This window comes from Halogranum gelatinilyticum, assembly GCF_900103715.1.
Taxonomy (GTDB): Archaea; Halobacteriota; Halobacteria; order Halobacteriales; family Haloferacaceae; genus Halogranum; species Halogranum gelatinilyticum.
On sequence record NZ_FNHL01000002.1, the window covers coordinates 609,061 to 662,732 of the forward strand.

A 53,672-nucleotide genomic window follows, 5' to 3' on the forward strand; every position below is an offset into this window, starting at 1 on the left:
GCAGCCCGCGGTTGACCCGTCCTACGGCCTGTCGCCACTCCTCGATGAGCACGACGTCGCCGTCGGGCGTGAACGGGAGAATCACGACCGCCGGTGGCTCGTCGACGTAGTGGTAGTCCGTCTCGGTGCCGTCGGGCAGCCGGACGTCGTCTCTCCGAATGTCGAAGCCGGGGCAGCTGTAGTCGATATCCGTCGCCGTCGTCTCCCACGCGAGCGGGTCGTCCATGCGACAGCCTGCGGCTGGAGAGACCAAAACCGCCACGGTCGGAACGTCGGCGTCGACCAAATCGCCGTCGACCACACTGCCGTCGACCACGTCGCTGGCGAGGAGACTCTCGTGAAAATTCGAAGACGAAAACGGGTTACCGCAGCCGACGGCTGAGCCGGCTGCCGGCGACGGTGCCGGTTCCGGTCAGGACCAGCCCGAACGAGACGAGCGTCAGGAGGACGTGAATCTCCGAGAGCCACACCGGAAGCGGATAGCTGCTCTTTGCCGCCCGGAGCAGCAGCGAGAGCACGGGAACCTCCGCCGACTCGACGTCGACGTCTCCAGTCTCGTACCGCTGGGCCCCGACCGTCTCACCCTCGGGGAGCCGTTCGGCCTCGTAGGGGACGAGCGGTGTCTGGGCGCGCCAGATCGTCGCGCCGGACTCGTTGACCTCGACGACGCGCTTCCCCAGCGAGTCGGTGATGAGCGTGTTGCCGTTTTCCAGCCGGTCGGCGTCGCGCGGCCACGCGAAGCCCTGGTCGTCGGCCTCGGTGAGCACCCACGCGATCTCCCACTCGTCGGTCTCGTCGTTCCGGTGGAGTTCGACGACGCGGTCGTTCTCGCTGTCGGCGACGAGGACCGCGCCGTCACCGAGCCACTGCGGGTTGTGCTGCTTCTCGAGGACGTCGGTGTCGCCGCGACGCGGACCCTCGTTCGGCGTCGGATCCTTGTTGATGACCTCGACGACCTCGGCGTCGTACTTCTCCTCGCCGCGCTCGACGACGAGGAGCTGGTGGGCGTTACGGACGGAGACGAGATACCGGCCGTCGCCGATGCGGTCGACGTCGTTGATGTGGAGCCAGTCGGTCCGCGTCGGATCCGGCGGTGCCTCGTAGAAGCTGCTGGCGTTCCACTGCCAGGTCACCTCGCCGTTCCGGACCGTGAAGACACGCTCGGCGTCCATATCCGTCATGAGAAACTCGCCGGACGGCAGTTTCTCGACGTCGTGGACCTCGCTGTTCGACCGCGTGCGCACCGGGAAGCTAAACTCGCTGACGATGCGCGGTTCGGGCTCGGGTTCGATGATACGGTATCCGGTGTGGACGCACGGCGACTCGTATGGACCACACTGCTCGTAGCCGCTCTGCATGAACCCGGCCATGACGCTGCCGTTGTCGAGTCGGGTCACGTCGAAGTAGCTCTCCGCGCTGCCCTCCTTCCACACCGTCTCCGTCCCGTTGAGCAGGTAGACGCTGCCGTCTTCGTGGAGTCCCGCACCGCCACCCTGCGAGCCGACGAGCGTCTTGACCCCGCTGTCGCCGACGGCGGTTCCGAGACTCGGTGCCAACGCTGCACTGACCAGTAACATCACGACGAAGAGCGCGACACCGCCCCCGGCGAGTGCCGCTCCGGTTCTCTCTCTTTCGACCATTAGCTGATGGCTGAGTGGTACCGCGTACCGTGAATAAGCCTTCGGAAAGCGAACCTCTCGCCCCCGTCCCCCCGCCGAACAGTGATGTGGCTGAAGAACGTTACCACACCACACATGAGGATCGCACGACACGACGCCGGGCTCGCTGGCTCGCTTCGGGCACTGGCCTCGCAGGTCCATCCGGTGTTCATGCTGCCGCCGCTGGCCGCCTCGGGCTTCGGCGCGGCACTCGCGGGACTCGACGCGCCGGGGCTGGCACTGCTCCACGTCGCGACGGCGTTCACCGCGCTCTACACGGCCCACGTCAAGGACGGCTACGTCGACTTCTACCACCGCGGCGAGGACGACGACCATCCGTTGACGGCGGCGGGCTGTCGGCTCGCGCTCGCGGCGTCGACGCTGCTGTTCGCCGTCGGCACGGTCGCCATCGGTCTCCTCGTCGGTCCCGTCGCCGCGCTCCTCACGCTTCCCGGCTGGCTCGTCGGCTATCTCCACGCGCCACATCTCGACACCAACCCCGTGACGACGACGCTCGGCTACCCGACCGGCATCGGCTTCGCGCTCGTCGGCGGCTACTACGTCCAGGCGGGGTCGCTTTCGACGACCGCCGTCGGCTTCGCCGCCGTCTTCGTCACGGTGCTTGCGGGCATCAAGATCATCGACGACGCCAAGGACTACGACTACGACCGCTCTATCGACAAACGGACCGTCGCCGTCGCCCTCGGCCACAGCCGTGCGCGGACGGTCGCCTTCGGGGTGATGACGCTCGGCCTGCTCGCCGTCGTCGGTCTCGCAGCCGTCGGAACGTTCCCGCCGAGTACGGTCGCCGCACCCGCCGTCTTCGGTCTCGTCGCCGCCGTCTCTTTCCGCGCCGACGACGAACTGGCGACGATGCTGCTCGTCCGCGGCTCGTATCTCTTCCTCGCGACGCTCGTCGTCGCGGTGTGGTTCCGGCCGCTATCGTGACGGTCGCGACTACGATTTCTCCGCCGCTGTCGCCCGTCGCCGGACGACCGAGTCCTCGTCGAGGAGATACGTGTACACCTGCGTGAAGTAGTCCGCGTGGACCATCGTCGCCGTCGTGTTGCCGTCCGACTCGCCACCGCCGCCGGTGTTCGAGTAGCCGGTACAACTGACGACGACCTTGTAGCCGACGTCGACCTCGCGAGCGTCGACGACCTCACAGCTGAGGGTGACCTCCGTCGACTCGCTGTACCAGAGGCTGTTGTAGACGTACCCGTACTCGAACTTCCGGGCGTACGTCCGCGCCGTCTCCAGCGTCAGCGAGTCGGGGTGGTCGGGCCGTGTTTTCGGGCCGTCCGGAAGGGCGACGGTACGGTCGGGCAGCGGTGTCGCGGTCGCCGACTCCGATGACTGTGCAGCCGATGGTGAGCGGTCCGAAGTCGTCCGGTTTTCCGTCGATGCGTCGGCAGTCCCGCCGCCGTCGCGGGCGACACAGCCGCCGAGGACGCCGACCGCGAAACTGGCAGTCGCTGCGAGGAGGGAGCGTCGCGTGCGGGGCATATCCGGCTGGTCGAAAGCCGCCGGTAAGTGCTTTCTCCCGCCGAGCCGCTGACTCTTTTTGTCGCCGCCGCCCGAACTCGTTGTATGCTCCCCGACATCGGCGTCTTCGGGCCGTACACCTACCTCGTGACCGAACTGCTCTGGGGGACCGTCGCGCTCGCCCTCTTGGCCTACGCCGACGCCTTCCGGACGGCCGCCCGGACAACCCTGGTGCTCTACCCCTTCGCCTACGTCTGGGACTGGTATACCCTCGAAGTCGGCGTCTTCGCCATCCCGCTGCGGACCGGCGTCGACCTGCTCGGTATCCCCATCGAGGAGCACATCTTCATGCTCGTCGTCCCCGCGATGGTCGTCGGGACCCACGAGACGCTCCGGACGCTCGACGACCGGGACGATTGACCGACGAAACGGCTGACCGACGACACAATTGACCGACACGCGAGACGAACCGCCGGACGGCGAGCGGCGACGCGAGACAACACGACCCACGATATGAAATCGCATGACGAAGGTCGGGTCGAAGGGAAAGAAGGTTATCGCTCGAGCGACTACTAGCGCGCAACGAATGGCCACGACGACAACGCTGACCAAGCCCGATCCCGATCCGTACGACCTCGGTGTTCCGAGCAACTGGACTGTCTCGGTCGATGGCGGCTGCGTCATCTACGAGAACGCCGCGTCGACCGTCCGCATCCGCCTCACCGAGTTCGCGCGCCACCTCCGCGTCTACTGGTGGGTCGACCTCTACACCCGCGACTGTGGCGGCGAGTGGACGAAGCGTGAGGCCGGTCTCGGCGACTCCTTCCGCGACCCCGAGGAGGCCGCCCGCGTCGCCGACGTCCTCATCGAATCGGTCGAAGCTGGCGACGACTTCAGCCAACTGCCCGTCATCGACACCGAGTAACCCTCTAAGCCCCCGCGGTCTCTCGTCTCTGGTCACGCGCGTCCCTCGCACCCCTCGTCCCTCGTCTTTCGTCTCTCCCCACTCTCGTTCCCGTCACTCCACTCTCTCCACGCTCCCGGCCGACTCAGCCGACTCAGCCGACTCAGCCGACTCACCCAATTCGACTCCTGCACCGAACCGTCCACAAGCCGACTGTCCTTCTAACGCGTTCGACGTGGGGCTGCGGGCCGTCTCGGAGCGGGTCCACGAGAACGATGTTCCTTTACCGTCGGCCTCTGTGGTAGGCCGTGATGATTGATTCGTCGGTGCGCATCGGCTGTCTCTCGCTGGGCGCGCTGTCCCCGGAGCAACGCGCAGCGTACGACTGGTGTGACGGCTCCGAGGCCGAGGTCGACAGACTCGAAATCACCAACGTCGTCCGCGGCGAGGTCGACCTCGCGGGCTACGACGTGCTCTGGTGGCACTCAGACGCACAGGTCGCCGACGAGGACGTGTCCGGACTCGAAGGGCCGCTGACCGCCTATCTCCGCGACGGCGGCAGTCTCCTGCTCGGGCTGCGCGCGCTCTCCTCCGTCGCCGCGCTCGGTATCGACTCCGTGACGCCCGACGCCACCGGTGTCGAACACGTCCACGAGTCGACCGGCCTACTCGTCAAGTCGCTCCACCGCGACCATCCGGCCTTCGACGGCTTCGACGGGCTGCGAATTCCGACCCGCGGTCCCGGCGACTCCCAAGCCTTCGCACGGTACGAGCAGCGGCTGCCCGCGACGGGCGACGTACTCGCCAGCAGCATCTGGGGCGACCTCGACCATCCGCGACAGGTCTCGACGGTCGCCTGGGACGTCGGTGCCGGTACCGTCGTCGGCGTCGGCGCGGGCATCACCTTCGACGCACCGCCCGAGGAGGAACACGCCGGGCGTCGCGCCCGGTTCGTCGAAAACCTACTCACCTTCCTGAGCGGCGACGGGCAGCCGACGCCGACGACGCGGCCGGAGACGGCCGAAGGCTTCGCACGGCTCCGCGAGTCGCTCGCGGGCGACCACAACCGGCCGCGCTACCATCTGTCGCCGCCCGCCAACTGGCTCAACGACCCCAACGGGCTCATCCAGTGGCAAGGGAGATACCACGTCTTCTACCAGTACAACCCCGGCGGCCCGTACCACGGCTGTATCCACTGGGGCCACGCCGTCAGCGACGACCTCCTGCACTGGGAGGACGAACCCGTCGCGCTCGCACCCTCGCCGGACGGTCCCGACGCCGACGGCTGTTGGTCCGGCTGCGCCGTCGACGACGACGGGACGCCGACGCTCGTCTACACCGGCGGCCGCGACCGAAAGCAACTGCCCTGTCTCGCCACGACGGACGACCCCGACCTGCGGACGTGGAGCAAGAACCCCGACAACCCCGTCATCGTGGAGGCTCCCCGAGAGCTGCGCATCCTCGGCAGCGAGCACTGGGAGGCGGAGTTCCGCGACCACTGCGTCTGGCACTCTGACGGCTACTGGTACCAGCTCATCGGCTCGGGTATCGAGGACGTCGGCGGGACGGCCATCCTCTACCGCTCGCCCGACCTCACGGAGTGGACCTATCTCGGTCCGATCCTCACCGGCGAGTGGGACGAGGCGGGCTACATGTGGGAGTGCCCGGAACTGCTCGACCTCGGCGAGAAACAGCTCCTGCACGTCTCGAACTACGAGACCGTCCCGTACTATCTCGGCGAGTTCCGCGATGGGCGGCTCAGCCGCGAGGAGTCGGGCGTCCTCGACGACGGCGACTTCTACGCCCCCCAGTCGATGCAGACCGACGATGGCCGACATCTGATGTGGGGCTGGGTGCGCGAGGCGCGAAGCGAGTCCGCCCAGTGGGACGCAGGCTGGGCCGGCCTGCTCTCCGTCCCGCGACAGCTCGACCTCGCCGACGACGGCACCCTGCGGCAGCGACCCGCCAGAGAGCTGAAACAGCTCCGCGGCGACCACGTCGGCTACGAGGACTTGACGCTGTCACCGACGGACACGAACGCCCTCGACGTGCGGGGGCTCGCGCTCGAAGTCGACCTCGAAGTCAGCCTCGACGGGGCCGACGAGTTCTGTCTCGTCCTCCGCGAATCGCCCGATGGCGTCGAGCGCACACCGATTCGGTACACGGGCGACGAGGTCGTCGTCGACCGCGCCCACGCCAGCCGGAGCACCGACGTCGCCACCGACGACCAGCGCGTCCCCGTCGACGGCGACTCGCTGCGCTTGCAGGTCTTCCTCGACGGCTCGACGATTGAACTGTTTGTGAACCAACACCGCTGTCTGACGAGTCGCGTCTATCCGACCCGCGACGACAGCGACGGGGTGTCGCTCTGCGTGAAGGGTGGGAGCGTCACGGTCGACCATCTCGACATCTGGGAACTCGACGCGACGTGGCCGGAGTTCGCCTAATCACGCTTCGGGAAAGTCGACGAATTCGGGACCTGCCTGCACGAGCGACCCGTTGAAGAGACACGGGTCGTCGATGCCACGTTCGAACGCCTCACTGTTGTTCGTGTCACGGTAGGCGACGACTTGGACGGTGTGGGTGCCGTCGAACGAGCGGCCCAATCTCAGCGTCGCTCCATCGGACTGATACCCACCAGCGTCGGAGTTGTTCAGATACGTCGAGCCAGCGACGTCGCCGTCGACGTACGTCACGAACAGCACGCTCGTATTCTCGGGGACGAAGTAGCCGACACGGACAGTACTGGGGCTCCAGAACTCGTCGTAGCCGAGATACCAGAAGGAGACGGTGAGGTAGTCTCCACAGGAGACACCGGACCGGAGAGTTGCGGTGGTCGGTTCCGGGGTCGGTGCCGTGGTTGACTGTGTCGTCGGGGAAACCGGCGTCGAAGTCACACCCGACTGTGCTGTGGAGGGGGTCGCCGTCGGCGACGACGGGGCCGCCGTCGTCGATGCTCCCGGCGCGTCAGCGACACAGCCAGCACTGAGAACGAGCACGACGAGTACGAGGTGGAGGGCGAAACGCATCGCCTCAGCGCAGACAGCGCGTCGACAAGTGCTTTGTCGTCGCTGACGTCCCGACTCAGGTCAGTAGCCGCCCGTCGGCCGCTCGCGCTCGGGTTCGAACGGGTCCTCAAGCTCTTCGTCCTCGGTCGGGATGTGGCCGTAGTCCAGCACGCCGCGGACCCACGTCTCGTCGCCGTCGACGCCCAGCCTCACGGTCGGCGCGAAGTTACCGCCGAAGCGACGCTGCTGCTCGGACTCCGGGAGGTCGGCCACGTCGTCGAGCGAGCGGCCGCGGAGGTCGTAGTAGTTGAAGAAGCTGTGAACCAGTATCTCCTCGCGGTGGCGGAAGGCCAGCCACGAGTACGCCTGGAAGGGCGCGTTCGCTGGGTTGGCGAGGACGAGTCCCGAGTCGTTGAGCGGGCGGTACTCGCCCTCCAGTTCGTCGGCGACGAAACCGTAGAGCGCGTCGAAGCCGTGCAGACCGGGCGCGAACGTGTGCTCGTGACTCGGCGTGAAGAGGTAGTACTGGCCGTCGCGGACGACGACGTGGGGCCGTTCGAGTTCCTGATTGACGCAGACGCCTTCGACGAGCGGCGGCTGCATCTCCCAGTCGGTCGGGTCGCCACTCTCGGAGGTCGCGAGCCCGATGCAGCCGTTGAACTCCTGTTGGGCCGCGTCGCCGCCACAGGCGTCCGAACCTTCGGGGACGGGCGTGTTGCCCTCGAACAGCAGATGGGTCTTCCCGGTCTCGGGGTCCTCGAAGAACCACGGGTCGCGGAAGGTGTAGATCATCCCGCGGGACTGGTCTTCGGTCTCGTAGTAGTCGCCGTCGGGAGTGAGCAGAATCTCGTGCTCGAACGGTCCCGAGAACTCGACGCCCTCGTCGTCGGCGACGACGCTCCCGCCGTGGCCGACGGCGAGCCGCTGCTGGTAGGTGAGTTCCTCCTCACCCTTCTGGCCGGAGGCCGTGTAGTAGAAGTAGAGGTCACCGTCATCGTAGAGTGCCGACCCGGCCCACTGCCGCGAGCCGAAGGCCTCGCTCTCCTCGAAGACGCGGCCGCCGCGGTGCCACTCCTTCCCATCCGCGGAGTAGAAATACCGCAGCGTGGCGACGTCGTGGCGCTTGCCCGGCAGGAGTTCCGCGGGCGCGGTCAGCGAGACGGCGACGCGCCAGCCGTTCAGGTCCGCGAGCGAGCCGTCGCGGGTGCGGAGGAACCACGTGTCCCAGATGTGGAGTTCGGGGAAGGGGTCGTTCTCCGGCGGATAGATGATCGGTGCGACGTTGTCTCCGCGACGCTCGATTCGCTCGGCCTGCTCGCGCGTCCACGACGAGGTGCCGCGCTGGCCCCCGTCGGCGACGGGCGTGCGTGTCGGATTCATACCACCGAGTTCTCGGCGGCCGCTGAAAAGTCCTCGATACGTCGCCGCCGACCGGGCGGCGTCCTGTCACCCTCCGCGATACCCCGCGTCAGCGGTTCGCGCCGACGTGCGCGAGCAGTTCCTCGCTCACTCGGTCGGCTGCATCGAGTTGGACCCAGTGGCTCGCGTCGGGGATCCGCCGGACGGTGAGGTCCGGTACCCACTCGTCCACCGCGGTCAACTCGGGGACGAGCGCGAGGTCGTCCTCACCCCACAAGAGCAGCGTCGGCACGTCGACCTCGCCGCTGGCGACGTCGCCGGAGACGAAGGGGATGCGCGCTTTGACTTCCTCGCGCAGGATCGAGCGGTAGTAGTTGACCGCGGCCGTCGCAGCACCGGGCGTCGCAAAGGCCTCCTTGTACCGGTCGAGGTCGGCGTCGCTGAGCGCGTCGGTCGAGGTCTCGAAGACCTCGTCGAGGGCGGCGCAGTTCCGGCGGGTCAGCCCCCACTCCGGCAGCTTCGGTAGCTGGAAGAAGGCCATATACCACGACTTGCGGCGCTGTTCGGGGTTGCGCCGGATCTCCTCGCGGAAGGCCTCCGGATGCGGCGCGTTGAGCACGGAGAGCGTCTTCACGACGTCAGCGTGGCGGGCGGCGACGTTCCACGCGATGCCGCCGCCCCAGTCGTGGCCGACGAGATGGGCGTCGTCGCCGAACTCCTGAATCAGTTCGACGACGTCGGCGGTGAGTTCCGACATCCGGTAGGCGTCGACGCCGATGGGTTTCTCCGAGCGGTTGTAGCCCCGGAGGTCGGGCACGACCACGTGATACTCGTCGGCGAGCGCGGGAATCTGTTCGTGCCACGAGTACCAGAACTCGGGGAAGCCGTGCAGCAGCACGACCGTCTCGTCGTGCTCCTCGCCGGCTTCGACGTAGTGGAGGCGCACGTCGTTGACGACAGTCTGACGGTGGACCATCCGCGTGTAGTCTGCCATGGCTCGCCCTTGGGTCGCCGCCCACTAAACGCCGTCCGTCGCGGCTATCTGGTGGTGAAGACGAGTCGGTCGATATCCCCACACGACGCAAGCCAGCACAGTATAGTCACTCGGTGACACACCTCACTGGACTGGGTGAACCCCGACGTTGACATAGGATGACGATGACGTGTTGCGCATGAGCCGCCACGAATCCAGATTTGCCGGTGACGCGCGGCTCCTCCACCGGCAAGCGATTCGGCTCCCACTGTTGGACGCGGACGACGAGCGGCAGTTCCACCGGACGATGTCGGCCGTCGCCGACGCCCAAGAGAGGAAGGCCGCGCTCCTCCGGGACCCGGAGACCTCGGTTCTCGACGCCTACGAACGGCAGCTCGACGGGCTCGAAGCGAGCTACCGGCAGGCCGCCGAGGTCTACACCGACGGTCCCTACGAGGCCGCCGCACAGGCGTACTCGGCCGGCGAACGCGACGACGGCACGGCCGCCTTCGCCGCCTACCTGCTCGAAGCCGTCTGGCGACTCCAACAGATGTTCACCATCCACGACATGGCCTTCTTCCCGCTCATCCTCCGCTATCCGCGCTCGCGGACGGTCAACGTCCGATTCGTCCGCGGCGGGCTGACCGACAAGGTCCACTGGTACGAGTCACCCGAGCACTCGACGGAAGAGCTCGCCGACGAGTACGCCGACGTCTACCGCAACGAGAGCCTGTGGTCCCAGAAAGAGGCCGCGAACGAGATGGAGTCCACCGCACGGCTGATCCGCGAGGAGTTTCCCGACCCTGAGGAGACATCGCCCGACGAACGCCGAACCGGCGGCATCGTCTCCGTGGTTGGCCGCCGCGGCTCAGCGTTCTGCACCGGCTTGGAAACCGTCGCCCCGAACCCCGACCGCTTCGACGACGCGGTGACCGAACCGACGGTGGTCGAGGAGAGCCCGGTCGCCCGCCGGACGGCGGCCGAGTGGCTCGCCGACGACGCCGTGCTGTTGTGAGCGGGCGCGACGCGGCGACGTCCGAGAGCGGGCCGTCCCGGATTTGAACCACGGTCGCTCCCGTTCGCTCGCTGACGCTCGCTCACCTTCCGCTCCCTGATTCAAATCCGTGAGTAGTCCATGCACTCGCGAATCAGGTCGTAACTCGCACACGCCTCGCTATCGCTCGGCGGTGCTCAAGGTGTTGATTTCGAGAGAAGTGGGCCGTCCCGGATTTGAACCGAGGTTCCGAGCACCCGATGCTCGAAGGATACCAAGCTACCCCAACGGCCCGCATTCTATCCGATGGCAGGGTAGTGTTTAAGGGTTGTGATACGTCGGACGCGAGCCACCCATTAGCGTGGTTCCACCCCGTCGCAGTCGGCCGATTCAGTAGCGGCTGTAGCCCTCGGTATCGAGGTAGTTGTGGGCCACTGTAATCGAGTGGTCTGCGTGGAGAATCTCCGGGCCGAGCCGGACGCGCTCGTCGGCCGCCTCGGCGAGCAGTTCGGCCTCCTCGTCGGTGAAGTCGTTGTGGTCCGAGAGGACGAACAGCGGATTCTCCGGCGGGTCGACGTCAACGACGGGGTCACCCTCCTCGTGGAGTTCGACGACCGTCGCGTCGCGCGATGCGTGCTCCAGCGTCGCCTCGAAGTCCATCCGGTAGACCGAGACGCCGGGCGAGGATTCGGCGGGCATGTGGCCGATGGCCTCGTCTTTCTTCTCCAGTGCCTTCCGAATCAGGGCCGACGTGCTGCGTTCGTCGGGGTTCAGTCTTCGAAGGTCGCTCCCTTCGAAGCGGACGGTGAGTTCGTCGCCGAGGACGAGATGGACGCGGACGTCCTCGCGGATGGCGTGTGAGAGGAAGAACGCGGAGTTGACACACCGACAGAGGACGTCGAGGCGACCCGCGCCGCCCGCGATGTCGTCGAGCGAGAAATCCGGCTCCGTAGGCACGTCGTGGCCGAGCACGATGAACTGACGCATACCGGGAGTCGGCGGGTGAGCGTAATGGCTCTGTTCACTCGCGGCCGTGTCTCCCGGTTCGCCCCCGCCGACCGCCGAGAGCCAGAACGGACCACCGACAGCACCACCGATATACGCTAGCCGCCCTTGGAGAGACTATGAAACGGGTCTTCGTGGCACTCCTGGTTCTCCTCTCCGTGACGACCGTCGCCGGTGCGGTCCCCGACGCTCGCCTGACGGTCTCAGACGTCACCGTCGCACCCGAGGCCCCGCTCGTCGACGAGCGGTTCACCGTCACCGCGACCGTCCAGAACTCCGCGGGCAGTGCCTCCGCCGTCGACGTCGACCGCGTGGTCCTCCGCGGTCCGGACGGCCAACTCGACACGGCCGAGAACGTCGGCGCGCTCTCTGCGGGCGACTCGGTCACGGTCCCGCTGACGGCTCGGTTCGACACTCCCGGCGTCAGAACGCTCGAACTGCTCGTCGTCGGCAGCGACGAGAACAACAACGACGTGCGTATCACCCGGCCCGTCCCCGTCGCCGTCGAGCGCGCGGCCCCGCAGATCGAACTCGACGTAGCCGACCCCGCCGTCGACGCGGAGACACAGGTGCAGCTCACCGTCTCGAACCCCGCGAAGACGCCCGTCAGGAACCTCGTGGCGACGTTCACCGACGAGGGGAGCCTCGGCGAGCCGGTCGTCGGCCGCGCGACGGTCCCGCTGCTCGATGCGGGCGAGACGACGACGCTCAACCTCACGACCGTCCCCACCGCCGCCGGGCTTCGCGAAGTCGGCGTCAGCCTCGACTACACCACCGACGCCGGGACGGAGAACACGACTACCTTCGCGCGGAGCGTCCGGGTCGACCGCTACGTCGCCGACGCTGGCATCGAAATCCGGCCGTACGTCCCCGAGACCGACAGCGGGGAGGCGAACGTCGGCGACCTCCAGGGACTCTTGACCGGCGGTGGCGGCATCGGCGGCGGCGTCGGTGGCGGCGTCACCGAAGGCAGCCAAGACGGCCAGAGCGGCCAGGCCGACCCGAGCCGTATCGAAGTGGTCGTGACCAACTTCGGAAGCGTCCCGCTCGACGACGTCGTCGTCGCCCCGTCGGCGGGCAACACGAGCCTCCCCCGGCAGTCGATTTCGGGTCCGATCCTCCCCGGTGAGGAGGCGACGGCCGTCGTCGACCTCCGGGATATCCGTACGACCGAACAGGTGACCGTCGGCGTCAGCTACACGGCCGGCGTCCGCACCGAGCGGTCGGAGACAACCTACACCTACCGCCCCGAGGTCGGCGACATCCGCATCACCGACGTCGATCTCGTGCGCGACGACGACGGCGTCGTCACGGTCTCGGCCAACGCGGTCAACGTCGGCCGCGCGGAAGTGACGGGTCTCGTCGTCGAGGTCGTCGACACCGACGGCGTCGAGCCGAGATATCCACAGCGTGACTACTTCGTCGGCACTGTCGGCGGCAGCGACTTCGCCCCCTTCGACCTCACTGCCACGGTCAATTCGACCGCCGAGACCGTCCCGGTCCGCGTGACGTACCAGGTCGACGGCGTGCCGTACGACCGCGTCTACGACCTGCCGTACGAGGGAGGGAGCCAGAACCGCTCTCGCCTCGGTCTGCCCGGCTCCACCACGCTCGGTGCGGGCGTCGCGCTCCTCGTCGCGATTCCGGCACTCGTCGTCCTCGCGGCTCGCTCGGGACGGTTCGGTCGATGAGTCGGCTCGACCGCCTCGGCCGCCTCAGCCGTCCCGGCAGCCTCAACGACATCGAAGCCGTCGAGGCACTCGACGACCGGTATCCCTCCGTCCTCTTGGCCCGGCGAAACCTCACGCGTAACCGACTCCGGTCGGGACTCGCCGTCCTCGGCATCGTCATCGGCGTCTTCGCCATCGCCGCGCTCGGCATCCTCGGGACCGTCTTGGAACTCACCGCGTCGGACTCGCTGGGCGGCCTCGGCAACCAAGTCATCGTGACGCCGAACGCCGAGACGGGCAGTCAGACCATCGACCCGCGTGACGTGCAGGCGATCCGTCGGGTCGCGGAGGGCGCGGAGGTGGTGCCGCTCGTCAGCGGCGGTGCCGTCGCCGAACGCGGCGAAAGCCGGTCGTTCGTCACGCTCTACGGGACGGAGGACCCGAGCGCGCTGTTCACCGCCGCCGACGGCGACCTCCCCGAGCGACACGCTCGCGGGGCTATCGTCGGTTCGGGCGTCGCCGCGGACCTCGGCGTCGACGTCGGCCGCACGCTCACCATCGAGGGCCGCGAGTACCGCATCGTCGCCGTCCTCGCGCCCTCGGAGGGCATCTCGCCCGTCTCGCCCGACGGCGCGGTCATCCTCCCGCCGGCCGCGTTCGTCGAAGACGAGTACACCCAGGTCATCATCCAGGCAGACTCGGGGACGCAGGCGGGCCGCATCGCCGACGGCATCCGAGAACAGCTGAACGCCCGCGAGGACCGCGTCGACATCTTCGAACTCTCCTCTATCGTCGACCAGATCGGCGACTTCTTCGACCTCCTCTCGGCCTTCTTGCTCGCCATCGGCTCTATCTCCCTCTTCGTCGCGGGCGTCAGCATCCTGAACGTGATGCTGATGAGCACGAACGAACGGCGAGAAGAGATCGGCGTCTTCCGCGCCGTCGGCGTCCAGAAACGCGACGTGATTCGGATGATTCTCGTCGAGGCGGCCATGCTGGGTCTCGTCGGCGGCGTCCTCGGGGTCCTCCTCGCGGTCGTCGGCACCGCGGGTCTCTACGTCTTCGTCGCCGAAGTGACGCTCTCGGCGGTGCTCGCCGTGCAGAACGGTCTCTACCTGCTCGGCGCGTTCGCCTTCGGCGTCGTCGTCAGCCTCCTCTCGGGAGCCTATCCGGCGTGGAAGGCGGCGAACGAGCGGCCCGTCGACGCGATTCGGGGGTAATCACGGGCGGTCGACGCGGAGGGAGAATCCCCAGTCGAACTCGGCGGTCGGTTCGTCGCCGAGTTCTGCGTCGGCATCGTAGACGTAAACTGTCTCCTCCCAGCGGTAGCTGTCCGGCTCCATGTAGCCGTCGACACAGCTGTCCGCCCAGACGACGTACTCGTTCGTGAGCGAGTCGTCGGACTCGTAGTGCCGTGGACTGCACGCGTACTGAGCGGAGCCGTGTTGACAGGCTGTTCCTTCGTCGGCTGTCGGTCGTCGCCAGCGGGAGGAGTTGCCGTCTCCGTCGTCGGTGTCGACTCCGTGGCTTCGGGCGCGCTCGCGAGACAGCCTGAGCCGACTGAAACAGCCGAAACGAGAGCGAGGAGGGCGCGGCGGCGCATACGTCACGTTCCACCGACCGGATGATGTGTCTTCTGCCCGAAGTTTATCACCCAGCACGGGGCCACCGCCGCTATGGCCTGAGTACCGCCACGGAGCGTCTCGCGGGAGTACGACACCGCGCTCCGTGTTCTCCTCGTGTCGTCTGTCAGCCCATCCGCACCAAGCGCGCGGTTCAAATCCGCTGGGACCCTAACCACGGGTGAATTTCGGCCGTGTCCAGCCGAAGGAGCACCGCTTGGAACCCGAATCCAACCCGTTCGACGACTACCGCGATACCGACCGTGACCCGTTGGTCCGAATCTTCGACGACTACGGCCGCCCCGACCTCCACTGGTTCGGCGTCGGCCTGCTCGCCAGCCTGCTGAGCCGACTGGTGAGTCTCGTCCCGCCGCTCGTCCTCGGGATCGCCATCGACTCGGTGTTCACCCCCGGCGGGCCTGCCTACAGCCTGCCGTTGGTTCCAGCTTCCTGGGTTCCGTCGGCGACGACCGACCTCGTGGTCCTCTCGGCAGGCCTCGTCCTCGCCGCGTTCGCGCTGGGCGTCGTCTTCTCGTGGGTACAGGGCGTCGGCCTCTCGCTGTTCTCGAACCGCGTCCAGCACGCCGTCCGCACCGACACCTACGCGCTGATGCAGCGGCTCGACATGGCCTTCTTCGACGACAAACAGACCGGCCAAGTCATGAGCGTGCTGAACAACGACGTCCGGAACCTCCGGACGTTCCTCGACAACACGCTCTCGGGAGCCATCCAGCTCGTCGTCACCGTCGTCGGTATCGCGGGCATCCTGTTCTACCTGAACTGGCAGCTCGCGCTGGTGACGCTCGTCGCCGTCCCGTTGCTCACGGTCTTCACGCTCCGGTTCATGACGACCATCCGGCCGCTCTACCGGGCACTGCGGTCGAGCGTCGGCGCGCTCAACACCCGACTGGAGAACAACCTGAGCGGTATCGAGGTCATCAAGACCTCGAACACCGAGACGTACGAGGAGGCTCGCGTCACCGAGGCCTCCCGCGACTACTACGACCGGACGTGGGCCGTCGTCAAACTGGAGTATCTCTACCAGCCGAGCATGGAACTGCTCGCTGGCGTCGCCTTCGCCGCGACGTTCGTCATCGGCGGGCTGTGGCTCGTGAGCGGCCCGCCGCTGTTCTTCACCGGCGAGCTGTACGTCGGCGAGTTCGTCACCTTCCTGTTCATGACCCAGCGGTTCATCGACCCGCTGGCCGGGGCGGGACGGATCGTCAACGCCTATGAGAACGCCCGCGCCTCCGGCGAGCGTATCTTCGGCCTGTCGGCACTGCCGGTCACCGTCGCCGACGCCGAGGACGCGGTCGTCCTCGACGACGTTCGCGGCACCGTCGAATACGACTCGGTCGACTTCAGCTACGCGAACGGCGTCCCCGTCCTCCACGACGTGAGCTTCGCCGTCGAACCCGGACAGACCGTCGCGCTCGTCGGCCCGACCGGGGCGGGGAAGTCGACGGCCGCAAAGCTGCTCCTCAGGCTCTACGACGTCAGCGACGGCTCCGTCACGCTCGACGGCGTCGACGTCCGCCACCTCGCCCTCGACAGCCTCCGCTCGGCCGTCGGCTACGTCTCCCAGGACGTCTATCTCTTCGACGGGACCGTCCGGGAGAACCTCGTCTACGGCGCGTTCGACGCGACGGAGGCGGAGATGGTCGCCGCCGCCGAGGCCGCCGAGGCCCACGAGTTCGTCGAGAACCTCCCCGACGGCTACGACACCCGTATCGGCGAGCGCGGCGTGAAGCTCTCCGGCGGCCAACGCCAACGCATCAGCCTCGCTCGCGCGATGCTCCAAGACCCCGCGGTCCTGGTCCTCGACGAGGCGACCTCTGCCGTCGACACCGAGACGGAACTCTACATCCAACGGGCACTCGCCCGCCTCACCGAGGGTCGGACGACGGTCGTCATCGCCCATCGGCTCTCGACGGTTCGCCACGCCGACCAGATTCTCGTCCTCGACGGCGGTCGCGTCGTCGAGCGCGGGACCCACGACGAGTTGCTGGCACTCGACGGGCTGTACGCAACGCTCTGGAACGTCCAGGCGGGCGCGCTCGACGAGGCCGACGCCGACATCCTCGACGCGCTCGAAGCTCGTGACCGAGACGCACTGAAGACCGGCTGACGAGGGCGCGTTCAGTCGAGTTCTTTCACGACCTGTGCGGGGTTGCCGCCGACGACGACGCTGTCCGGCACGTCGTCAGTCACGACGGCACCCGAAGAGACGACGACGTCGTCGCCGATGGTTACGCCCGGATTGACGACGGCACGGCCACCGAGCCAGGCGTTGTCGCCGATCTCCACAGGCTTGCCGTACTCCGGGCCGGCCGTCCGCTTCTCGGCGTCCAGCGGATGCGTCGCGGTGTAGATATGCACGCCCGGCGCGAGCAGACAGTTGTCGCCGACGGTCACCTCGCAGACGTCGAGGACGACGCAGTCGTAGTTCGCGTAGAAGCCGTCGCCGACGTGGATGTTGTAGCCGTAGTCACAGCGGAACGTCGGCTCCACGTGGACGCCCTCGCCGACAGAGCCGAAGAGTTCGGTCAGGAGTTCGCGACGACGCTCACCCTCCGTCTCCGTGGTCTCGTTGAACTGCCTCGTCAGTCGCTGTGCGCGGGTCCGTTCCTCGACGAGCGTCGGGTCGGAAGCGTCGTACAGCTCCCCGGCGAGCATCTTCTCCTTCTCGGTAGGCATACGTGTCCCTCTGCACAGGAAGGGAAAAGCGGTCGCCCTCGACTAGTCCGCGCGACGGTCACGGAGGCGTGTCAGCCCCGCACCGGCGACGCCGCCAGCGACGGCTGCAGCGGCCAGTTTCAGCCAGTCGGGGAGTCCGTCGACACCGCGTTCGACCGCGGAGTCGCCGCCGGGCGATTCGGGGACCGTCACGGTATACGTGTGCGTCTGCCCGGCTTCGATGGCCGTCGTCACCGCTGACGCGAGCAGTTCGCCGTCCGTATCGGCTGCCTTCGTCTCCAGTGTGTACTCGGTGTCGCGCTCGCCGGTGACGACGACGCGGTAGTCGCCTGCTGGCGCGCCGTATCGGTAGCGCGTCTCGTGGTACGCTGTCCGGCGGCGGTCCATCGCCTGCGACCGAATCCGTGTCACTGGCGTCCCGTCGGGGGCGACGACAGCCAGCGACACGTCGCTCGTGTCGGTCTTGAAGAGCGTCAGCGCGAGCAGCCGCTCGCGGAGGTCACGAGCACTCACTCCCGCGGCGAGATGTGGCGACGGGTCGCTCTGCGAGCGGATGACCCGGTCGAGCCGGTTGTAGACGAACTCGCTGAAGCCGTCGAACGACTCGTAACCCGGTCCCCGAAAGCCGGTCTTGTACGGTTCGACACTGGGACGGTCACCGCTTGTATCGACGTAGATGGACGCCGCCTGGCGATTCGCCCACCGTTCGTAGAACTGTGCGGCGAAGTTCGGGTCGTAGACGTAGAGTCGAACGCCGTCGGTCTCCGTTTCGTAGCCGTAGACGAGCACCTGATGGGCGAGTTTCGTCGCCGGATCGAAGACGGTGATGCCCGCCGTCCCGCGGTCGTCGACGACGGCAGTCAGGTTCTCGAGCTGTCGTTCGTAGTCGATCCACTGGGGTACGAGGAGGTTCCGGCGGCCGAACCACGCGTGGAGATTCAGTGCCTGTGAGGTCTGATAGAGGTCGATCTCGTCTGCGACCGGGCCGTAGTCGGGGTCGTCGGTCGGTGTCTCGGGATGTGCAACCTCGCTGGGTGCGTCGACGTCGAACGGAACCGTCTCCGGCTGTTCAAAATACTGTTGGGCGGTGAACACCATCCCGTAGCAGTGGCCGTTCGTCGACGAGAGCTGGTTGGCGGTGACGTACAGCTGTTCGGCGATCGTATTGATGAGTGCACTCGGCAGCCCGTTGACACTGACGTCGAAGAGACTCTCCAGTGGGTCCTTCCAGTCACGTTTGATGGTTCGACGTATCTCGGTCTCCGAGACCTGTGTGTGGTCGTGTTCGGGAAAGGTCAGGTCCGCCGTCGACCAGTTTCGGAAGCCGAGTCCGTCGACGGCCGGGTCGAACCGGCTCGCCGCGACCGACCGTCGAGCGCGCACGTCGCCGACGGCCGAGAGACCCCCGGCCACGGCTGGCAGTGCGGCGACGCTACCGAGGAACCGGCGACGGGTCGGTTCGCGCGACATTCCTACTCCTACGCTCGTGAGTCACCTATGTAAATGCCACTCGCGACCCGGTCTCTCGGTATAAGCGGCTGGGTCGCCCGGCCTCAGACCGCGTCCTCACCGGTCGCTTCCAGATACTTCTCCAGCAGCGACGGCAGGTCTCGGCCCTTCAGATACCGGAGACCGAAGTCCTCGGCCCAGGTGATGATGCCGGTGTCCTCGGTGACGACCCCGGCGTCGAGTTCGCGGGCGAGGATGAGCAGGTCGAAGTCCTCCCGAGAGTCCAGGACGCCGCGCCGGAGCGTCGTCCGGTACTCCTGTCTCAGATCCGAGATGACCTTGTCGATCTCGGTCATATACTCGTGTTCGTCGAGCGGTTTGTCGTGGGAACTCTCGACCTTCCGGACGGCCTTCTCGGAGACTCTGAGTCCGCGGTTGACCCGGTCGGACATCTCGTCGATGAACCGGAAGACGATCTCCGCCGGGATGGAGACCGCAAACCGGTCGGGGTTCTTCTTGATGACCCAGGTGTTGAGCTTCGAGTAGAGTTCCTCGCTCACCCCGCGGTCGGCGAGCATCCCGACGAGTTCCTCGTAGATGGACGGCGGGATGTAACAGGAGATGTTGAGTTCGAGTTTGGCCCGCGCGATGAGGTCCAAGAGCCGATTCACCGCCGCTTCCAGGTCCTCGTCCTCCCGACGGATCTCGTCGGTGATGAACACGGAGGTATCGAGAACGAAGCGCTGTTTCAGCGGATGTTCGACCATTGCTAGTCCTTCGTGCCGCGTCGGCAAAGCGTTCTCGCCTGTCGCACGTCGAGCGAACGCTTAATCCTGCAGACAGACTCTCTCATGGTATGGCCTATCACGACCTGCTCGGCGTCGCGGCGGCGGACGCGACGGACCTCCTCGAACACTTCGAGCGGGCGACGTACGAGGGACGGGAGTATCTCCATCTCTCGGACACCCGCCACGGCGTCGAGCGGGGGACCGTCCTCGTCGACGGGACGGTCGTCCGCGGCTTTCCGAAGATTCCCCGGACGCTGGTGCTCGACCCCGGCATCCGCCGGTTCTTCGACGGCCCGTTCGCCGTCGAGGAGAAGCTCAACGGCTACAACGTCCGACTCGCTCGCGTCGGCGACGACGTCCTCGCGTTCACTCGAAGCGGCTACGTCTGTCCGTTCACGACCCGGACGGTTCCCGACCGACTCGCAGTCGGCGACTTCTTCGACGACCATCCCGACCTCTTGCTCTGCGGCGAGGCAATCGGCCCGGAGAACCCCTACACCGACCACGACTATCCGACGGTCGACTCCCTGGCGTTCCACGTCTTCGATATCCGCCACCGCGAGTCGGGCGACCCGCTCTCGGTCGACCGTCGCCGACGGCTCTGTGACGACTACGGCTTTCCACAGGCCCGCTCGTTCGGCGTCTTCGACCCCGCGAGCGGGGCGGCGGCGGTCAGAGACGTCATCGAGGAACTCGACAGCGAGGACCGCGAGGGCGTCGTGATGAAGTCACTCGACGGCCGGAAGCTACTGAAATACACCACCTCGGCGGCGAATCAGGGCTCGCTGGCCTACGCCTTCGCCGTCCCCTTCGACTACGGCCCGGAGTTCCTCTTTCCCCGCGTCATGCGTGAGGCGTTCCAGTCGGTGGAGTTCGGCGAGAGCGAGGAGGCGGCGAGAGCGAGAGCACACGCGCTCGGCGAGTCGATACTCCTGCCGGCGGTTCGGGCGATTCGAGAGGTCGAGAGGGAGGGCGCGACCGGCGAGGAACACACCGTCCGCGGCCCGCCCGAGGCCATCGACGGACTCTTCGAGCATCTCGAGCGGATGAAGCTCCGAATCACGGTCCTCGACGACGAGGTCGAGGAGGGTGAGCGGGTCGTCACCTTCCTGAAACACTCGGCGTCGACGACGGACTCGGTGCAGAGCTACCTCGACGGCCAGACGTTCCGGGCCTGAGTTCTGAGCTACTCGTCCTCGTCCTCGTGCTCGTTTTCGGCCGTCTCGCTGACCGCTCGGTTGACGTCGAGATGGTAGTGTCGCAGCACGTCCCGGCCGAGCAAGAGCGCGTGGCTCATGTGGCCGCGGTCGACGATGTTGGCCGCGACGGTGTGTTGGGTGCCGCCGATGCCGACGACGAGGTCGACGACCGGCCGACTCCGGCCGCGTCTGACGCTGCCCGAGCGCACCTTTCGGACGGTGTGAATCGGCCCGGCGCCGATGTCGGCGGCGAGTCGGATGTCGATGCTCGTCCGCTCGGCACCCGTGTCGGCCTTGGCGACGACGCTCTGTGTCCCGGTCGTCCCGCTGACGACGACGCGTTCGGTGTAGCCGACGACGGGCGGCGTCGCGGGGACGCGCGAGAGCGGCTGTGGCATACACGAGGGCTCGGAGTCGTCGAGCGTCGCCGCGAGTTCCGTGACGCGTCGTTCGTCGACGACGCCCCCAGCGCGCTCGATTGCCAGTCGGGCGATGGAGGGCGCGGGACTCGTTCCGGTCGCCCGGTAGAGGCCCTTGAACCCCGCCGTCGGGTTGATTTCGAGGACGTACCAGCCGTCCTCGCCCTCGATGAGGTCGACGCCCGCGTAATCGAGCCCCACCGCCACCGTCGCTCGCTTTGCCGCGTCGAGGACGTCGTCCGAGACCGCGCCGGCGGCGTCCTCCACGTCGCCGCCGAGTGCGACGTTGGTCCGCCAGTCGCCCTCGGGCGCGTAGCGGAACATCGACCCGACCACGTCGCCGTCGACGACGTAGACGCGGAGGTCCCGCGCTCGCTCGGCGCCGCGGCCGATGAACTCCTGAAGGAACGCCCGTCTGGTGCCGACCTTCCCCGTGAAGGCGTCGTGGTCGCCCGCGAGCCACGCGCCGCCGCCGTTGGTGCCGACGGCGGTCTTGTAGACCGCGTCGGGACCGAACTCGTCGCGGTACTCGTCCAGCAGCTCGCCGCTGAGCGCGAAGACGGTCTCGGGGACGCGGAGCCCGGCTTCGGAGAGGACCGCGGCGGCTGCGGTCTTGTGGGCCGCGCGAGCGACCGCGTCGGGACGGTTGAGCATCGGTCGGAGGCTGTCGAGCGTGAGCGCGATACCGTGGTCTTCGAGCGGTTCGTCGGACTTTGAGAGCAGGAGTCGGTTGACGACGACGTCGACGTCGGGGCGGAGGCCGACCGACTCGCCGGTAAAGTGGAAGACGGTGTTCTCCTCGCGCAGCCACTCGGGGCTGTGGCCGAGTGCCTCGACCGCGTTGCAGATGGCCTTCGTCTCTTTGCTGTTGTGTAGGCTCAGGACGCCCACCGTGACGCGGTCTTCCTCCATGTGGTACTCTAACAGACGAGGGCGCGAAAGGGTGTCGTCGCTCTCGCGAGACTGTCTGGACGAACAGCATCGTCAACGGGCGCGAAAAGAGGTCTTCAGTCGACGTACTGCTCGACGATATCGACGAGTTCGTCGGTGCCGTGGTAGCCGAAGAGCTGTTCGACCACCTCGCCCTCGTCGTAGAGGACGAGCGTGGGCACGCCCTGCATCTCCAGCTCGTCGACGAGAGCCAGGGTGTGCGAGGCGTTGATCATCGCGACCGTCACGTCGGTCGCGCGGGCGAGATTCCCGAGAACGGGCTCTTGCATCTTGCACTTCCCGCAGCCGTCGGTGTAGAACTCGACGAGCAGCAGGTCGTGCTCCGCGATAGCCGCATCCAGCGCGGCGCGGTCGTCGAGCCGGATCGGTTTCGCACCGAGCAGTGAGTCAGTCATGTAACCTGAATAGGGACGCCAACGGTAAATGTTCACGGGAGTGTGTAGTTCGGGCACGACCGCCGAGACTCGTCCCTACCGGGTCGAGACGGCGGCCCCGCCGTCGCGGGTGCGCATGGCCCGGACCGACTGGAGCGCGATCGCGCCGCTGACGAACAGCGCGGAGCCGACGATGAGGACGAAGCTCGCGGTGTTCAGGAAGTCGATACCGGTCGCGGTGCCGACCTGTCGGAGACCGACAGCGACCGCACCGCCGAGCAGCATCAGCCCGAAGTAGCCTTTGATTCCGTCCTCGTCGACGAGTTTCGTCGCCGCCGAGCCGAGCCGCGCACCGAGCGCGCTCCCGGCCAGAAGCGGGACGACGATGCTCAGGTCGACGCCGCCGGACTGCGCGTAGAGGAAGCTGCCGACCCCACCGGAGACCGTGATCTGGAGGATGTCGGTCCCGACGGCGACAGCTGCGGGAACGCCGAAGCCGTACATCATGGCGGGCATGAGGAGGAAGCCGCCGCCGACGCCAAGGAAGCCCGCGAGGACGCCCACGACGAGACCGACAGCGAAGATGACCCAGACGGACACCGTCGGCCCGCCCGTCAGCGAGACCATCGGTGGGAGATGGATGCCGGTGAAGAGACCGTCGGCTTTCTCGTCGTCAGCGTCGTCTGCGTCGTCGGACTCGTCGCCGGACCCGCTCACCCACGAGTCGTAGACGACGAACGCGCCGACGACGCCCAGAAGACCGACGTAGGCGACGGAGACGACGGCGTCGGCGAGGCCGAGTGCTTCGAGTGCTAACACGGAATTTTTCCCCACTTCGATGCCGGCGGTCACGCTCAGCGTCATCAGTGCCGCCAGTTTGTAGTCTACTTGACCGAGCGAGCGGTGTCGGAGCGCGCCGATGACGGAGGTCCCGAAGACGAACGCGAGCCCGCTGCCGACCGCGACGCGCGTCGGATAGCCCATAACGAGCAGCGCGGGCGTCACGAGGAAGCTCCCGCCCATCCCGAAGAAGCCGAAGAGGACGCCGATGACCGCCCCGAACCCCACGAACATCGCGAGGAGGGCGACACTCATGCCGAGTAGTTCCACGACTACTCACCACCGACCACGTCGGCGACGACGGGGGCGAGCAGCCGCGTCAACCCACCGTAGCCGACGTACAGCGCGAGTGCTTCGGCCAGAACGATTCCGACGAGCACGGCCGCCTGTGCCGTGGCCGAGAGCGTCTCGATACCGAACACGGGTTACCACTCCTCCGCGGCGGACAGTGTTGTGTACTTCATGCAATCCTAGTTCAGCGACCGGTTGCCTTAACAGTTTTGGGAATACCGCACAATACACTGGACTGGGCGAGGCCGGTCAGCCTGTCGGGCCTCGTCAGCAACGTCGGCGACGTCGCTCACCGGTTGGTGGCGCGTTCGCTCGTTAGCTCGCTATCTCGCTATCTCGGTTGCAGGCTCGACAAAAATCGGGGAGTCAGTTCTCGGCCGGAATGGGCTGCTCCGACTGCTCGGTCTCGGGATACTTGTCGCGGAACTCCTGGATGAGCGTCCCCATCTTTGCGTACCAGTCGTTGAGCATCCGCTGCATATCGTCGGCGATCTGCTCGGGGTCGGTCGGCCGGTAGACGTGGTAGTAGCCACCCTGGTCGTAGTTGACCTGTTCCTTCTGGATGAAGCCCGTCTGAAGCAGCCGCTGGATGGACCGGTAGGCGGTCGAGCGTTCGCGTTCGACGCGGTCTGCCACCTCGTCGACGGTGAGCGGCTCCGCGCTCGCAGTCAGCGCACGGAAGCACTTCTTGTCCAGTTCTTTCAGCCCGTGCATACACTCCAACAGACCCTCGCACTCCATGTCCTGCTGGATCAGTTCGTTCATCGAATTAGCCATGCTCTCTCTGTATCCTAGATTCGCTTCGATAAAAGGTTTGTCTACTTTGTGCACAATTGCGCACAGCCGTTCTCGCGGCCGAGTTCGGGCGAACAGCGGGGTCGACCGCGGTCAGTCAGCGTCGACCGCGGCGGTCCCTGCGTCGCCCGCGACGGCCGCCCGGAGGTAGCCCTGCGCGTACGCGCCGAGGAACATCCCGGCGATGGCCCAGAGGATGGGGAGGTTGCCGACGCCGAGGCTGGCGTAGGCCGCGCCGGGACAGATTCCCGAGATCCCCCAGCCGACGCCGAAGATCGCCCCGCCGAACAGGACGTTGCGGTCCATCGACTTCAGCCGCCGAGTGTACGCTTGGCCGGTCAGCGGAGCCGTCCGGTCCAGTCGGGTCGCCACGAAGAACACCACGCCCGTGACGACGGCGGCCCCGCCCATCACGAACAGGAGCCCCAAGTCCTCGAACTGGAGGAAGTCCAGCACGACCTCGGGCCGTGCCATCCGGCTCAGGGCGAGTCCGAACCCGAAGATCAGGCCGCCGACGAGAATCAGCGGCATGAACAGCGGGTGGCGGTCCTCGCTCACGGCACGACCCCCAGTGCCTGCACCAGCTGGGCGGTGCCGATGGCGACGGCCATGAACGTCGCGACGTTGACGATGGACGTCGGCGACGCCGAGCCGACCCCACAGACCCCGTGGCCCGAGGTACAGCCCTTGCCGAGGCGGGTGCCGACGCCGACGAGGATACCCCCGCCGAGCAGCCGCCACCACTGGACGTCGGTGGTCCACCAGTCGCCGAACAGCACGGTGTAGAGTGCCGCGCCGCCGACGATGCCGAGGGTGAAAACGACCCGCCAGTCGCGCGACTGGAGATACTTCCCCTGGTTGAACCGCGGCAGCCGCGAGACGTACGAGAGCGACGACTCCAGGAACGTGCTCGCACCGGCGATGATGCCCGTTCCGAGATAGATCACCGCGGCACCGACGCCGATGAACAGCCCACCGAGCGCGTAGTGCGCGATGCCGTTCGGAAAGAGCGTGGCGATGTCGACCATCGTCAGTCGGTCAGTGCCTCGCTGCTGGCCGCACAGTTGTTCGGGCCGAGTTCGAGTTCGAAGGCTTCCTCGTCGGTCGCATCCGCTTGCCCGAGGTTCGTCGCGATGATCTCCTCGTAGTTGCTCGGTCTGGGTGGCATATCCGAGAGGACGAACTCGACGAACTCGGCTCTATCCATTTCCAGCGCGGGCATCCGCGCGGTCAGGTCGCCGACGGCGGCCGCGTAGGTGCCGTCGTCGCGGGGTGTCGCTGCACCGCTGAAGTGTGCGGGAGCGATCAGCGTCTCGTCGGGGAGCGTGAGCACCTTCTCCTGGAGGGTGTCGTAGAGCGTTCCGGCGGCGTCGGGCGCGCCGTCGTCGCCGTCTTCGAGGTCCGGGCGAGCGACGCTCTCGGTGAAGAGCCCGTCGCCGGTGAGAAGCACCTCGTCGTCGATGAGGTAACTCGTCATCCCACTCGTGTGCCCGGGCGTGTGAATCACGTCTATGTCGACGGTGCCGACGGTCAGGGTGTCGCCGTCGGCGACGGTCCGGTAGTCCACGTCGTACTCGACCCCGCGGTCGACGGCGGCCTCGGGGAGGACGATCTCGGCACCCGTCTCGGCTGCGACGTCACGGACGCCGGAGATGTGGTCGGCGTGGACGTGCGTGTCGAGCGCGTACGTCAGTTCCGTACCGAGCGCGCGAGCGTCCTGAACGTACTCGTCGGCGAAGGCGCGCAGCGGGTCGATAACGGCTGCCTCGCCGTCGGAGACGACGAGGTAGGCCAGACAGCCGCTGGAGGGACGGCGGTACTGGGCGACCGTCGCCTCGCTCTCGACGTCGAGTTCGGCGTACTCGTAGATCCGCGCCCAACCCTTCATGCCGTTTTCGAGGTTCGTCGCCTCGACGCCCTCCTCGTTCAGGAGTCCGGCGATGAACTCGCTGGAGCCCCCCTTCGCGCAGACGACCACGACCGGCTGGCCGTCGGGGAGCCGGTCGAGCAGGTCCGCCGGGATGCCGTCGAGCAGGTCGAAGTACGGGACGTTGACGACGGTCGCGCTCTCGCCGTCGATGTGCCACGTCTCGAACTCGTTCGTCGCGCGGACGTCGAGTACGGTCACCGCGTCGCCGTCGTCGAGCTGTGCCTTCAGTTCCTCGGGCGTCGTCGCGTCGACCGCGACGTCCGGTTCGGGAAACGCTGAATCACTCATCACACTCACCTATCGGACGCGTTGCCTTAACGGTTTGGATAGAAATACACACTATGCACAATACTGTCTCTCGGCCGAGTCACAGTGAATGGGAGATGATGGGAGCAAGACCGCCAATACATAGTGTGTGTCCCGTGTGCGGCTGTCGACGCCGACCACGGTTGTGTGTAGAATACCCATTCATCGACACACTTTTACCGGGCGGCCCAATATTGTGTAGTACGTCCAATAACGGACCACACATCAATGAGCAGCGAAATCGACGTCACCGACACGCTCGACGTACAGGGAGCAAACTGCCCGATGCCGGTCATCAAGACCAAGCAGGCCACCGACGGTCTCGCAGTGGGCGACGTGCTGGAAGTCGTCGCCACCGACTCCGGCAGCATGAGCGACATCAAGGGGTGGGCCGACTCGACGGCCGGCGTGGAACTCGTCGACCAGGTCGAAGGCGACGGCGTCTACACCCACTACGTCCGCAAGACGGAGTAATCCATGAGCACTGACACGCCGAACACCACAGAGACGACGACGGTCGACCCCGAGACCGTCGCCGCACTCGAAGACCGTATCGACGAACTCGAGAGCCAGCTCGCCGCCGTGAGCGACGAGGACGGACAGAAGAAACTGTCCATCATCGCGACGAAGGGCACCCTCGACATGGCCTACCCGCCGCTCATCCTCGCCAGCACGGCCGCGGCCTTCGGCTGGGAGGTGGAGGTCTTCCACACCTTCTGGGGACTCGACATCCTCCACGAGGAGCGGTCGAAGAACCTCAAGCTGAGCGCCGTCGGCAACCCCAGTATGCCGATGCCGAACGCCGTCGCCGCCCTGCCGGGCATGGACTCGATGGCGACGCGCATGATGCAGAAGAAGATCGCCGACAACAACACCGCCTCCATCGAGGAACTCATTCAGACCTCCCTCGATATGGGCGTGGAGTTCCAGGCCTGTCAGATGACCATCGACCTGATGGACTACGACGAGGACGACTTCTACGACGGCGTCACCACCGGCGTCGGTGCGGCGACGGCCCTGCAGTTCATGGCCGACGCCGACGTCCAACTGTTCATCTGACCGGATTCGACCGCTTTTCGACCAGCCACACACCCTTAACTCAGTTACCACCCTCTCTCCACGACAACGATGACCGACACACTCACCGCGACCGACCTCCGCGACCGCATCGACGACGCTGACTTCGAACTCGTCGACACCCGCCTCGCCGACGACTTCGCCGGCTGGCACATCGACGGGGCCGTCAACTATCCGTACAAGCCCGGCGACGACTTCGACCCCGAGCGGTTCAAAGCCGAGACCGGCGTCACCGAGGACGACACGATCTACACCATCTGCGCGAAGGGCATCTCCTCGAACGACTTCGCGGACGTCCTCGACGAGCACGGCTTCGACGACGTCACGGTCGTCAGCGACGGGATGCAGGGCTGGAGTGCCGTCTACGACGTCGTCGAGATTCCGACCGCGAGCGACGGTATCGAGATTCTCCAGATACAACGGCGCGCGAAAGGCTGTCTCGGCTACCTCGTCGGCGACGTCGAGAGCCGTGAGGCGGCCGTCATCGACGCTTCCCGACACACCGACGAGTTCGTCACCGCGGCCGAAGAGCGCGGCTACACCATCACCCACGTCTTCGACACGCACGTCCACGCCGACCACGTCTCCGGCGGCCGGAACCTCGCCGACGAGGTCGGCGCGACCTACCATCTCGGAGCCGACGCGCGCGACCGCGGCGTCGAGTACGCCTACGACGCGCTCTCGCCGAACGAGGTCGTCCGCGTCGGCGACGTCGACGTGAAGGCACTCGCGACGCCCGGCCACACCTCCGAGATGGTGAGCTATCTCGTCGACGGCGAGGCCGTCATGACCGGTGACTCGCTCTTTGTCGGCAGTGTCGGCCGCACGGAACTCCAGTTCGGCGGCGGCGGCGCGGCCGACGGCGCGCATTTGCTCTACCGGTCGCTCCACCGCACGCTCCTCGCCGAACCCGACAGCGTGACCGTCCTCCCCGGTCACTTCGCGCTCTCGAACGACGGCGAGGCGACCGACGGCACGCCCGGCGAACCCATCTCCGCGACGGTCGGAGAACTCAGGACGGGGCAGGATCTGCTCCAGGTCGACGAGGAGACCTTCGTCTCGCGGCTGACCGACCGCCTGCCGGAGAAGCCGCCGAACTACGAGACGGTCATCGACGTCAACACGGGTCGCCGCCGGCTCGACGACGAACAGGAAGCGACTGAGTTGGAACTCGGGCCGAACCGCTGTGCGGCGAGCGAGTAACGTCGGCCGAAGTGAGTAACGTCGGCCGCGAGCGGATAGCGTCGGCCGAAAGTGAGTACCGTCGACCAGAAACCTTCGCACGAAGGCGTGTTGAGACAGCGATTTCTACGCGTGGCTACGCGGCTGCTTCGACTGAATCCTCGCCACAGTGAGGACAGTACTCGAAATCCTCTCTCACGAGTTCCTCACAGGAAGTACAGACGTACTCCGGCTGCTGGGTATCGGTGAGCGACTGCTTCGTCTCCTCGAACTTCCGTCCGACGTCGCTGAAAAGGCCCATACCCCAACGGAGTGTTTCGACGTGGATAAGTGTTCTTCGGGGGCGCGTCTCTCGGTCGTTTCTCGGCCGCCTCTCTCACCTCGATCACCTCTCTCACGAGAACGTGAGAAAGGAATCGCGAGTGAGAATCTGGTCTGTAGAGCGTTCGACGGCGCGAAAAAATCTCTCGACGGCTCAGTCTTGTCCCGCTGGCTCGACGGTCGGCGTCACCTCGTCGTCTTTCCCGTCGAGCGCGACGGTCATCACCGGCACCGGCGCGTGGGCGATGACGCGCTGGGCCGCGCTACCGAGCATGTTACGGCGGAAATCCGCACCGCGAGTACCCATCAACACGAGGTCCATGCCCTCCTCGTCCGCGTATTCGAGGATGGCGTCGCTCGGGCTGCCCGTCCGTACCGCAGTGACCGCGTCGACGCCAGCCTGTCGGAGGAGCGTCGCCGCCGTCTCCGTGACCTCGTGGCCTTCGTGTTCGAGTTCGCCAGTGACGTCGTCGACGAGGTCGTCACTGAGCGTCAGGAAGGCACGGTCGTCGACGACGTAGAGGACGTGGACCGTCGCGTCCTGCCAGCCGGCGAGGGCGGCCGCGTGGTCGACGACTGCGTCGGTCGTCTGGCTGCCGTCGGTCGGGAGGAGAATCTTCGAATACATCAGGTGGTGTTTGGGCCTGGGGACATAAGCCGATAGGGGTGGTTCCCATCCCGTGAGAACGGACTGTCCGCTCCGAGCGAACGGAGCGAGTCGACAGAGTCGGGCGATTACGTCGAATCGACCGCCCGGACCGAGCCAGGGTTCAGACCGTGTCGCCGGTCTCGGTCGCGTCGACCGCGTCGGCGTACGCTCGAACCGCTTCCAGCGTCGGAATCGACGCCTGCGCGCCCGCCGACTCGATGCTCATCGAGGCGGCCACGGTCGCGACCTCCACGGCGGCCCGGAGCGACGACCCGCGAGCCAACTCGGCGGCGAGATAGCCGTTGAAGGTGTCGCCCGCGCCTGTCGTGTCGACCGGGTTCGTCGGCGGCGGCGAGACGGTGAACGTCTCGCTGTTCTCGACCAGCACGCTCTCGGAGCCCCGGGTCTGGACGACCGTCCCCGAGAAGTCCGCGAGCGCGTCGCCGAGCGCGACGTACTCGTACTCGTTCGGCCGGACGACGTCGACCGCGGGATGCCGGACGAGCGGGGCCGCGCCGTCGACGGGCGCGGGGTCGACGACGACAGTCGGCCCGTCGTCGATTTCGGCGAGACGGTCAAGGAGTTCGAGTACCGGCGGTACCGGAATCTCGTTCTGGAGGAGCAGGCAGTCGGTGGCGCGGATTCGGGCGTCGTGGGCCGCGACGTAGCCCTCGTCGACCGCGCCGTTTGCACCCTCGACGATGGCGATGCGGTTTTCCCCGGCTTCGTCGACGAAGACGGCGGCTTTGCCGGTCTCGTCGTCGCTGCGGCCGACGCGCTCGACGTCGACGCCGCTCTCGCGCAAGCCGTCGCAGACGCCGAACTCGGTCTCGTCGCGGCCGACCTTCCCGAGCAGCGTCGTGTCCGCGTCGGCGCGGGCGGCCGCGACGGCTTGGTTCGCTCCCTTGCCGCCGAGATAGACCTCGTGCGGGAGGGCTTCGATCTCGTCGGGGAGCGTCTCGACTCGGACGGTCGCCCCGGCCGCGGGGAACCACTCGCGGCCGGTGGCGAGGTCGTCGAGGGCGGCAGTGTCCAGTGTCGAGACGAGGTCGACGTTGATGCTTCCGAGGCTGACGACGGTTCCCATCGGTCTAGTCGCCGGTACGTCGCCCCGTAATCTCGTCGATGTCGAGGCGGACGAGCACGGGGTCGAGTTCCTCTATCGGTTCGTCGAACACCCGCAGCGGGACGTAGTACGCGCTCCGCTCTGCGATGCCGGGGACCTCCTCGTCGGAGCGGCTCACCGGCCCACGGACGACAACGCTCCACGAGGTGTTGGTCTCGGGGTCGTGGTCGTAGACGACGAGACAAGCCTGCTCGGTCGCGTCGAGAAACCGCATCTTCTCGCTGCCCGGATGCTCGCCGAGGCGGAAGTAGAGCGCGCCGTCCTCGTAGTGGTAGGCCACGGGGATGCTGTACGCCTCGCCGTCGGCCGCGAGCGCGAGCGTCCCGGTCCGGTGGTTCGTCAGTACCTCCTGGACGTCCTCGTCGTCCATCCCGACGGTGTAGGTGTACTCGATCTCTTTCATACCCGACAGTACACCGCCTGAGAGGATGACTGTGCCGTCGGTTCGCACGCGTCGAGAACCGTGCGCGTCGGCAACGACCCGCCGCTCACACGTCGTCAGCGACCTGCACCCTCACACGTCGTCGGCGACACGCACCCTCACCGCCGAGTGCTTGAACTCGGGTATCTTGGCGACCGGGTCGAGCGCGTCGCCGGTGAGGTCGTTGATGAGCGGCTCGGCGTAGTGGAACGTCGCGAAGACGACGCCCGGCCGTATCGCGGGCGTCACCTCGGCCGCGACGGTCACCGTTCCACGGTCGTTCTCGACGACGACGCGGTCGCCGTCGGCGATTCCTCGCGACCCCGCGTCGTCGGGATGTATCTGCAGGACGTCGCTGCCGCGGAGGCGGGTCAGCATCCCCGACCGGCGGGTGACCGCGCCGCTGTTGAACTGCTGGAGGACGCGCCCCGTCGTGAGCACGAGTTCGTCGTCGGCGACGCTGTCGGCGGGGTCGACGTGGACGACGGGCCGCAACTTGGCCGTCTTCGACCCCGAGGCGAACTCGTCGACGTGGAGGACGGCGGTGCCCTCCGAGGCTCCTTCAGGGAACGGCCACCGCTGGCTCCCCGTCCCGATGCCGTCGTAGCTCATCCCGGCGTACTGCGGCGTGACGCGCGTGAGTTCCGCGAAGACCGCCTCGGGACCGTCGCAGCCGAACTGGTCCTCGCGGCCCGTGAGCCGTCGGCCGAGGTCACAGAGGATATCGAGGTCCCTGCGGGCGTCGCCGGGGAGGTCCGCGTTGGGCCGCATCCGCTGGACTTGTCTATCTGTATTGGTCACCGTTCCGTCTTTCTCGGCCCACGCACTCCCGGGCAGGACGACGTCCGCGAGTTCGGCTGTTTCGGTCGGGAAGATGTCGAGGACGACCAGACAGTCGAGGTTCGCGAACCCCTCGCGGACGCGGGCGAGGTTCGGTTCGGTGACGAGCGGATTCTCGCCGAAGACGAACGCGCCGTGGACGCTGTCGCCGAAGGCGTGGGTCGTCTCCACCTCGGTGAGACCGGGCAGCGCGGGGAGGTCGTCGGCGTCGACGCCCCACTCGTCGGCGACGCGGGCGCGGGCCGCGTCGTCGGTCACGTCGGCGTAGCCCGGCAGGAGGTTCGGGAGCGCGCCGACGTCGCCCGCGCCCTGTACGTTGTTCTGGCCGCGCAGCGGGTTGACGCCTGCACCGGGTTTGCCGAGGTTTCCGGTCAGCAGCGCGAGGTTGACGAGCGCGTGGACGTTGTCGGTGCCGTAGTGGTGCTGGCTCATCCCCATCCCGGTGAACGTCGTCGCGTTCCCCGCGCCAGCGTAGGTTCGCGCCGCCTCGCGGACGAGGTCGGGGTCGACGCCCGCGCGGCCGGCCTCGCGGTCGACGTCGACGCCGTCGAGGAACGCTCGAAAGTCCTCGTCGCCGGTGACGCGCTCGGTCAGGAAATCGCGGTCGACGAGACCCTCCTCGACCACGACTTTCGCCATCGCGTTGAGCAGCGGGATGTCGTAGCCGGGGCGCACGGGGAGATGGAGATCGGCGGCGTCGGTCGTCGCGTTCTCCCGCGGGTCGACGTGAATCAGGGTCGCCCCGCGGGCCAGCGCGGGGAGCACGTACGACCGGAAGACGATGGGATGCTGTTCGGCGGGGTTCGCGCCGACGACGAGGAAACAGTCGGCGTGGTCCCGCAGATCGGTAAGCGAGTTGGTCATCGCGCCTGCGCCCAGCCGGTCGCTCATCGCCGCGACGGTCGAGGCGTGACACAGCCGCGCGCAGTTGTCGACGTTGTTCGTTCCCAGCAGACGAGCGAGCTTCTGGAAGACGTAGTTCTCCTCGTTCGTGCAGTTCGAAGAGGCGAAGAAGGCGAGCGCGTCGGGACCGTGCTCGGCGACGATCTCGCCGAAGGCGGTCTCGACTCGCAACAGTGCCTCGTCCCACGTCGCCTCGTGCAACTGGCCATCGTCGCCGCGGACGAGCGGCCGGGTGAGCCGGTCCTCGTGGCCGACGACGTCGAAGGCGGCGACGCCTTTGGGACAGACCTCCCCGCGCGTGTTGACAGCGCCATGCCAGCCGACCGCCTTTCCGTTGGTCGGATTGTACTGGATGCCGCAGCCGACGCCGCAGAAGGGACAGACGCTCTCGCGTGGAGTGGGCGGACTCATCTCGGTCGGAGTTCGAGGCGAGGTGACAAAGCCGCTTGCCCGGTTTCGCCGCCGCCGGAGCCGGTCGGATTCCGACGACCAACCGAAACGAGGGCGACGTGCCAGGGAAAGATTCTTTCACGAACGGCTGAAAATATCACTCATGTCCGCAACACCGAACCGGCAGACTCCGAGCTGGCGGCAGCTCCTGTTCGGACTGCTCGCCGTCGGCTGTCTCGTCGCCACGGGCCTGGCTCTCGTTCGGGGCGGGAGTCCCGTCAGGCTCCTGGTGGTGGTCTCGCTGACCGGCTACGCGCTCGTCACGCTCGCGTACTCGTTCGTCGGGCGGGGGGTCTACGCCTCGCGGGTCCTCGCCGTCCCACTTGGCGTCGTCGGCGTCGTCGCACTCCTCCTCGGCGCGCCGACCGACCTGCCCGTGGTTCTCGTCTTGGTCGGTGTCGGAAGTCTCGTCGACCTCCTGTGGGACCCCACCGGCGTCCTCGCCGACGCCGGATGAGAAGCGACGTGGGCCGCGACGTAGCCCTCGTCGGTACTGCTGCTCGGTGCTCGGGTCGGCCGTCGCTTCCGCGAGCCGTACTTTTAGGACGGATTCCCCCCTACGACGGGCATGGACGGCAAGACGGCAGTCGTAACTGGGGGGAGTCGCGGACTCGGGAAAGCCATCGCGGCCGCCTACGCGGCGGCGGGCGCACACGTCGTCATCTGTGGCCGCGAGCAGGCGGATCTCGACGCCGCCGTCGCCGACATCACAGACGTCGCCGGCGACGTGACCGCGGTCCGCGCGGACGTGCGCGATGAGTTCGATGTCGAACGGCTGATGGAGACCGCCGCGAAGGGGACCGACGGCATCGACGTCGTCGTCGCCAACGCGGCCACCATCCACGGCGACCCCGGCGGGATGCCGCTGGCGGACGAATCCTACACCGCCTTCGACGACACGCTCCGGACGAACGTCCGCGGCGTCTACGCGACGGTCCGCGAGGCACTGCCGCATATGGCTCCCGACGGCCGCGTGCTGATCCCCTCCGGCTCCGTCGCCCAGGAAGCCAAGTCCGGGATGGGTTCGTACGCGGTGTCGAAGGCGGCCGCCGAGGCGGTCGCGCGCGGCTTCGCCGTCGACGTCGAGCAGGCCGTCGGCGTCGTCGACCCCGGCCTCGCCGCGACGGAGCTGACAGGTGGCCAGGGTCGGGACCCGGCGGACCTCGCCGGGCTGTACGTCTGGGCCGCGAGCGAGGTCGACGCCGCGGAGTTCGACGGCGGTCGGCTGACCGTCCGCGACTGGAAGAAGGCGACGCGCTGAGCCGTCACTACGGTTCGGTTCTGTGATTCAGGCTGGACGCGAGCGACAGCAACCGCTCGGGAGTCGGAGAACGTCGAAAGAAGCGAGGGGATTACTCGTCGTCGACGAGGACGGCGTTGACCTGGCCGTTCTGGCCGGGGCGGGAGGTCACGCGGGCCTTACCGAGGTCCGTGTCGATGATTGCGCCCTTCGTGATGATGTTCCGGCGGATGTAGTTGATGTTGGCCGGGTTGTCGACGACGTTCTCGATGGTCGCCTGCTTCGTCTCGCCGCCGTCGGCGACCTGCGCGACGTTCGTCGAGAGCGCGCGGGTCTTCGTCTCGGTACCGCGGGAGTCGATGACCTGCATCCGCGGCTCGCCGACGGTCGTCTCAGCCGGCTCGCGGCCGAGCTGGTAGCGCTTCTTGTTCCGGAACGGCTTCAGTCGGCCGCCGGTACGCTTTCGCTTGGAGCGTCCCTGGTCTTTCATACCGGGTAGAACTGCCAGCAACTACTTGAATGAACCGAAACGGGTCCGGACGGTGGCCCTGCCAGCCACGCGAGGCCGTCGCAGGGATGGATTCGCCGACACGTCTCCAGCCTGACACGTCATTCGTTTCCTCGGCTACGGTCGGGCACTTTTCTCGTAACGCGCGCCTTATACCTGAGCGGCGCGTTGACGCAGGTTATGTCAGAACGAACAATCCGGATAAGCGAAGTGACCGAGCAACAGACTCACCCTGAAGAACCGCTCGGTATGACCGTCATCGATGCCGTCAGCCAAGCGACCGGCGTCCCCGTGACCCAGATGGACGTCGAACTGAACGACTACGTTGACCCCGACGCGCTCGACGGACTCTTCGCCGACCGCTTCGATGGCTCGCCACGAGAGGGCGGTCGGGTCGTCTTCTCCATGCTCGGCTGTGAAATCCACGTCCACGGGGACGGCCGCGTCGTCGTCACGCCCGAGTAGATTCCCGCGCGATTCGACGTTCTGTTTAGCAAGGTTTAGTGGACTGCTCGCGTCTCCTCTCTCTAATGAGTCTCGACGTCGCCGTGGCCGTGCCGTTCCGCCAACAGGGCAAGACCCGCCTGGAAGAGGGTGCGTTCGTCGTCGCGCTCTCGCTGGACCGCGACTGGTTCTCGCCCGACCAGGCGAAGCGTCTCATCGACGTCGCGACCGGCCGCGGTCTCGTCGCCCGCGAGGACGGCGAGCTCGTCGCCCAGTTCGACCCGTCAGATATAGAGATTCCCGAAGATTTCGCGCCCGACGCCTCTATCATCCGTGAGCAGTCGACCTTCGAGATGGTGCTCGACGCGCTCGTCGCGGCGGGCCACGAGAAACAGACGGTCGTCGCGACGGCAAACGAGAGCCAGCGCGAACTCGGCGTGACACTGGAGACGGCGGCGATTCTCTACGCCCACAAGAACGGCGTCGACGTCGGCGACGCGGTCCGGAAGGCCCGCGACGAACTCGTCGGAGCCTGAGTCGGTCTCACCGTCCGTCGCCGCTCACGCGGGCCGGAACGCCCGGAGCGTGTCGCGGTCGGCGGACACCGACTCGATCTCGGCCCATCCGAGTTCGGTGAAGACCGCGTTCCAGTCGCGGTAGTAGAGCGGGAACTCGTCGTTGACGTAGTTGACCGCCTCGTCCGAAGCGTCGCCGACGCCGTCCGCAGCCACGTTCTCCTCGTCTTCCGTCCCTGACTCGTTCTCGACGGTGACGACGAGGTCGTCGGCGATCCGCGTCAGTTCTCCGAAGACCTCGTCGTGGTCGGGATGGATGTGTTGGAGCGTCTCGACCGAGTAGACGGCGTCGAAACGGTCGTCGTCGAACCGCTCGACGACTGACTCGATGGCGTCGACGTAGAACGTCCCCGTCTCGGCGAGGTCCGGATACGCCTCGGCCATCACGTCGAAGGACTCCTCGTTGATGTCGACGCCGTGGAGGTCGTCGTAGCCGTTGTCGGCGAGATGTGCGAGATGACGTCCCGCGCTACAGCCGAGTTCGAGCACGGACGCGTCCGTCCCGACCTCGCGGTCGAGCACGGTCCGAATCCGCTCGCTCGTCTCGTCTGGCCCACGGTAGGCGTAGTACTCCGGCGAGAACTCTCCGGACCGCTCTGCCCACTCGCGACGGACGTCGTTAGAATCCACATTCGCACCTGCCCGCGCAGTCGGATAAGTCCTCGTAGTAGCCGCCGTCGGCGGCTTCGACTGTCGGGAACTGTGGATACCGCACATAAATCACCGAGGTGGCTGCGAACCGGTCAGCGAATGAGGCGAGAACCGACGGGATAGAACCAAATGTCTATTTTATACCCCGTTCCAATAACGTTTGTCTAAAAATCGGCCCCTGTGGTACCACGACTCTCACAAGTCTTAAAGTGGTGCCTCTGTTGTGTTCAGTTGCAATGGCGAAAGGAAACGTTGATTTCTTCAACGACACAGGCGGCTACGGTTTCATCTCGACGGACGATGCGGACGACGACGTGTTCTTCCACATGGAAGACATCAGCGGTCCGGACCTCGAAGAAGGTCAGGAAGTCGAATTCGAAATCGAGCAGGCCCCGAAGGGCCCGCGCGCGAAGAACCTGACCCGACTTTAAACTAGTTTAGTACGCCGTTCACGCGGCTCAACGACCCCACAACATTCTCAGCAGACTCACACCGGAGAGCGGCGCGGCCGTCACATCTACCGACCCGCACCGACGAGCGACGCCGAAACCCCAAGTCGAACACCCTAACTCCCCGCCCCGACAACGACGGGTATGGTGCAGGACCGCCTCCGCGACGGGAAACGCGTCGCACAGCTTCTCTCCTCGGAGATCACCGGCAACAGCGGCAGGCTCGGTCCGCTGTCGGTCGTCGACGCCGACGCGGACGTCGAACCGACGGCGGACGGGGCACTCGCGTACGCCGTCGCTGACGACGCGACAAACGAGCGAATCGCCGAGGTCTACGTCCAGGACGACCGCGCCCGCGTCGAGTTCCTCGTCGACGTCGACGTCGCTGCCGAGAGTGGGGAGAAACAGGACCTCCGCGTGCGGCCGAAGGCGACCCAGCCCCCGCGGACGTTGGTGTTCGTCGAGGACGGCGCGCAGGTGAAGTGGATTCTCCCGGTCTTCGAGGTCGTGTTGGCATCGACGGCCGAGGAGTAGGCTTTTTGTTCGCGGTCCGCGGTTGCTGACGTATGGCCCCCACTATCGACCTCTCCACCCTCCTCGACAACGCTGTCGTCACGCTCGCCGTCGTCCTCGTCTTGACGGTACTCGTCTTCGCCGGCTTCGGCTTCGGATCGCTCGTCGGTGGGCTCGTCACGCTCGTCTACTTCGCCCTCATGGCGTTCGTCCTCTGGCTGCTGTGGCGACTCGTGCAGGCCGTCGAACGCATCGCCGACGCGACCGAAGACCTCGCCGACGAGTCGACGTTCGAGGCGGACGACGACTAATTAGTCTCGCCGCCGCCGACTGACTCCCATCCCCACCCTTTTAGCCGCCGCGCCACCCTCACCCGGTAATGACCCTCGACCCCGTCCACGTCGACAGCATCGCGCGACTGGCCAGTGCCATCGCCGGGAGCGTGGACGACAGCGACCACGACGGTCTCGCCGAGGCGGTCTGGGCCGACTGGCTCGACCCGCTGCACCACAGCGGCCGCAAAGTGATCGAACCGCTCGGCGAACAACAGTTGCAAGCGGCCGCCATCGACGACGTCGCGCTCGCCGACACGCCCTTCCCGACCGTCCACGGTCTCGACTCGGGGACCATCAACCCGACGACGTTCAAGAACGGGCTCGTGCTCGACCTCGCGCACGCCGCGATGGCGTCGGTGCCGACGGACCTCGACCTCCACCGCTCGCGTAGCATCGTCGCGACGGTCCACAGCAACGACGCCACGGACCACTTCCCCGAAGACTGGATGCACGACGACCGCGGCTACAGCCGTCGGCGCATCCTCCACGCCCCCCGCGTCTCGCGGTTCGCCGAGGGCGTCGTCCACGCGCTCTCGCTCTATCTCGCCGAGAGCGACCACGCGCTCGTCCACGCCAACACCGTCGAGGACCTCCTCTTGCTCGACGGGCCGCTGTACCCCAAGGAACTCCTGAACTGGCAGGATCGTGACGCCGAGTTAGGGGAACTCGCCCGCGAGGCCAAACCTCGGAGCATCGTCGAGAACTACATCCGGCTCGTCGAGACGTTCGTCGAGAAGGACGTGCCGCTGGCGGGCTTCATCAAGAACCCCTCGGCGAAGCTGATTACACGAACTGTCCGCGAGAAGGGCGTCGACGCGCCGTGGGTCGACGACACCGCCCTCTTCACTCGTCTCCTCGAACGCCGCGAGGACGGCGAGCGGCTGACCGAGGACCTGACGTTCACCTCGTGGTTCGTCTCCCGCGGCGGCTCGGACCGCACGCTCGCCGCCGACGGCGACGCCTTAGGTGTCGAGCGGAAACTCGACCCCGAACTGTACGAGGTGACGTTCTTCCTCGTCTACGAGCCGCGACGCGACCTGCTCTACCGCGTCGAGGCACCCTACGCGTTCACGAGAGACGAGGAGATGCGAACGGCGCTGACGACGCAGATTCTCTCGGACGTCGCAATCGCCCGCGGGCCGCCGGAGGCCATCGACAAGGCCGACGAACTCGCCCGTATCGGTGCAGGCGAGAAGGCCGCGCTGCGGCGGAAGCTCGAAGAGCAGTTCGACACGGAGTTCGTCAAGACCTACAACGACGTGCGCTGGGGAGAAGAGTACTAGCTACGCCTCGCCGGGCTGCTGTTTCACGACCTCGATCTCGACGTCCGCCTCGGCAATGCCGACGCGGGCGAACTGCGTCCGGATGTGTTCTTTCGCGGCCGCCAATGCCTGCTCGCGCGTCTCGAAGCCGCGGGGCATCGGCGTATCGAAAGCGACGTTGATGTCGCGACCGTCGATTGTCGTCGCCGACCCGCCGCTCTCGACCTCGTAGAACTCGTCGCAGACCCAGACGTAGGGCGCGTCCTCGTCGGGCGCGCCCTTGTACGACGGCGCTTCCTCACCGCGCTCGAAGACCGTCCCAGTGAGCGCCGTGCCGCCGGCGTGACCGCGAACTAATAGCATACCCCGTCCTAAGGGGGCCGCCGTTAAAAGACGTGTGCGGGATGCCGGACCATAGACAGGAGGGAAAGGCCCTTGCCGAGTGCCGCCGTGGGCCTCGGTATGACTCTGGAGGACTTCACCGAATTCTCCGCTGACGACGGCGACGAGGCCGACGACAGCGGGGGTGGCCCGGCCGCCGAGGCTGCCGACGAGGCTGTTGTCGACGACGCCGACCCGGCGGCCGACGGGGGCGACGGCGACACCGAGACGGCGGCGACCGAGACGGAGACGGGCAGTAGCTTCGAGCGGTTCGCGGCCGAGGCGGCGGGCGCGGACCGCGGCATCGGCACTATCTCCGTCTCGCAGGGGCTCCGCGTCGCCGAGGACGGCGACGACACCGAGCTGCGGGCGTTCGTCACCACGGGCAACCGCGAGACCGTCCGGCTCGGCAAGTATCTGCTCGTCCCCTATCCGGACAACGAGACGCTCTTCTGTCGCATCACCTCCCTCGAATACGCCCAGGAGTTCCAAACCGACGACGCCACCGAGATTCACGCCCGTCGTGCCATGCGGCAGGACGACTTCGAGGAACGCGACTACAAGTTCATGGCCTCGCTCGAACCCGTCGCCGTGCTCTACCGCGAGGGCGGTGAGCTGAAACGCCGGATGACCGACCGCGTGCCCAAACCCGGCTCGGTCATCGCGGAGGCGACCGACAGCGAGCAGATCAAAACAGGACTCAAAATTCCGGAAGACGGCGTCTTCCTCGGGCATCTCTCCGTCGGCGGCGAGAAGGTCCGGACGGCGGCCGAACCGCCGACTATCGACTACCGGCTGAAGGACGACTACCGCGACGGCGACCCGCTCGTCTTTCGGCACACCCTCGTCGCCGGCGGGACGGGGTCGGGCAAGACCCACGGCTCGAAGAACATCCTCCGGCAGTATCTCACCGAGGAGCGGACCTACGCGATGGACGACGGCCGCGAGGTCCAAACTGCGGTCGTGCAGTTCGACCCGCAGGACGAGTACGCCCAGATGCACGACGACAACCCCGACCTCGACGCCGACTTCGCCCGGAAACTCGACCGCGAGGGCGTCGCCTACGGCGGCCACTCCGACACCGTCGCGCTCGTGCCCGAGGTCGACAAGTCGACGTATCCCGGCACGGGCCACCGCGCCGAGCAGGTGTCGTTCACCATCCCCTTCTCGATGGTCCGCCAGCGGCCGTGGCTCGTCGCCGGCGCGAGTCTCAACGACAACCAGTACAACGCGCTGACGCTCCTGCTCGACCGCTTCTTCCGCGACTACGGCAACTCGGGGACCTACCGGCAGTTCGTCAACTTCCTAGACGACCCGGCACTGCGCGAGGAGTACGACGAGTCCGGCCGCATCCACGAGGCGACCTTCGACGCCGTGATGCGGAAGACCCGCACCAAGGCCGCGAACCAGGTCTTCGACCAGGACGCCCGGCCCATTACGGAACTCGTCCACGACCTCGTCCGGCCCGGCGGCCTGTCGGTGGTCCCGACCTACCACATCAACAACTCTCGCGCGACCGAAATCGTCGTGCTCGCGGTGTCGAGTCTCCTCATCGACGAGAAGCTCTCGAACAGCCCCGCCCACGACCGCATCAAGGAGACGCCGCTCGTCGTCGGCATGGACGAGGCGCACAACTTCCTCACCGACGCCGACAGTGTACAGGCCCGCAAGGTCATCTCGAAGTTCACCGAAGCCGCCAAACAGGGCCGCAAGGAGCGACTCGGTCTGTTCCTCATCACGCAGGACCCCCAGGACATCGCCGAACCCGTCTTCAAGCAGGTAAACACGAAAATCATCCTCAACCTCGGCGACGAGGACGCGATCAAATCGGTCAACATCCCCCAGAAGCTCGCGAACAAGGTGCCCTACATGGAGAAAGGCCAGATGGTCGTGTACTCGCCGGACAACTCCGAGCCGGTGGAGTTGATCGGGCTGTCGAAGTGTTTGACTCGGCACGGCGAGTGAAGTCTCCGCGGCACTCGTCGCCGCGGAACGGTGAACCAGCCGTGACGATGTCTCACCCGACACGGCGAGTGAGACGCCGTGGCCCTCGTGGCCACGGCAATCGAGCCAGCCGTGGCGGTGTTCGACCAAACACGGCGAGTGAGCAGTCACGGCGAGTAAACCTCTCGCGACTTGCTTCGCGTGTCGTGGCAGTGGTGACGTCGCCACGACGGTGCAGAAATCCCCCGCGACCTGCCCCGGACCACACCACTATCACCGGCCCGTGCGAACGCGGCCCAATGCGAGCCGCAGCCTTCACCGACCTCGTCGGCCCGGACGGTGTGAGCGTCATCGAGCAGCCCGACCCCGAACCCGGTCCGGGCGAAGCGGTCGTCGACGTCGACGCCTGTGCCATCAACCGTCACGACCTCTGGATACTGGAGGGCGACTCCGCGATGGTCGACGCCGCGGACCTGCCGTTCGTCACCGGACTCGACGTCGCGGGCGTCGTCCGCTCGGTCGGCGAGGGTGCGAGCGTCGAGCCGGGTGACCGGGTCGTCCTCTGTCCGAACGAGACCTGTGGCGTCTGTCAGTTCTGCCGCGAGGGACCCGAGAACCTGTGTGAGGAGTTCTCGCTGTACCACGGCGGGCTGGCCGAGCAGGCACTCGTCGCCGCCGACCGACTGGTCGCGTTGCCCGACGGGGTCGATACGACGACGGCGGCCGCGCTGCCGACGGCGTACATGACCGCCTTCCATATGCTCCGGCGCGCCGATGTTGGCCCGGGCGACCTCGTGTTCGTCCCCGGCGCGACCGGCGGCGTCGGCGTCGCGAGCGTCCAGTTGGCCGACGCGATGGGCGCGCGGACGGTCGGCACGTCGTCGTCCGCGACGAAACTCGCCCGTGTCGAGGAGCTGGGGCTGGACCACGCGCTCGACGTCACCGACCCCGACGCGATGCGCGCGGCCGTCGCCGACGTGGGCGAGCCGGACGCCGTGCTCAACCATCTCGGTGGGCCGTACACCGCGGTCGGTCTCGACGTGCTGCGTCGCGGCGGTCGGATGGTCGTCTGCGGCCGGACTGCTGGCGGCAGCTCCGAGATCGACATCCCCGACCTGTTTCTCGGCCACAAGCGCGTCGAGGGGAGTACGATGGGCACGCAGCGCGACCTCGAACGGCTGGTCGGCCTCGTCGCCGACGGCGGCCTCTCGCCCGAGATCGACGCGACGTATCCGCTCGACGAGACGGGGGCGGCCTTCGCGGCGATGCAGGAGCGCGAGGGCGTCGGCAAGCTCGTCGTGACGGCCGACGGCTGAACGCCAGGGCGTGTGGCCGCGGCTCTGAGCCGCCAGCCCTGCGGCGCCACCGGATTTTAGTCGGGTTCACGCGTACTGACAGCTATGCCCAAACACGTGCTCGTGCCGGTCGACGGCTCTCCCCAGTCGAGTAAGGCCGTCGAGTTCGCGGTCGGCGAGTGGCCGGACGCCGAACTGACGCTCCTGAACGTCATCAACCCCGTCGACGCGGGCTACAGTCCGACGGCTGGCGTCCCGAGCGGGGCCGAGGAGTGGTTCGAGGAGGCGAAAGCGAACGCCGAACGGGTGCTGGCCGCGGCGACGCCGACGGCGGCGGCGACGGTCCACACCCGGACCGAGGTCGGCCGACCCTCTCAGACCATCGTCGAGGTCGCCGAGGAGGGCGACATCGACCACGTCGTGATGGGCAGTCACGGCCGGAAGGGCGTCTCGCGTATCCTGCTCGGCAGCGTGGCCGAGGCAGTCATCCGTAACTCGACGGTCCCGGTGACGGTCGTCCGCTGAGGGATGTTGAGGGGAATCCGTGTTATTTCTCCGACACTGTCACACGTTGACAGTCGTCTGGTGACAGACGTGTAACCAGGTGGCGTTTGTAACGAGGAAACGTCAACCGGGAGCGTGTTCTGTTTATATTCTCAGACCGTGCATGCAGGTGATGGAATTCGACGAGGTCATCGAGACACGACGGTCCGTACATCAGTATACAGACGAGGATATCGACGACGATACGCTCGAAGCGATCTTCGAGCAGGTCCGCTACTCGCCGTCGAGCTTCAACCTTCAGCCGTGGGAGTTCCTCGTTGTCCGTGACGAGGACAACCTCGCACGCCTGCAGGAGGCCGCAAACGGACAGGAGACCGTCGGCGAGTCGGGTGCGACCGTGGTCGTGCTGGGTAACAAAGACCCGGCGGCACACGCCGACCGCATCTTCGGCGACTGGCTCGACAAGGGCTACATCCCGAACGAGGAGGTTCGCGACAACCTCATCGGCGTCGCGGAGAACATGGCCGAGATGCCGGAAGACGAGCGTCGCGTCTGGACGACGCGGAGCACCGCGCTGGCAGCGATGTCGCTGATGCACGCTGCGTGGGACAACGGTGTCGCCTCCTGTCCGATGGAAGGCTTCGACGCGGACGCACTCGTCGACGCGTTCGACATCGACGACGGCTACGAGCCGGTCATGCTCGTCACGCTGGGCTACGCGACCGAAGACGCCGACGATCTCGAGAACGGCCGCAAGGTCCGCCGCTCGGTCGACGAGATCGTCCACCACGAGACGTTCGAGCCGGAGACGGTCGACGCCGCAGCCGCCGACGACTGAAGCGGCCGAACCCTCGAACGCTCCGATTCCCCCTCCCCTTCCCCTTTTCCCCGTCGCCCGCGTGTCTCCGTTGATGGCGCGATGACACGCTGGCGGGCGGTCGCAGTCGGGGTCACTGTCGCAGTTCTCACCGAGAGCGTCGGCTACGTCCTGACCGGTCGGCTGTCTCTCTTTGGTGGGGCGTTCGGCGGACTGGTGGCAGGCTGGGTGATGAGTTCCGAGAGCGACGACGACGGCCGCAGCGGGGCGGGCCGTGCCGCGACAGTGAACCGTGGCGCGGGCGTCGGTCTCGCGGTCGGTGTCGCGTGGGGTGTCGTCCTCGCACCCGTCGCGGTCTATCTCTCGCTCGCCACGGGGGAGGTCGCGCTCTCCCCGTACGAGCACGTCGTCCGGACCGTCGGACTCGGCATGCTCGCCGCTCTGTTGGCGTTCGGGCTGACGGTTCCACCGCTCGTCTCCGGGGTGCTCGGCGCGACGTTCCGTACCGTTTATACCGCCACCAAAACAAACCGCAGACATGGTTAAAGAGCAGAAGCAGGTTCGAGAACTCCAGGAAGGAAGCTACGTCATCATGGAGGACGCCGCGTGTAAGATCAACCACTACAGCACGGCGAAGCCGGGCAAACACGGCAGCGCGAAGGCACGCGTCGAGGGCAAGGGCGTCTTCGACGGCAAGAAGCGCAGTCTGAGCCAGCCGGTCGACGCGAAGATCTGGGTCCCGATAATCGAGCGAAAGCAGGGACAGGTCGTCTCCGTCACGGGCGACGACGCGCAGATCATGGACCTTGACACCTACGAGACGTTTACGATGCGCATCCCCGAGGACGAGGACTTCTCGCCCGAGGACGAGATCGAGTATCTCGAATACGAAGGCCAGCGCAAGGTCGTCTAAATGTTCCCCGGGGCGACCGCCGACCGCAGCAGTGCGAAGTACGTGGTCGTCGGAGCCCCACTCGACGTCTCGACGTCCTTCCAGCCCGGGACGCGCTTCGGCCCGGACCGGGTCCGGAAATTCGCCGAGACGTACGACGACTACCACCATACGACCGACCAGTTCTTCTCGGAACTCGGCGTCCACGACGCGGGCGACGTCCGCGCGTGGGACGACATTCCTGACTATCTGGAGTGGCTACGCGGCACGCTGACCGACGTCGTCTGGGACAACGCCGTCCCCGTCACCATCGGCGGCGAGCACACCGTCTCCGCCGCGGGTGTCGCCGCCGTCGACCCGGACGTCTTCGTCTGTCTCGACGCGCATCTCGACCTCCGCGCCGACTACGACGGCAACGAGTGGAGCCACGCCGCCGTTACCCGTCGGATTCTCGACGGGTGGCCCGACGATGGAAGCAAGAGTGGCGATGGCGACGAAAGCGACGCTGACGACGAAAGCGACGCTGACGCCGCAGCGACGGCGGACGAAGCGGTCATCCTCGGTGCTCGCACCGGCTCGCCCGAGGAGTGGGAACGCGCCGACGCGGCCGACGTGACCGTCGTCGCGCCCGAGGAGGTCGCCGACTGGACGCCCGACTTCGATGACGACACGACGGTCTACCTGAGCGTCGACATCGACGCCGCAGACCCTGGCTTCGCGCCCGGCACGGGGACGATGGAGCCGTTCGGGCTGACACCGCGCGAACTGCGCGACGTCGTCCGGGCTGTCGCACCCCACGCCGTCGGCTTCGACGTCGTGGAGGTCAACGACCGCGACGACGGACAGGCCGCCGCACTCGCGGGTAAACTCCTCCGCGAGTTCGTCTTCTCGCACGCAGCCAGTCGGTAGTCGGTCGGTTCTTCCGACCGTCCAGCAGTTCGTCCGACCGCAACGAGCACCGCCGCTACCGAGTCGGTAACGCCGAAAACGAGTGGTGTGCGAGTAGTCAGCGGGTGGTCAGCGGCTCGTCGCCTTCCGGAGCAGACGTTTTCCTTTGCGAACGATTCGCTGTTGCGTCTCGTTCGGCAGCTGCTGCCATGCCTTCTTGGCCTTGCTGAGCTTGCCCATCGTGGTCACCTCTCGTCGCCCGTGCCGTGCGGCGCGGGCGTGCCCCGATGTTGGCTATCGCGCCTGAAAACGCTGATGGCGGACGTCCCGTGTGTCACGCTGGTGGCCCTGTACACCGGTACCGCAACAGGTCGACGCGCTCCGTCGGCTCCGGGCCGTCGAGGTTCGTACGCTGTTCGACGTAACTGACCGTGAGCCGCGTCAGGTCGTCCTCGTGGGTCGTGTTCCAGCGGTGACAGAAGTAGCCCGCGAACTCCTCGCGGAGCCGTCGGTCACCGCTCCACCGCACGTCCTGCAGATACTTCCGCCAGCGGGCACTCGGGTAGGTCCGGTCGACCTCGGCCGGTTTGTCCCACTCGACGGTCCCGCCGCGGAAGGCGTCGACGCGCTCGCCGGATTCGAGCCGCCCGGGGACGACGTACCAGCCGTCGACGTTCAACGGCGCGGGGGCGAACATGTTCCACCGGAACTGCTCGGGGTCGACGTTCGACTCGACCGCCTCGGGTGTGTCGACCGCGCCGACGGAGGCCGCGTTCCAGAGGAGGATGAGGACGAGGAGGACGGTGACGAACGCCGGGACCGCCCGTGCTCGGAAGCGGCGGAGAGCAGGACGCGCCGGGAGCGATGAGGCCCACGGCAGTCGGCTGGTGGCGTTGTCGACGCCGCCGGCGACACGGACGAGCGCGCCCACGACGGAGTCGGTCGCGGCGGCGACACGCTCACGTCGCCGGAGCGGGTCAACGACCCGCGACTCCACGCCGTCCCACACTGTGGGCGACAAGAACAGCAACAGTGCGGCGACCGAGACGAGCGGGAAGATCCCGAGCAGCATCGTCACCGCCATCCCGAGGTGCATCCCGGCGAAGGCCAGCACCAGCACCGACCGCGCCCGGCCGGTGAGGACGAGCAACAGCGGCGAGGCGACGAGCATGACCAGCCACAGTTCGCCGAGCACGCGCAGTACCGCCGGATACTCCGCGAGCACGTCGCCGAGCAGGATCGTCAACTGGTCGAGGCTGAACACCTGGAGGATGGCCGTCCCGTTCGGCCAGACGTCGCCCTGGAGTTTGATGACGGCGTTGGTCGCGTAGACGAGGACGACCTGCACGAGGATAGCGGCGGAGGCGACGGAGACGACGCGGGAATCCGTGGCTGTCGAACTCACGTCCCGCCGGAGCGCGTCGAGCGACCACCGGCTGCCGAGCGGGAGGAAGAGTCCCCAGAAGAGCAGCCGCCGCAGGAGCGAGTCGCCCGCGTTGAGCACGTAGGGGTTCCGGAGATGCAGCGAGACGAGCAGCAGCCACGACAGGAGCGCGACCGTCTTCGTCCGGTAGCCGAGGGTGAGTGCCACGGCGAGGACACCGGCGACGCCGAACAGGAGAATCTGGAGCCACACGTCGCCCGAGAGCGCGTGCAGCGACAGGTCGGCGAACGTCGGATACCGCGCCGCGAGCAGCGAGCGCGGGAGGACGCCCGCGTCGGTGTAGAACGCGACGAGGTTGCGCGAGCGGAGCAGCAGGTCCGCGAGGAGCAACAGGCCGAGCGAGACTCGGAGCGCGGCGAGTGCTCGGCGGTCGACACCGACGCGACGGGCTAATGCACGCCAGCCGCGGGACTGGAGGGAGGGAAGGCGAGCGCGGAGGGCCATAGTTACAATCCTGTCAGTCGGCCCTGAATAGTTTGTGTGGGCTGCCCGAGAACGGGGGATACAAACGACTGCCGTGTCATCTCCCGGTATGGACCGAAGCGACCTCTTCGCGCGCTACGACGAGGAACTGCGCACCGCCGACTACGCCGACGTCGACGCCAGCCCCAACGGCCTGCAGGTCGGCAGCGACGAGGGGACGGTCGAGCACGTCGCCTTCGCTGTCGACGCCGCCGTCTCGACCATCGAGGACGCCATCGACGTCGGCGCGGACGTGCTCGTGACCCACCACGGCCTGATCTGGGGCGGGCTGGACCGCGTGACGGGCCGCGAGTTCGAGCGTATCGCCCCGCTCGTCCGCAACGACCTCTCGCTCTACGTCTCGCATCTCCCGCTCGACGGCCACCAGGAACTGGGCAACGCCGCGGGCGTCGCCGACGTGCTCGGGCTGGAAGCGAGAGAGCCGTTCGGCGCGATGGGACCGGAACACATCGGCCAGCGTGGGGTGCTGTCTGAGCCGACCTCTGTTGCTGACCTCACGGCGGACCTCGACGACGCGCTGGACACGGGGGGTCGCGGCGTCCAACTCGTCGACGCCGGTCCCGCGGAAGTCGAATCCGTGGCCGTCGTCACCGGCAGCGGCGTCGACTGGCTGGACGAGGCGGTCGACGTCGGCGCGGACCTGCTCGTGACCGGCGAAGGCAAACAGAAAATCTACCACGAAGCCCAGGAGGCTGGCGTCAACGTCGTCCTCGCGGGCCACTACGCGACCGAGACGTTCGGCGTGCAGTCCCTGCAGTCGCTCGCCGAGGAGTGGGGGCTGGAGACAACGTACATCGACGAACCGACCGGGCTGTAGACGTCCGACGTATCGTCGCGTTCAAACCGTCGGCCCGCACATCTCGGGTATGAGCGACCACGAGGGTCACGACGACGGGACCCACGACCACGACGGCGACGCGGACGGCGAGGGTCACGAGCACGACGGCGACGGCGACGGCCACGACCACGAAGACGGCTACCAGCCGCCGAACCGCGAGGTCTTCCACCACGACCCGCTCGGCCAGACGGAGGTCTGGGCGGGCATGAGCGTCGGTGAGTTGGGCGAGGAGTACGGCAAGGCTGGCATCGGCGCGGGCAAGCTCCACGAGGCCATCGACATCTACGCGGAGATGCTGGCCGACGAGGACTGCACGGTCTTCTTCTCGCTCGCGGGAGCGATGGTCCCGACCGGGATGCGCACGCTCGTCGCCGACCTCATCCGCGACGGCTACATCGACGCGCTCGTCACGACGGGCGCGAACCTGACGCACGACGCCATTGAGGCCATCGGCGGCAAGCACCACCACGGCGCGGAACACCAACACGGCAAGAGCGTCCGCGAGCACGACGAGGACCTCCGTGACGAGGAGGTCGACCGCATCTTCAACGTCTATCTTCCTCAAGAGCATTTCGCGCTGTTCGAGGGCCATCTCCGCGAGGAGGTCTTCCCCGCCATCGAGGAGGAGGGCTCGGTCGGCATCGAGCGCTTTGTTCGGGAGCTTGGCCGCGCCAACAGCGAGGTCAACGAGCGCGAGGAGATCGAGGAGGACGCGGGCGTCGCCGCCGCGGCCTACGAGAACGACGTGCCCATCTACTGCCCGGCGATTCAGGACTCCGTCCTCGGTCTCCAGGCGTGGATGTACTCCCAGACTTCCGAGTTCACGCTGGACGCGCTGGCGGACATGACGCCGCTGACGGACCTCGCGTTCGACGCCGAGAACGCGGGCTGTATGCTCGTCGGCGGCGGCGTCCCGAAGAACTTCACGCTCCAGACGATGCTCGTCACGCCCGGCGCGTACGACTACGCCGTCCAGCTCACGATGGACCCCGAAGCCACCGGCGGCCTGTCGGGCGCGACGCTCGACGAAGCGCGCTCGTGGGGGAAGCTGAAGAAGGAAGCCCGCAACGCCACCGTCGTCGGCGACGCGACCATCCTCCTGCCGCTCGTCGTCGCCGCCGCACGCGAGAAAATCGAGAACTGAACGGCTCGTTTTCTCTCCAATCTCGCTCTCTCCCTCTCTGCCTCAGTCCAACGTCTCCTGCACCAGTTCGAGCAACTGCTCGGGACCTTTTTCGTCGTAGACGTTGACCGCGGGGAAGGGGTAGTCCAGTTCGTCGGCGTCTCCCCACGTCGAGACGCCCGCGATGACGGCATCTGAGAGCGACGTCACGCGGTCGGCCTCGCTCGCGACGTCGGGGACCGAAAACCGCTCGAAGTCGTCGCGCGTCTCGCGACTCGGGTCGTCGACGAGGACGACCGCGTCGGGCCACGCACCCTGCAGGAGACCGAGCGAGACGCTGCCGTAGGCGCGGTGTGAGAGCGCGCCCTGCCCCTCGACGAAGACCACGTCGGACTCGGCGGCGACCTCGCAGACGAGCGACTCGACGACACCGGCGGTGAAGTCCGCGGGAACGCGGTCGACGACGACGCCGCGGTCCGCGCCGACCATCACGCCCGTCTGGCCCGTGGCGACCCAGCCAGCGTCGAGACCGGCGCGCCGGGCGGCACGGTAGAGTTCGAAGGTCGTCGTCCGCTTGCCGACCGCGCAGTCGGTGCCCGCGGTCAGGACGACCGGCGTGTCGAGGTCGTCGACGCGACCGTCGGACACGCGCAGGTCGTCGCCGCTCGGGGGCTTGCGCACGTCGAATAGGCGGACGCCACAGTCGTCGGCGACCGCCGTCCAGTGGTTGTCCTCCGAGAGGAAGGTGTGCAGCCCGGAGACAACGTCGCAGCCGGCGCGCATCGCACGCTCGATGTCGTCGACCCATGCCTCGGGGAGCTGGCCGCCCGCCGGGGCGACGCCGACGACGAGTGCCTCGGGTGCGGGACCGCGGTCCAAGGCGGACGAGACAGAGTCGACCACGGGAATCGAAGCGAGGTCGGGGTCGTCGCGGCCGAGGACGGCCGCCGCGTCGTCTCCGTCGGCCGCCGAGTCGACGACGGCGGTCACGTCGAACAGTTCACCGTGCATGACGACGCCGTTCGCCGTCTTCCCCTGTGGCGTCCCGAAGGCTCCCTCCGCGAGGACGACGGCGGCTGCCGGCGCGTCGAACGAATCGTGCAAGTCCATGCGTGTGTGCATCTGAGAGACGCCCAAAGCCACCCTGCCTCGCATGAACGGTGTCGCATAGCTTTTTGCCCATCTACCGCAGTTGTTCGAGAGAGATGAGTGACCATCCGTCGGGCGGCGTCAGAGTGAGTCTGGACATCTGGCATCCCGACTGTTGGACACTCGAAGTTACAGAGGCGACCGACGCGGGGCTGCTGGGCCACGGCGTCCACGCCATCGACGGGCTCGCGACCGGCCGGTTCACCGCCTACGCCGACACCGCCGAGGACCTCGACGAGCTGCTCGACGCCATCCGCGAGTCGCCGCTGACCGAGTCGGTCTGGGAGACCGACGAGCGCGAGCACGCCGACGGCGACTCGGTGCCGGGGGCGGCCAGTCGCGGTATCGTCGTCCGCTACGACCTCGACAAGAGCATCAACGACGCGCTCGTCTCCCGCGGATTCATCCCCGACGAACCCGTGCGGATGCAGGACGGGAGGGAACACTGGACGGTCCTCGTCCAGGAGACGCGCCGGACCGTCCACGACCGGCTCGAAGAACTCCGCGAGGAGATGGACGCGGAGATCCGCGTCGAACTCATCACGCCCCCGGAGACCGGGTCCGGACTCCTTCGGACGGACGACCTCTCCGAGCGCCAGCGGGAGGTGTTCGACCTCGCGCGTCGCCGGAACTACTACCAGTGGCCGCGGGAGGTCTCGGCGGCCGACCTCGCCGACGAGCTCGGCATCTCGAAAGCGACACTGCTCGAACATCTCCGAAAGGCCGAGTCGAAGCTTCTCGGCGGCGAGTAGCGGCGCGGCCTCTCATAGTAGGCAGGGGAGATATAGAGGACACTACTGCTATGTCACACCATGTCATCAGTCGACGTCAACAACGACAGAAGTCTCTCACGGGACATCGGGCTGTTCGGGGCGATCAGTACCGTCGTCGCGGGAACGCTCGGTGCCGGGCTGTTCGTCACGCTGGGCACCGCCAGTAGCACGACCGGGCCGAGTGTCATCCTCGTCGTCATCCTCTCGGGACTGCTCGCGATGAGTATCGCGCTCAACTACGGCTGGATGGCGACCATCTTCCCCGGTGCTGCGGGGTCGTACGCCTACGTCTCGCGGACGTTCGAGAACCGCCTGCCGGGCTTCATCGTCACGTGGTCGAAGTGGCTGGGCTACATGGCCGCCGACGCCGTCCTCGCCATCGGCTTCGGGAGCTACTTACAGGTGTTCTATCCCTCGATAGACCCGGCACTGGCTGGCTTCGGCCTTCTCACGGTCCTGTTCCTCGTCAACCTCGTCGGGTCGAAGGGCTACAGCGTCTCGCAGAACGCCATCTTCGGCGTTCTTATCCTCTCGATCGTGGTGCTCGTTCTCCCCGGGACCGTCAACGTCGAACCGTCGAACTACCAGCCGTTCTTCACCGGCGGGGCGGACGGCTTCTTGGCCGCTGCAGTCCCACTGTTCTACGCGTACATCGGCATCGCCGTCGCCGGGCAGATGGGTGCAGAAGTGAAGAACCCCTCGCGGAACCTGCCGCTGGCGATGGCGGGCGGGACGGCCATCCTCGTCCTCCTGTACGTCTGGACCTCCGCGGTCATCTACGGCGTCGTCGGCGACTACACCGTCCTCGCGAACTCGGCACGGCCGCTGGCGACGGCGGCGGAGGTCTTCCTCGGTGACATCGGCACGGCAGTCGTCGCCTTCGGCGGCCTGCTCGCGACGGCCTCCAGCGTCCACGCGGTGATGGCCGCGGGCATCAAGATGCCCTACTCCTGGGCGTGGGACGAGGTATTCCCCAAGTTCTTCTCCTCCGTCTCCGACCGGTTCGGGACGCCCCACTGGTCGCTCCTGACGCTCTATCTCGTCGCGTCCTGGCTGACCTTCTGGAGCGAGGGTCTCGGACAGGCCATCTCCATCGCGACGTTCAGCTATCTCATCGCCTACTGCGCCGTCTCGGTGACGGTGCTCTACGTCCTCGCGACCGACTCCGGGCTCGCCGAGGAGGCGGGCTTCAACGGCGGGCCGGTACTCGGCCTGACCGCCGTCGTCGGCGCGGTCGGCTCGGGCGCGCTCCTGACGCAGGCGTACCAGGGGTCGCTCTCCATCTACGTCCCGTGGGTCGCCGTCGGCCTCGTCGTCTTCGGCGTCTACTGGTATCTCGGCAAGCAGCGCGGCCACGACGTGGACGCCATCCTCAACACCCTGCCGGGCGTTCCCTCCGACGAGTACGACCCGAACGTCCGCACGCGAGAGGTGAGCGATGACTGAAGCGGCCGACGACGTCCCGGCGGCCGACACGT

61 protein-coding genes and 1 tRNA gene (2 of these 62 only partly in view) are annotated in these 53,672 nt (G+C 67.0%); 32 read left to right on the forward strand and 30 right to left on the reverse strand.

Annotated elements, in window-relative coordinates:
* Both BLR57_RS09615 and BLR57_RS09620 read right to left on the reverse strand, forming a co-directional pair.
* Positions 1–226: the beginning of an NUDIX domain-containing protein gene (locus BLR57_RS09615; protein ID WP_089697245.1), read on the reverse strand. Its footprint begins 332 nt before the window's first position; 226 of the gene's 558 nt are visible here — the first part of the coding sequence; its start codon is at positions 224–226; its stop codon lies off the left edge, out of view.
* A 136-nt stretch (positions 227–362) separates the two neighbouring features.
* Positions 363–1,640 carry an aryl-sulfate sulfotransferase gene (locus BLR57_RS09620; RefSeq protein ID WP_089697248.1) on the reverse strand — a complete coding sequence of 426 codons (1,278 nt, stop codon included), beginning with the start codon at positions 1,638–1,640 and terminating at the stop codon, positions 363–365.
* Positions 1,641–1,754: 114 nt separating this feature from the next.
* On the opposite strand from BLR57_RS09620, the gene BLR57_RS09625 reads away from it, so the two are divergent.
* Complete coding sequence (locus tag BLR57_RS09625; protein WP_089697250.1) at positions 1,755–2,606, forward strand: UbiA family prenyltransferase; 852 nt, start codon at positions 1,755–1,757, stop codon at positions 2,604–2,606.
* Between the two features lie 9 nt (positions 2,607–2,615).
* Here BLR57_RS09625 and BLR57_RS09630 read toward each other — a convergent pair whose 3' ends face one another.
* Positions 2,616–3,164, reverse strand: coding sequence for a hypothetical protein (locus tag BLR57_RS09630; protein ID WP_089697252.1), 549 nt, complete (start codon positions 3,162–3,164; stop codon positions 2,616–2,618).
* A gap of 84 nt (positions 3,165–3,248) precedes the next feature.
* On the opposite strand from BLR57_RS09630, the gene BLR57_RS09635 reads away from it, so the two are divergent.
* The 3 genes from BLR57_RS09635 (at position 3,249) to BLR57_RS09645 (ending at position 6,494) form a co-directional block, all read left to right on the forward strand.
* The gene (locus BLR57_RS09635; protein ID WP_089697254.1) at positions 3,249–3,563 is read left to right on the forward strand and encodes a lycopene cyclase domain-containing protein; all 315 of its coding nucleotides are present in this window, start codon (positions 3,249–3,251) and stop codon (positions 3,561–3,563) included.
* Positions 3,564–3,729: 166 nt separating this feature from the next.
* A complete protein-coding gene (locus BLR57_RS09640) occupies positions 3,730–4,068 on the forward strand; it encodes a hypothetical protein (protein WP_089697257.1) in 339 nt (112 codons plus the stop codon).
* A 290-nt stretch (positions 4,069–4,358) separates the two neighbouring features.
* Positions 4,359–6,494: a GH32 C-terminal domain-containing protein gene (locus BLR57_RS09645; protein ID WP_089697259.1), complete on the forward strand. Its 2,136-nt coding sequence runs from the start codon at positions 4,359–4,361 to the stop codon at positions 6,492–6,494.
* Here BLR57_RS09645 and BLR57_RS09650 read toward each other — a convergent pair whose 3' ends face one another.
* The 3 genes from BLR57_RS09650 to BLR57_RS09660 all read right to left on the reverse strand — a co-directional run bounded on the left by BLR57_RS09650 (position 6,495) and on the right by BLR57_RS09660 (position 9,408).
* A complete protein-coding gene (locus tag BLR57_RS09650) occupies positions 6,495–7,076 on the reverse strand; it encodes a hypothetical protein (protein ID WP_089697261.1) in 582 nt (193 codons plus the stop codon). It lies immediately after the preceding gene.
* Positions 7,077–7,136: 60 nt separating this feature from the next.
* Positions 7,137–8,435 carry a glycoside hydrolase family 68 protein gene (locus BLR57_RS09655; RefSeq protein WP_089697263.1) on the reverse strand — a complete coding sequence of 433 codons (1,299 nt, stop codon included), beginning with the start codon at positions 8,433–8,435 and terminating at the stop codon, positions 7,137–7,139.
* 88 nt (positions 8,436–8,523) lie between these two features.
* A complete protein-coding gene (locus BLR57_RS09660) occupies positions 8,524–9,408 on the reverse strand; it encodes an alpha/beta fold hydrolase (RefSeq protein ID WP_089697265.1) in 885 nt (294 codons plus the stop codon).
* 178 nt (positions 9,409–9,586) lie between these two features.
* On the opposite strand from BLR57_RS09660, the gene BLR57_RS09665 reads away from it, so the two are divergent.
* Positions 9,587–10,402, forward strand: coding sequence for a hypothetical protein (locus BLR57_RS09665; protein ID WP_089697268.1), 816 nt, complete (start codon positions 9,587–9,589; stop codon positions 10,400–10,402).
* A gap of 200 nt (positions 10,403–10,602) precedes the next feature.
* Here the strand turns inward: BLR57_RS09665 and BLR57_RS09670 are convergent.
* Positions 10,603–10,675, reverse strand: a tRNA-Pro gene (locus BLR57_RS09670).
* A gap of 96 nt (positions 10,676–10,771) precedes the next feature.
* Complete coding sequence (gene trmY / locus BLR57_RS09675) at positions 10,772–11,368, reverse strand: tRNA (pseudouridine(54)-N(1))-methyltransferase TrmY (protein WP_089697271.1); 597 nt, start codon at positions 11,366–11,368, stop codon at positions 10,772–10,774.
* Between the two features lie 137 nt (positions 11,369–11,505).
* Here trmY and BLR57_RS09680 point away from each other — a divergent pair, with 137 nt between their 5' ends.
* Entirely contained in the window at positions 11,506–13,077 is a 1,572-nt protein-coding gene (locus BLR57_RS09680) for a COG1361 family protein (protein ID WP_089697273.1), read from the forward strand.
* Positions 13,074–14,276: an ABC transporter permease gene (locus tag BLR57_RS09685; protein ID WP_089697275.1), complete on the forward strand. Its 1,203-nt coding sequence runs from the start codon at positions 13,074–13,076 to the stop codon at positions 14,274–14,276. The genes BLR57_RS09680 and BLR57_RS09685 overlap by 4 nt, the downstream gene beginning before the upstream one ends.
* Here BLR57_RS09685 and BLR57_RS19855 read toward each other — a convergent pair whose 3' ends face one another.
* On the reverse strand, positions 14,277–14,399 hold the full coding sequence (locus tag BLR57_RS19855; RefSeq protein WP_280140446.1) for a hypothetical protein: 123 nt from the start codon (positions 14,397–14,399) through the stop codon (positions 14,277–14,279). It abuts the gene before it with no gap.
* Between the two features lie 550 nt (positions 14,400–14,949).
* On the opposite strand from BLR57_RS19855, the gene BLR57_RS09690 reads away from it, so the two are divergent.
* Complete coding sequence (locus BLR57_RS09690; RefSeq protein WP_089697648.1) at positions 14,950–16,806, forward strand: ABC transporter ATP-binding protein; 1,857 nt, start codon at positions 14,950–14,952, stop codon at positions 16,804–16,806.
* 11 nt (positions 16,807–16,817) lie between these two features.
* Here BLR57_RS09690 and BLR57_RS09695 read toward each other — a convergent pair whose 3' ends face one another.
* The 3 genes from BLR57_RS09695 to BLR57_RS09705 all read right to left on the reverse strand — a co-directional run bounded on the left by BLR57_RS09695 (position 16,818) and on the right by BLR57_RS09705 (position 19,591).
* Positions 16,818–17,375: a maltose acetyltransferase domain-containing protein gene (locus tag BLR57_RS09695; protein WP_089697277.1), complete on the reverse strand. Its 558-nt coding sequence runs from the start codon at positions 17,373–17,375 to the stop codon at positions 16,818–16,820.
* A gap of 42 nt (positions 17,376–17,417) precedes the next feature.
* A complete protein-coding gene (locus tag BLR57_RS09700) occupies positions 17,418–18,845 on the reverse strand; it encodes a hypothetical protein (RefSeq protein ID WP_089697279.1) in 1,428 nt (475 codons plus the stop codon).
* Between the two features lie 83 nt (positions 18,846–18,928).
* A complete protein-coding gene (locus BLR57_RS09705; RefSeq protein WP_089697281.1) occupies positions 18,929–19,591 on the reverse strand; it encodes an RNA ligase partner protein in 663 nt (220 codons plus the stop codon).
* 89 nt (positions 19,592–19,680) lie between these two features.
* Between BLR57_RS09705 and BLR57_RS09710 the strand changes: the two genes are divergently transcribed.
* A complete protein-coding gene (locus BLR57_RS09710; protein ID WP_089697283.1) occupies positions 19,681–20,790 on the forward strand; it encodes an RNA ligase in 1,110 nt (369 codons plus the stop codon).
* An 8-nt stretch (positions 20,791–20,798) separates the two neighbouring features.
* On the opposite strand, the gene BLR57_RS09715 is transcribed toward BLR57_RS09710, so the two are convergent.
* The 8 genes from BLR57_RS09715 to BLR57_RS09745 all read right to left on the reverse strand — a co-directional run bounded on the left by BLR57_RS09715 (position 20,799) and on the right by BLR57_RS09745 (position 26,699).
* On the reverse strand, positions 20,799–22,142 hold the full coding sequence (locus tag BLR57_RS09715; protein WP_089697285.1) for a RimK family alpha-L-glutamate ligase: 1,344 nt from the start codon (positions 22,140–22,142) through the stop codon (positions 20,799–20,801).
* Between the two features lie 95 nt (positions 22,143–22,237).
* Positions 22,238–22,576, reverse strand: coding sequence for a thioredoxin family protein (locus tag BLR57_RS09720; protein WP_089697286.1), 339 nt, complete (start codon positions 22,574–22,576; stop codon positions 22,238–22,240).
* A 75-nt stretch (positions 22,577–22,651) separates the two neighbouring features.
* Positions 22,652–23,665: a sulfite exporter TauE/SafE family protein gene (locus BLR57_RS09725; RefSeq protein WP_394327571.1), complete on the reverse strand. Its 1,014-nt coding sequence runs from the start codon at positions 23,663–23,665 to the stop codon at positions 22,652–22,654.
* A gap of 2 nt (positions 23,666–23,667) precedes the next feature.
* A complete protein-coding gene (locus BLR57_RS19380; RefSeq protein WP_170830603.1) occupies positions 23,668–23,817 on the reverse strand; it encodes a DUF7512 family protein in 150 nt (49 codons plus the stop codon).
* 235 nt (positions 23,818–24,052) lie between these two features.
* Positions 24,053–24,463 (reverse strand): helix-turn-helix domain-containing protein, encoded by a 411-nt coding sequence (locus BLR57_RS09730; protein ID WP_089697288.1) that lies wholly within the window; start codon positions 24,461–24,463, stop codon positions 24,053–24,055.
* Between the two features lie 111 nt (positions 24,464–24,574).
* A complete protein-coding gene (locus BLR57_RS09735) occupies positions 24,575–25,012 on the reverse strand; it encodes a DUF6691 family protein (protein ID WP_089697650.1) in 438 nt (145 codons plus the stop codon).
* A 23-nt stretch (positions 25,013–25,035) separates the two neighbouring features.
* Positions 25,036–25,509: a YeeE/YedE family protein gene (locus BLR57_RS09740; protein WP_089697291.1), complete on the reverse strand. Its 474-nt coding sequence runs from the start codon at positions 25,507–25,509 to the stop codon at positions 25,036–25,038.
* A 2-nt stretch (positions 25,510–25,511) separates the two neighbouring features.
* Positions 25,512–26,699 (reverse strand): MBL fold metallo-hydrolase, encoded by a 1,188-nt coding sequence (locus BLR57_RS09745; protein ID WP_089697293.1) that lies wholly within the window; start codon positions 26,697–26,699, stop codon positions 25,512–25,514.
* 246 nt (positions 26,700–26,945) lie between these two features.
* Between BLR57_RS09745 and BLR57_RS09750 the strand changes: the two genes are divergently transcribed.
* The 3 genes from BLR57_RS09750 to BLR57_RS09760 all read left to right on the forward strand — a co-directional run bounded on the left by BLR57_RS09750 (position 26,946) and on the right by BLR57_RS09760 (position 28,997).
* The gene (locus BLR57_RS09750; RefSeq protein WP_089697295.1) at positions 26,946–27,191 is read left to right on the forward strand and encodes a sulfurtransferase TusA family protein; all 246 of its coding nucleotides are present in this window, start codon (positions 26,946–26,948) and stop codon (positions 27,189–27,191) included.
* A 3-nt stretch (positions 27,192–27,194) separates the two neighbouring features.
* Positions 27,195–27,776 (forward strand): DsrE/DsrF/DrsH-like family protein, encoded by a 582-nt coding sequence (locus BLR57_RS09755; protein WP_089697297.1) that lies wholly within the window; start codon positions 27,195–27,197, stop codon positions 27,774–27,776.
* Positions 27,777–27,845: 69 nt separating this feature from the next.
* Positions 27,846–28,997 (forward strand): MBL fold metallo-hydrolase, encoded by a 1,152-nt coding sequence (locus BLR57_RS09760; RefSeq protein ID WP_089697299.1) that lies wholly within the window; start codon positions 27,846–27,848, stop codon positions 28,995–28,997.
* Positions 28,998–29,112: 115 nt separating this feature from the next.
* On the opposite strand, the gene BLR57_RS18935 is transcribed toward BLR57_RS09760, so the two are convergent.
* The 5 genes from BLR57_RS18935 to fdhF all read right to left on the reverse strand — a co-directional run bounded on the left by BLR57_RS18935 (position 29,113) and on the right by fdhF (position 33,647).
* Positions 29,113–29,277, reverse strand: a complete 165-nt coding sequence (locus tag BLR57_RS18935; protein WP_139173322.1) for a zinc ribbon domain-containing protein — start codon at positions 29,275–29,277, stop codon at positions 29,113–29,115.
* A 174-nt stretch (positions 29,278–29,451) separates the two neighbouring features.
* Positions 29,452–29,925, reverse strand: a complete 474-nt coding sequence (locus BLR57_RS09765) for a universal stress protein (protein WP_089697301.1) — start codon at positions 29,923–29,925, stop codon at positions 29,452–29,454.
* Between the two features lie 142 nt (positions 29,926–30,067).
* Positions 30,068–31,033, reverse strand: coding sequence for a PfkB family carbohydrate kinase (locus BLR57_RS09770; protein ID WP_089697303.1), 966 nt, complete (start codon positions 31,031–31,033; stop codon positions 30,068–30,070).
* Positions 31,034–31,037: 4 nt separating this feature from the next.
* Positions 31,038–31,475 (reverse strand): pyridoxamine 5'-phosphate oxidase family protein, encoded by a 438-nt coding sequence (locus BLR57_RS09775; RefSeq protein ID WP_089697305.1) that lies wholly within the window; start codon positions 31,473–31,475, stop codon positions 31,038–31,040.
* Positions 31,476–31,586: 111 nt separating this feature from the next.
* Complete coding sequence (gene fdhF / locus BLR57_RS09780) at positions 31,587–33,647, reverse strand: formate dehydrogenase subunit alpha (protein WP_089697307.1); 2,061 nt, start codon at positions 33,645–33,647, stop codon at positions 31,587–31,589.
* Between the two features lie 142 nt (positions 33,648–33,789).
* Between fdhF and BLR57_RS09785 the strand changes: the two genes are divergently transcribed.
* On the forward strand, positions 33,790–34,143 hold the full coding sequence (locus BLR57_RS09785) for a hypothetical protein (RefSeq protein ID WP_244509975.1): 354 nt from the start codon (positions 33,790–33,792) through the stop codon (positions 34,141–34,143).
* A 111-nt stretch (positions 34,144–34,254) separates the two neighbouring features.
* On the forward strand, positions 34,255–34,947 hold the full coding sequence (locus BLR57_RS09790) for an SDR family NAD(P)-dependent oxidoreductase (protein WP_089697311.1): 693 nt from the start codon (positions 34,255–34,257) through the stop codon (positions 34,945–34,947).
* A gap of 91 nt (positions 34,948–35,038) precedes the next feature.
* On the opposite strand, the gene BLR57_RS09795 is transcribed toward BLR57_RS09790, so the two are convergent.
* Positions 35,039–35,416 (reverse strand): 30S ribosomal protein S8e, encoded by a 378-nt coding sequence (locus BLR57_RS09795; RefSeq protein WP_089697313.1) that lies wholly within the window; start codon positions 35,414–35,416, stop codon positions 35,039–35,041.
* A 198-nt stretch (positions 35,417–35,614) separates the two neighbouring features.
* Here BLR57_RS09795 and BLR57_RS09800 point away from each other — a divergent pair, with 198 nt between their 5' ends.
* Together BLR57_RS09800 and BLR57_RS09805 are read left to right on the forward strand one after the other, a co-directional pair.
* Entirely contained in the window at positions 35,615–35,899 is a 285-nt protein-coding gene (locus BLR57_RS09800; RefSeq protein WP_280140447.1) for a HalOD1 output domain-containing protein, read from the forward strand.
* A gap of 65 nt (positions 35,900–35,964) precedes the next feature.
* Positions 35,965–36,414, forward strand: coding sequence for a DUF2240 family protein (locus BLR57_RS09805; RefSeq protein WP_089697317.1), 450 nt, complete (start codon positions 35,965–35,967; stop codon positions 36,412–36,414).
* 24 nt (positions 36,415–36,438) lie between these two features.
* Here BLR57_RS09805 and BLR57_RS09810 read toward each other — a convergent pair whose 3' ends face one another.
* Positions 36,439–37,083 (reverse strand): class I SAM-dependent methyltransferase, encoded by a 645-nt coding sequence (locus tag BLR57_RS09810; RefSeq protein WP_089697319.1) that lies wholly within the window; start codon positions 37,081–37,083, stop codon positions 36,439–36,441.
* Between the two features lie 257 nt (positions 37,084–37,340).
* On the opposite strand from BLR57_RS09810, the gene BLR57_RS09815 reads away from it, so the two are divergent.
* From BLR57_RS09815 to BLR57_RS09830, 4 genes are all read left to right on the forward strand, one after another.
* Complete coding sequence (locus BLR57_RS09815; RefSeq protein WP_089697321.1) at positions 37,341–37,535, forward strand: cold-shock protein; 195 nt, start codon at positions 37,341–37,343, stop codon at positions 37,533–37,535.
* A gap of 162 nt (positions 37,536–37,697) precedes the next feature.
* Positions 37,698–38,087, forward strand: a complete 390-nt coding sequence (locus BLR57_RS09820) for a DUF7993 family protein (RefSeq protein WP_089697323.1) — start codon at positions 37,698–37,700, stop codon at positions 38,085–38,087.
* A gap of 32 nt (positions 38,088–38,119) precedes the next feature.
* Entirely contained in the window at positions 38,120–38,377 is a 258-nt protein-coding gene (locus BLR57_RS09825; RefSeq protein ID WP_089697326.1) for a DUF8066 domain-containing protein, read from the forward strand.
* A 68-nt stretch (positions 38,378–38,445) separates the two neighbouring features.
* Positions 38,446–39,684, forward strand: coding sequence for a DNA double-strand break repair nuclease NurA (locus tag BLR57_RS09830; RefSeq protein ID WP_089697329.1), 1,239 nt, complete (start codon positions 38,446–38,448; stop codon positions 39,682–39,684).
* On the opposite strand, the gene BLR57_RS09835 is transcribed toward BLR57_RS09830, so the two are convergent.
* The gene (locus tag BLR57_RS09835) at positions 39,685–40,026 is read right to left on the reverse strand and encodes a DUF7113 family protein (RefSeq protein ID WP_089697331.1); all 342 of its coding nucleotides are present in this window, start codon (positions 40,024–40,026) and stop codon (positions 39,685–39,687) included.
* A 99-nt stretch (positions 40,027–40,125) separates the two neighbouring features.
* On the opposite strand from BLR57_RS09835, the gene BLR57_RS09840 reads away from it, so the two are divergent.
* The 7 genes from BLR57_RS09840 to BLR57_RS09870 all read left to right on the forward strand — a co-directional run bounded on the left by BLR57_RS09840 (position 40,126) and on the right by BLR57_RS09870 (position 46,405).
* Positions 40,126–42,009: an ATP-binding protein gene (locus BLR57_RS09840; RefSeq protein ID WP_089697333.1), complete on the forward strand. Its 1,884-nt coding sequence runs from the start codon at positions 40,126–40,128 to the stop codon at positions 42,007–42,009.
* Between the two features lie 278 nt (positions 42,010–42,287).
* Positions 42,288–43,304, forward strand: coding sequence for an alcohol dehydrogenase catalytic domain-containing protein (locus tag BLR57_RS09845; RefSeq protein ID WP_089697335.1), 1,017 nt, complete (start codon positions 42,288–42,290; stop codon positions 43,302–43,304).
* Between the two features lie 84 nt (positions 43,305–43,388).
* A complete protein-coding gene (locus tag BLR57_RS09850; protein WP_089697337.1) occupies positions 43,389–43,808 on the forward strand; it encodes a universal stress protein in 420 nt (139 codons plus the stop codon).
* A gap of 151 nt (positions 43,809–43,959) precedes the next feature.
* Positions 43,960–44,625 (forward strand): nitroreductase family protein, encoded by a 666-nt coding sequence (locus tag BLR57_RS09855; RefSeq protein WP_089697339.1) that lies wholly within the window; start codon positions 43,960–43,962, stop codon positions 44,623–44,625.
* Positions 44,626–44,706: 81 nt separating this feature from the next.
* Complete coding sequence (locus BLR57_RS09860; protein WP_089697341.1) at positions 44,707–45,150, forward strand: hypothetical protein; 444 nt, start codon at positions 44,707–44,709, stop codon at positions 45,148–45,150.
* Positions 45,143–45,517, forward strand: a complete 375-nt coding sequence (locus BLR57_RS09865) for a translation initiation factor IF-5A (protein WP_089697343.1) — start codon at positions 45,143–45,145, stop codon at positions 45,515–45,517. The genes BLR57_RS09860 and BLR57_RS09865 overlap by 8 nt, the downstream gene beginning before the upstream one ends.
* Positions 45,518–46,405, forward strand: coding sequence for an arginase family protein (locus tag BLR57_RS09870; RefSeq protein WP_089697345.1), 888 nt, complete (start codon positions 45,518–45,520; stop codon positions 46,403–46,405). It begins immediately after the preceding gene.
* Positions 46,406–46,718: 313 nt separating this feature from the next.
* Here BLR57_RS09870 and BLR57_RS09875 read toward each other — a convergent pair whose 3' ends face one another.
* The gene (locus BLR57_RS09875; RefSeq protein WP_089697347.1) at positions 46,719–48,272 is read right to left on the reverse strand and encodes an HTTM domain-containing protein; all 1,554 of its coding nucleotides are present in this window, start codon (positions 48,270–48,272) and stop codon (positions 46,719–46,721) included.
* A gap of 88 nt (positions 48,273–48,360) precedes the next feature.
* Between BLR57_RS09875 and BLR57_RS09880 the strand changes: the two genes are divergently transcribed.
* Both BLR57_RS09880 and BLR57_RS09885 read left to right on the forward strand, forming a co-directional pair.
* Positions 48,361–49,128 carry a Nif3-like dinuclear metal center hexameric protein gene (locus BLR57_RS09880; protein WP_089697349.1) on the forward strand — a complete coding sequence of 256 codons (768 nt, stop codon included), beginning with the start codon at positions 48,361–48,363 and terminating at the stop codon, positions 49,126–49,128.
* 49 nt (positions 49,129–49,177) lie between these two features.
* Positions 49,178–50,293 (forward strand): deoxyhypusine synthase, encoded by a 1,116-nt coding sequence (locus BLR57_RS09885; protein ID WP_089697352.1) that lies wholly within the window; start codon positions 49,178–49,180, stop codon positions 50,291–50,293.
* 42 nt (positions 50,294–50,335) lie between these two features.
* On the opposite strand, the gene BLR57_RS09890 is transcribed toward BLR57_RS09885, so the two are convergent.
* Positions 50,336–51,382, reverse strand: a complete 1,047-nt coding sequence (locus tag BLR57_RS09890; protein ID WP_089697354.1) for a DUF1611 domain-containing protein — start codon at positions 51,380–51,382, stop codon at positions 50,336–50,338.
* Between the two features lie 95 nt (positions 51,383–51,477).
* Here BLR57_RS09890 and BLR57_RS09895 point away from each other — a divergent pair, with 95 nt between their 5' ends.
* The 3 genes in view from BLR57_RS09895 to BLR57_RS09905 are tightly spaced (at most 60 nt apart) and all read left to right on the forward strand, a layout consistent with a single transcriptional unit that may run on beyond the window.
* Positions 51,478–52,173: a helix-turn-helix domain-containing protein gene (locus BLR57_RS09895; protein WP_089697356.1), complete on the forward strand. Its 696-nt coding sequence runs from the start codon at positions 51,478–51,480 to the stop codon at positions 52,171–52,173.
* Between the two features lie 60 nt (positions 52,174–52,233).
* Positions 52,234–53,640 (forward strand): APC family permease, encoded by a 1,407-nt coding sequence (locus BLR57_RS09900; protein WP_089697357.1) that lies wholly within the window; start codon positions 52,234–52,236, stop codon positions 53,638–53,640.
* Positions 53,633–53,672, forward strand: partial view of a M20 family metallopeptidase gene (locus tag BLR57_RS09905; protein ID WP_089697358.1) — the start only. The gene runs 1,202 nt beyond the window's last position; only the first 40 of its 1,242 coding nucleotides appear in the window; its start codon is at positions 53,633–53,635; its stop codon lies beyond the right edge, outside the window. The genes BLR57_RS09900 and BLR57_RS09905 overlap by 8 nt, the downstream gene beginning before the upstream one ends.

Excerpts from the sequence above, each read along its gene's own strand:
- BLR57_RS09900 (WP_089697357.1), top strand. The coding sequence starts at position 52,234 with ATGTCATCAGTCGACGTCAACAACGACAGAAGTCTCTCACGGGACATC.
- BLR57_RS09825 (WP_089697326.1), top strand. The coding sequence starts at position 38,120 with ATGGCCCCCACTATCGACCTCTCCACCCTCCTCGACAACGCTGTCGTC.
- BLR57_RS09680 (WP_089697273.1), top strand. The coding sequence starts at position 11,506 with ATGAAACGGGTCTTCGTGGCACTCCTGGTTCTCCTCTCCGTGACGACC.
- BLR57_RS09660 (WP_089697265.1), bottom strand. The coding sequence starts at position 9,408 with ATGGCAGACTACACGCGGATGGTCCACCGTCAGACTGTCGTCAACGAC.
- BLR57_RS09895 (WP_089697356.1), top strand. The coding sequence starts at position 51,478 with ATGAGTGACCATCCGTCGGGCGGCGTCAGAGTGAGTCTGGACATCTGG.
- BLR57_RS09650 (WP_089697261.1), bottom strand. The coding sequence starts at position 7,076 with ATGCGTTTCGCCCTCCACCTCGTACTCGTCGTGCTCGTTCTCAGTGCT.
- trmY (WP_089697271.1), bottom strand. The coding sequence starts at position 11,368 with ATGCGTCAGTTCATCGTGCTCGGCCACGACGTGCCTACGGAGCCGGAT.
- BLR57_RS09740 (WP_089697291.1), bottom strand. The coding sequence starts at position 25,509 with ATGGTCGACATCGCCACGCTCTTTCCGAACGGCATCGCGCACTACGCG.
- BLR57_RS09645 (WP_089697259.1), top strand. The coding sequence starts at position 4,359 with ATGATTGATTCGTCGGTGCGCATCGGCTGTCTCTCGCTGGGCGCGCTG.
- BLR57_RS09785 (WP_244509975.1), top strand. The coding sequence starts at position 33,790 with ATGTCCGCAACACCGAACCGGCAGACTCCGAGCTGGCGGCAGCTCCTG.
- BLR57_RS09730 (WP_089697288.1), bottom strand. The coding sequence starts at position 24,463 with ATGGCTAATTCGATGAACGAACTGATCCAGCAGGACATGGAGTGCGAG.
- BLR57_RS09705 (WP_089697281.1), bottom strand. The coding sequence starts at position 19,591 with ATGGTCGAACATCCGCTGAAACAGCGCTTCGTTCTCGATACCTCCGTG.
- BLR57_RS09770 (WP_089697303.1), bottom strand. The coding sequence starts at position 31,033 with ATGGGAACCGTCGTCAGCCTCGGAAGCATCAACGTCGACCTCGTCTCG.
- BLR57_RS09800 (WP_280140447.1), top strand. The coding sequence starts at position 35,615 with ATGTCAGAACGAACAATCCGGATAAGCGAAGTGACCGAGCAACAGACT.
- BLR57_RS09790 (WP_089697311.1), top strand. The coding sequence starts at position 34,255 with ATGGACGGCAAGACGGCAGTCGTAACTGGGGGGAGTCGCGGACTCGGG.
- BLR57_RS09815 (WP_089697321.1), top strand. The coding sequence starts at position 37,341 with ATGGCGAAAGGAAACGTTGATTTCTTCAACGACACAGGCGGCTACGGT.
- BLR57_RS09695 (WP_089697277.1), bottom strand. The coding sequence starts at position 17,375 with ATGCCTACCGAGAAGGAGAAGATGCTCGCCGGGGAGCTGTACGACGCT.
- BLR57_RS09710 (WP_089697283.1), top strand. The coding sequence starts at position 19,681 with ATGGCCTATCACGACCTGCTCGGCGTCGCGGCGGCGGACGCGACGGAC.
- BLR57_RS09625 (WP_089697250.1), top strand. The coding sequence starts at position 1,755 with ATGAGGATCGCACGACACGACGCCGGGCTCGCTGGCTCGCTTCGGGCA.
- BLR57_RS09720 (WP_089697286.1), bottom strand. The coding sequence starts at position 22,576 with ATGACTGACTCACTGCTCGGTGCGAAACCGATCCGGCTCGACGACCGC.
- BLR57_RS09655 (WP_089697263.1), bottom strand. The coding sequence starts at position 8,435 with ATGAATCCGACACGCACGCCCGTCGCCGACGGGGGCCAGCGCGGCACC.
- BLR57_RS09875 (WP_089697347.1), bottom strand. The coding sequence starts at position 48,272 with ATGGCCCTCCGCGCTCGCCTTCCCTCCCTCCAGTCCCGCGGCTGGCGT.
- BLR57_RS09665 (WP_089697268.1), top strand. The coding sequence starts at position 9,587 with ATGAGCCGCCACGAATCCAGATTTGCCGGTGACGCGCGGCTCCTCCAC.
- BLR57_RS09880 (WP_089697349.1), top strand. The coding sequence starts at position 48,361 with ATGGACCGAAGCGACCTCTTCGCGCGCTACGACGAGGAACTGCGCACC.
- BLR57_RS09855 (WP_089697339.1), top strand. The coding sequence starts at position 43,960 with ATGGAATTCGACGAGGTCATCGAGACACGACGGTCCGTACATCAGTAT.
- BLR57_RS18935 (WP_139173322.1), bottom strand. The coding sequence starts at position 29,277 with ATGGGCCTTTTCAGCGACGTCGGACGGAAGTTCGAGGAGACGAAGCAG.
- BLR57_RS09885 (WP_089697352.1), top strand. The coding sequence starts at position 49,178 with ATGAGCGACCACGAGGGTCACGACGACGGGACCCACGACCACGACGGC.
- BLR57_RS09620 (WP_089697248.1), bottom strand. The coding sequence starts at position 1,640 with ATGGTCGAAAGAGAGAGAACCGGAGCGGCACTCGCCGGGGGCGGTGTC.
- BLR57_RS09830 (WP_089697329.1), top strand. The coding sequence starts at position 38,446 with ATGACCCTCGACCCCGTCCACGTCGACAGCATCGCGCGACTGGCCAGT.
- BLR57_RS09685 (WP_089697275.1), top strand. The coding sequence starts at position 13,074 with ATGAGTCGGCTCGACCGCCTCGGCCGCCTCAGCCGTCCCGGCAGCCTC.
- BLR57_RS09845 (WP_089697335.1), top strand. The coding sequence starts at position 42,288 with ATGCGAGCCGCAGCCTTCACCGACCTCGTCGGCCCGGACGGTGTGAGC.
- BLR57_RS09700 (WP_089697279.1), bottom strand. The coding sequence starts at position 18,845 with ATGTCGCGCGAACCGACCCGTCGCCGGTTCCTCGGTAGCGTCGCCGCA.
- BLR57_RS09760 (WP_089697299.1), top strand. The coding sequence starts at position 27,846 with ATGACCGACACACTCACCGCGACCGACCTCCGCGACCGCATCGACGAC.
- BLR57_RS09860 (WP_089697341.1), top strand. The coding sequence starts at position 44,707 with ATGACACGCTGGCGGGCGGTCGCAGTCGGGGTCACTGTCGCAGTTCTC.
- BLR57_RS09795 (WP_089697313.1), bottom strand. The coding sequence starts at position 35,416 with ATGAAAGACCAGGGACGCTCCAAGCGAAAGCGTACCGGCGGCCGACTG.
- BLR57_RS09750 (WP_089697295.1), top strand. The coding sequence starts at position 26,946 with ATGAGCAGCGAAATCGACGTCACCGACACGCTCGACGTACAGGGAGCA.
- BLR57_RS09835 (WP_089697331.1), bottom strand. The coding sequence starts at position 40,026 with ATGCTATTAGTTCGCGGTCACGCCGGCGGCACGGCGCTCACTGGGACG.
- BLR57_RS09870 (WP_089697345.1), top strand. The coding sequence starts at position 45,518 with ATGTTCCCCGGGGCGACCGCCGACCGCAGCAGTGCGAAGTACGTGGTC.
- BLR57_RS09715 (WP_089697285.1), bottom strand. The coding sequence starts at position 22,142 with ATGGAGGAAGACCGCGTCACGGTGGGCGTCCTGAGCCTACACAACAGC.
- BLR57_RS09850 (WP_089697337.1), top strand. The coding sequence starts at position 43,389 with ATGCCCAAACACGTGCTCGTGCCGGTCGACGGCTCTCCCCAGTCGAGT.
- BLR57_RS09745 (WP_089697293.1), bottom strand. The coding sequence starts at position 26,699 with ATGAGTGATTCAGCGTTTCCCGAACCGGACGTCGCGGTCGACGCGACG.
- fdhF (WP_089697307.1), bottom strand. The coding sequence starts at position 33,647 with ATGAGTCCGCCCACTCCACGCGAGAGCGTCTGTCCCTTCTGCGGCGTC.
- BLR57_RS09765 (WP_089697301.1), bottom strand. The coding sequence starts at position 29,925 with ATGTATTCGAAGATTCTCCTCCCGACCGACGGCAGCCAGACGACCGAC.
- BLR57_RS09805 (WP_089697317.1), top strand. The coding sequence starts at position 35,965 with ATGAGTCTCGACGTCGCCGTGGCCGTGCCGTTCCGCCAACAGGGCAAG.
- BLR57_RS09755 (WP_089697297.1), top strand. The coding sequence starts at position 27,195 with ATGAGCACTGACACGCCGAACACCACAGAGACGACGACGGTCGACCCC.
- BLR57_RS09775 (WP_089697305.1), bottom strand. The coding sequence starts at position 31,475 with ATGAAAGAGATCGAGTACACCTACACCGTCGGGATGGACGACGAGGAC.
- BLR57_RS09840 (WP_089697333.1), top strand. The coding sequence starts at position 40,126 with ATGACTCTGGAGGACTTCACCGAATTCTCCGCTGACGACGGCGACGAG.
- BLR57_RS09890 (WP_089697354.1), bottom strand. The coding sequence starts at position 51,382 with ATGGACTTGCACGATTCGTTCGACGCGCCGGCAGCCGCCGTCGTCCTC.
- BLR57_RS09640 (WP_089697257.1), top strand. The coding sequence starts at position 3,730 with ATGGCCACGACGACAACGCTGACCAAGCCCGATCCCGATCCGTACGAC.
- BLR57_RS09820 (WP_089697323.1), top strand. The coding sequence starts at position 37,698 with ATGGTGCAGGACCGCCTCCGCGACGGGAAACGCGTCGCACAGCTTCTC.
- BLR57_RS19855 (WP_280140446.1), bottom strand. The coding sequence starts at position 14,399 with ATGGAGCCGGACAGCTACCGCTGGGAGGAGACAGTTTACGTCTACGAT.
- BLR57_RS09635 (WP_089697254.1), top strand. The coding sequence starts at position 3,249 with ATGCTCCCCGACATCGGCGTCTTCGGGCCGTACACCTACCTCGTGACC.
- BLR57_RS09735 (WP_089697650.1), bottom strand. The coding sequence starts at position 25,012 with ATGCCGCTGATTCTCGTCGGCGGCCTGATCTTCGGGTTCGGACTCGCC.
- BLR57_RS09630 (WP_089697252.1), bottom strand. The coding sequence starts at position 3,164 with ATGCCCCGCACGCGACGCTCCCTCCTCGCAGCGACTGCCAGTTTCGCG.
- BLR57_RS09865 (WP_089697343.1), top strand. The coding sequence starts at position 45,143 with ATGGTTAAAGAGCAGAAGCAGGTTCGAGAACTCCAGGAAGGAAGCTAC.